This window comes from Oceanobacillus sp. FSL K6-2867 (genome assembly GCF_037963145.1).
Classification (GTDB): domain Bacteria; phylum Bacillota; class Bacilli; order Bacillales; family Amphibacillaceae; genus Oceanobacillus.
Genome location: NZ_CP150144.1, coordinates 3,805,162 through 3,862,084, shown reverse-complemented (window position 1 = coordinate 3,862,084; position 56,923 = coordinate 3,805,162). Strand labels below are relative to the sequence as shown.

At 36.6% G+C, this 56,923-nt stretch carries 64 protein-coding genes and 1 pseudogene (1 of these 65 cut by a window edge); 31 read left to right on the top strand and 34 right to left on the bottom strand.

Annotated elements, in window-relative coordinates; genetic code table 11:
* The 3 genes from pyc to NSQ77_RS18645 all read right to left on the bottom strand — a co-directional run.
* Positions 1 to 2,733 carry the 5' portion of a pyruvate carboxylase gene (pyc, locus tag NSQ77_RS18655; protein WP_339227573.1) on the bottom strand. It extends 711 nt beyond the left edge of the window, so the window shows 2,733 of its 3,444 coding nt (coding positions 1-2,733); the start codon lies at positions 2,731 to 2,733; the stop codon falls past the left edge of the window.
* Positions 2,721 to 3,905, bottom strand: coding sequence for a putative lipid II flippase FtsW (gene ftsW, locus NSQ77_RS18650; RefSeq protein WP_339227572.1), 1,185 nt, complete (start codon positions 3,903 to 3,905; stop codon positions 2,721 to 2,723). Before ftsW ends, pyc begins: the two co-directional genes overlap by 13 nt.
* A 451-nt stretch (positions 3,906 to 4,356) precedes the next feature.
* Positions 4,357 to 4,638, bottom strand: coding sequence for a YlaN family protein (locus NSQ77_RS18645; RefSeq protein ID WP_095308458.1), 282 nt, complete (start codon positions 4,636 to 4,638; stop codon positions 4,357 to 4,359).
* Between the two features lie 172 nt (positions 4,639 to 4,810).
* On the opposite strand from NSQ77_RS18645, the gene NSQ77_RS18640 reads away from it, so the two are divergent.
* Positions 4,811 to 5,302: a hypothetical protein gene (locus NSQ77_RS18640; RefSeq protein ID WP_339227571.1), complete on the top strand. Its 492-nt coding sequence runs from the start codon at positions 4,811 to 4,813 to the stop codon at positions 5,300 to 5,302.
* 166 nt (positions 5,303 to 5,468) lie between these two features.
* Positions 5,469 to 6,065 carry a YhcN/YlaJ family sporulation lipoprotein gene (locus tag NSQ77_RS18635; RefSeq protein ID WP_339227570.1) on the top strand — a complete coding sequence of 199 codons (597 nt, stop codon included), beginning with the start codon at positions 5,469 to 5,471 and terminating at the stop codon, positions 6,063 to 6,065.
* A 57-nt stretch (positions 6,066 to 6,122) separates the two neighbouring features.
* Here the strand turns inward: NSQ77_RS18635 and NSQ77_RS18630 are convergent, their stop codons facing one another.
* Positions 6,123 to 6,428: a hypothetical protein gene (locus tag NSQ77_RS18630; RefSeq protein ID WP_339227569.1), complete on the bottom strand. Its 306-nt coding sequence runs from the start codon at positions 6,426 to 6,428 to the stop codon at positions 6,123 to 6,125.
* 168 nt (positions 6,429 to 6,596) lie between these two features.
* Between NSQ77_RS18630 and NSQ77_RS18625 the strand changes: the two genes are divergently transcribed.
* Positions 6,597 to 6,800, top strand: a complete 204-nt coding sequence (locus NSQ77_RS18625; protein WP_339227568.1) for a YlaI family protein — start codon at positions 6,597 to 6,599, stop codon at positions 6,798 to 6,800.
* 70 nt (positions 6,801 to 6,870) lie between these two features.
* Here the strand turns inward: NSQ77_RS18625 and NSQ77_RS18620 are convergent, their stop codons facing one another.
* The gene (locus NSQ77_RS18620) at positions 6,871 to 7,176 is read right to left on the bottom strand and encodes a YlaH-like family protein (protein WP_339227567.1); all 306 of its coding nucleotides are present in this window, start codon (positions 7,174 to 7,176) and stop codon (positions 6,871 to 6,873) included.
* Between the two features lie 211 nt (positions 7,177 to 7,387).
* Here NSQ77_RS18620 and NSQ77_RS18615 point away from each other — a divergent pair, with 211 nt between their 5' ends.
* Positions 7,388 to 7,558: a DUF5325 family protein gene (locus tag NSQ77_RS18615; RefSeq protein ID WP_339227566.1), complete on the top strand. Its 171-nt coding sequence runs from the start codon at positions 7,388 to 7,390 to the stop codon at positions 7,556 to 7,558.
* A gap of 11 nt (positions 7,559 to 7,569) precedes the next feature.
* Here NSQ77_RS18615 and NSQ77_RS18610 read toward each other — a convergent pair whose 3' ends face one another.
* Together NSQ77_RS18610 and NSQ77_RS18605 are read right to left on the bottom strand one after the other, a co-directional pair.
* Positions 7,570 to 8,376: an inositol monophosphatase family protein gene (locus NSQ77_RS18610; RefSeq protein ID WP_339227565.1), complete on the bottom strand. Its 807-nt coding sequence runs from the start codon at positions 8,374 to 8,376 to the stop codon at positions 7,570 to 7,572.
* Positions 8,377 to 8,509: 133 nt separating this feature from the next.
* Entirely contained in the window at positions 8,510 to 8,707 is a 198-nt protein-coding gene (locus tag NSQ77_RS18605; protein ID WP_339227564.1) for a hypothetical protein, read from the bottom strand.
* A 327-nt stretch (positions 8,708 to 9,034) separates the two neighbouring features.
* Between NSQ77_RS18605 and NSQ77_RS18600 the strand changes: the two genes are divergently transcribed.
* The gene (locus tag NSQ77_RS18600; RefSeq protein WP_339227563.1) at positions 9,035 to 9,655 is read left to right on the top strand and encodes a DUF1054 domain-containing protein; all 621 of its coding nucleotides are present in this window, start codon (positions 9,035 to 9,037) and stop codon (positions 9,653 to 9,655) included.
* A 91-nt stretch (positions 9,656 to 9,746) separates the two neighbouring features.
* On the opposite strand, the gene NSQ77_RS18595 is transcribed toward NSQ77_RS18600, so the two are convergent.
* From NSQ77_RS18595 to NSQ77_RS18585, 3 genes are all read right to left on the bottom strand, one after another.
* Entirely contained in the window at positions 9,747 to 10,013 is a 267-nt protein-coding gene (locus tag NSQ77_RS18595; RefSeq protein WP_339227562.1) for a UPF0223 family protein, read from the bottom strand.
* Between the two features lie 179 nt (positions 10,014 to 10,192).
* Positions 10,193 to 10,297 (bottom strand): GapA-binding peptide SR1P, encoded by a 105-nt coding sequence (locus tag NSQ77_RS18590; RefSeq protein WP_339227561.1) that lies wholly within the window; start codon positions 10,295 to 10,297, stop codon positions 10,193 to 10,195.
* A gap of 236 nt (positions 10,298 to 10,533) precedes the next feature.
* Entirely contained in the window at positions 10,534 to 11,409 is an 876-nt protein-coding gene (locus NSQ77_RS18585; RefSeq protein WP_339227560.1) for a polysaccharide deacetylase family protein, read from the bottom strand.
* 308 nt (positions 11,410 to 11,717) lie between these two features.
* Here NSQ77_RS18585 and NSQ77_RS18580 point away from each other — a divergent pair, with 308 nt between their 5' ends.
* Positions 11,718 to 12,107: a lipoprotein gene (locus NSQ77_RS18580; protein WP_339227559.1), complete on the top strand. Its 390-nt coding sequence runs from the start codon at positions 11,718 to 11,720 to the stop codon at positions 12,105 to 12,107.
* 390 nt (positions 12,108 to 12,497) lie between these two features.
* On the opposite strand, the gene lpdA is transcribed toward NSQ77_RS18580, so the two are convergent.
* From lpdA to NSQ77_RS18555, 5 genes are all read right to left on the bottom strand, one after another.
* Positions 12,498 to 13,904, bottom strand: a complete 1,407-nt coding sequence (lpdA, locus tag NSQ77_RS18575) for a dihydrolipoyl dehydrogenase (RefSeq protein WP_339227558.1) — start codon at positions 13,902 to 13,904, stop codon at positions 12,498 to 12,500.
* A gap of 3 nt (positions 13,905 to 13,907) precedes the next feature.
* The gene (locus NSQ77_RS18570) at positions 13,908 to 15,182 is read right to left on the bottom strand and encodes a dihydrolipoamide acetyltransferase family protein (protein WP_339227557.1); all 1,275 of its coding nucleotides are present in this window, start codon (positions 15,180 to 15,182) and stop codon (positions 13,908 to 13,910) included.
* A 23-nt stretch (positions 15,183 to 15,205) separates the two neighbouring features.
* Positions 15,206 to 16,183, bottom strand: coding sequence for an alpha-ketoacid dehydrogenase subunit beta (locus NSQ77_RS18565; RefSeq protein ID WP_339227556.1), 978 nt, complete (start codon positions 16,181 to 16,183; stop codon positions 15,206 to 15,208).
* Positions 16,184 to 16,186: 3 nt separating this feature from the next.
* A complete protein-coding gene (gene pdhA, locus NSQ77_RS18560; protein ID WP_339231086.1) occupies positions 16,187 to 17,230 on the bottom strand; it encodes a pyruvate dehydrogenase (acetyl-transferring) E1 component subunit alpha in 1,044 nt (347 codons plus the stop codon).
* A gap of 694 nt (positions 17,231 to 17,924) precedes the next feature.
* Positions 17,925 to 18,584, bottom strand: a complete 660-nt coding sequence (locus NSQ77_RS18555) for a YkyA family protein (protein ID WP_339227555.1) — start codon at positions 18,582 to 18,584, stop codon at positions 17,925 to 17,927.
* 259 nt (positions 18,585 to 18,843) lie between these two features.
* Between NSQ77_RS18555 and def the strand changes: the two genes are divergently transcribed.
* From def to rnjA, 3 genes are all read left to right on the top strand, one after another.
* On the top strand, positions 18,844 to 19,395 hold the full coding sequence (def, locus tag NSQ77_RS18550; RefSeq protein ID WP_339227554.1) for a peptide deformylase: 552 nt from the start codon (positions 18,844 to 18,846) through the stop codon (positions 19,393 to 19,395).
* Between the two features lie 614 nt (positions 19,396 to 20,009).
* Positions 20,010 to 20,219, top strand: a complete 210-nt coding sequence (locus tag NSQ77_RS18545) for an RNA polymerase epsilon subunit (protein ID WP_339227553.1) — start codon at positions 20,010 to 20,012, stop codon at positions 20,217 to 20,219.
* A 3-nt stretch (positions 20,220 to 20,222) separates the two neighbouring features.
* A complete protein-coding gene (gene rnjA / locus NSQ77_RS18540; RefSeq protein WP_339227552.1) occupies positions 20,223 to 21,890 on the top strand; it encodes a ribonuclease J1 in 1,668 nt (555 codons plus the stop codon).
* Positions 21,891 to 21,934: 44 nt separating this feature from the next.
* Here rnjA and NSQ77_RS18535 read toward each other — a convergent pair whose 3' ends face one another.
* From NSQ77_RS18535 to cbpB, 8 genes and pseudogenes are all read right to left on the bottom strand, one after another.
* Positions 21,935 to 22,600 carry a TrkA family potassium uptake protein gene (locus tag NSQ77_RS18535; protein WP_339227551.1) on the bottom strand — a complete coding sequence of 222 codons (666 nt, stop codon included), beginning with the start codon at positions 22,598 to 22,600 and terminating at the stop codon, positions 21,935 to 21,937.
* Between the two features lie 90 nt (positions 22,601 to 22,690).
* Positions 22,691 to 24,515: pseudogene (locus tag NSQ77_RS18530) on the bottom strand (ABC transporter ATP-binding protein).
* A 15-nt stretch (positions 24,516 to 24,530) separates the two neighbouring features.
* Positions 24,531 to 26,279, bottom strand: coding sequence for an ABC transporter ATP-binding protein (locus tag NSQ77_RS18525; protein WP_339227550.1), 1,749 nt, complete (start codon positions 26,277 to 26,279; stop codon positions 24,531 to 24,533).
* Positions 26,280 to 26,445: 166 nt separating this feature from the next.
* Entirely contained in the window at positions 26,446 to 26,895 is a 450-nt protein-coding gene (locus tag NSQ77_RS18520; protein WP_339227549.1) for a TlpA disulfide reductase family protein, read from the bottom strand.
* Between the two features lie 204 nt (positions 26,896 to 27,099).
* Positions 27,100 to 27,342, bottom strand: a complete 243-nt coding sequence (locus tag NSQ77_RS18515; protein ID WP_339227548.1) for a YkuS family protein — start codon at positions 27,340 to 27,342, stop codon at positions 27,100 to 27,102.
* Positions 27,343 to 27,408: 66 nt separating this feature from the next.
* Complete coding sequence (locus NSQ77_RS18510) at positions 27,409 to 28,530, bottom strand: N-acetyldiaminopimelate deacetylase (protein WP_339227547.1); 1,122 nt, start codon at positions 28,528 to 28,530, stop codon at positions 27,409 to 27,411.
* A 13-nt stretch (positions 28,531 to 28,543) separates the two neighbouring features.
* Entirely contained in the window at positions 28,544 to 29,260 is a 717-nt protein-coding gene (gene dapD / locus NSQ77_RS18505; protein WP_339227546.1) for a 2,3,4,5-tetrahydropyridine-2,6-dicarboxylate N-acetyltransferase, read from the bottom strand.
* 129 nt (positions 29,261 to 29,389) lie between these two features.
* Positions 29,390 to 29,839, bottom strand: a complete 450-nt coding sequence (gene cbpB, locus NSQ77_RS18500) for a cyclic-di-AMP-binding protein CbpB (protein WP_339227545.1) — start codon at positions 29,837 to 29,839, stop codon at positions 29,390 to 29,392.
* 1,177 nt (positions 29,840 to 31,016) lie between these two features.
* Between cbpB and NSQ77_RS18495 the strand changes: the two genes are divergently transcribed.
* The 5 genes from NSQ77_RS18495 (at position 31,017) to NSQ77_RS18475 (ending at position 34,932) form a co-directional block, all read left to right on the top strand.
* Positions 31,017 to 31,652 carry a hemolysin III family protein gene (locus tag NSQ77_RS18495; protein WP_339227544.1) on the top strand — a complete coding sequence of 212 codons (636 nt, stop codon included), beginning with the start codon at positions 31,017 to 31,019 and terminating at the stop codon, positions 31,650 to 31,652.
* A 729-nt stretch (positions 31,653 to 32,381) separates the two neighbouring features.
* A complete protein-coding gene (locus NSQ77_RS18490) occupies positions 32,382 to 33,239 on the top strand; it encodes a metallophosphoesterase (RefSeq protein WP_339227542.1) in 858 nt (285 codons plus the stop codon).
* A 193-nt stretch (positions 33,240 to 33,432) separates the two neighbouring features.
* Positions 33,433 to 34,002: an SCO family protein gene (locus tag NSQ77_RS18485; protein ID WP_339227541.1), complete on the top strand. Its 570-nt coding sequence runs from the start codon at positions 33,433 to 33,435 to the stop codon at positions 34,000 to 34,002.
* A 188-nt stretch (positions 34,003 to 34,190) separates the two neighbouring features.
* The gene (locus NSQ77_RS18480; RefSeq protein ID WP_339227540.1) at positions 34,191 to 34,664 is read left to right on the top strand and encodes a YkyB family protein; all 474 of its coding nucleotides are present in this window, start codon (positions 34,191 to 34,193) and stop codon (positions 34,662 to 34,664) included.
* 67 nt (positions 34,665 to 34,731) lie between these two features.
* Positions 34,732 to 34,932, top strand: coding sequence for a hypothetical protein (locus NSQ77_RS18475; RefSeq protein WP_339227539.1), 201 nt, complete (start codon positions 34,732 to 34,734; stop codon positions 34,930 to 34,932).
* 137 nt (positions 34,933 to 35,069) lie between these two features.
* On the opposite strand, the gene NSQ77_RS18470 is transcribed toward NSQ77_RS18475, so the two are convergent.
* Complete coding sequence (locus NSQ77_RS18470) at positions 35,070 to 35,390, bottom strand: hypothetical protein (RefSeq protein WP_339227538.1); 321 nt, start codon at positions 35,388 to 35,390, stop codon at positions 35,070 to 35,072.
* 134 nt (positions 35,391 to 35,524) lie between these two features.
* Here NSQ77_RS18470 and NSQ77_RS18465 point away from each other — a divergent pair, with 134 nt between their 5' ends.
* On the top strand, positions 35,525 to 36,436 hold the full coding sequence (locus NSQ77_RS18465) for an EamA family transporter (RefSeq protein WP_339227537.1): 912 nt from the start codon (positions 35,525 to 35,527) through the stop codon (positions 36,434 to 36,436).
* Between the two features lie 81 nt (positions 36,437 to 36,517).
* Here NSQ77_RS18465 and NSQ77_RS18460 read toward each other — a convergent pair whose 3' ends face one another.
* Positions 36,518 to 36,679, bottom strand: coding sequence for an FbpB family small basic protein (locus tag NSQ77_RS18460; protein WP_095308415.1), 162 nt, complete (start codon positions 36,677 to 36,679; stop codon positions 36,518 to 36,520).
* 149 nt (positions 36,680 to 36,828) lie between these two features.
* On the opposite strand from NSQ77_RS18460, the gene NSQ77_RS18455 reads away from it, so the two are divergent.
* Positions 36,829 to 37,992 (top strand): aminotransferase A, encoded by a 1,164-nt coding sequence (locus NSQ77_RS18455; protein WP_339227536.1) that lies wholly within the window; start codon positions 36,829 to 36,831, stop codon positions 37,990 to 37,992.
* Between the two features lie 6 nt (positions 37,993 to 37,998).
* On the opposite strand, the gene NSQ77_RS18450 is transcribed toward NSQ77_RS18455, so the two are convergent.
* Positions 37,999 to 38,175 (bottom strand): aspartyl-phosphate phosphatase Spo0E family protein, encoded by a 177-nt coding sequence (locus tag NSQ77_RS18450; protein ID WP_339227535.1) that lies wholly within the window; start codon positions 38,173 to 38,175, stop codon positions 37,999 to 38,001.
* 279 nt (positions 38,176 to 38,454) lie between these two features.
* Between NSQ77_RS18450 and lepB the strand changes: the two genes are divergently transcribed.
* The 4 genes from lepB (at position 38,455) to NSQ77_RS18430 (ending at position 42,028) form a co-directional block, all read left to right on the top strand.
* The gene (gene lepB / locus NSQ77_RS18445) at positions 38,455 to 38,979 is read left to right on the top strand and encodes a signal peptidase I (RefSeq protein ID WP_339227534.1); all 525 of its coding nucleotides are present in this window, start codon (positions 38,455 to 38,457) and stop codon (positions 38,977 to 38,979) included.
* Positions 38,980 to 39,400: 421 nt separating this feature from the next.
* Positions 39,401 to 40,561, top strand: a complete 1,161-nt coding sequence (locus NSQ77_RS18440) for a zinc-ribbon domain-containing protein (protein WP_339227533.1) — start codon at positions 39,401 to 39,403, stop codon at positions 40,559 to 40,561.
* A gap of 85 nt (positions 40,562 to 40,646) precedes the next feature.
* Entirely contained in the window at positions 40,647 to 41,795 is a 1,149-nt protein-coding gene (locus NSQ77_RS18435; protein WP_339227532.1) for a trypsin-like peptidase domain-containing protein, read from the top strand.
* Between the two features lie 92 nt (positions 41,796 to 41,887).
* Positions 41,888 to 42,028, top strand: a complete 141-nt coding sequence (locus tag NSQ77_RS18430; protein WP_339227531.1) for a YjcZ family sporulation protein — start codon at positions 41,888 to 41,890, stop codon at positions 42,026 to 42,028.
* An 88-nt stretch (positions 42,029 to 42,116) separates the two neighbouring features.
* Here the strand turns inward: NSQ77_RS18430 and NSQ77_RS18425 are convergent, their stop codons facing one another.
* Together NSQ77_RS18425 and NSQ77_RS18420 are read right to left on the bottom strand one after the other, a co-directional pair.
* Positions 42,117 to 43,481, bottom strand: coding sequence for a TrkH family potassium uptake protein (locus tag NSQ77_RS18425; protein WP_339227530.1), 1,365 nt, complete (start codon positions 43,479 to 43,481; stop codon positions 42,117 to 42,119).
* 40 nt (positions 43,482 to 43,521) lie between these two features.
* On the bottom strand, positions 43,522 to 43,932 hold the full coding sequence (locus NSQ77_RS18420; RefSeq protein WP_339227529.1) for a YwpF-like family protein: 411 nt from the start codon (positions 43,930 to 43,932) through the stop codon (positions 43,522 to 43,524).
* A gap of 686 nt (positions 43,933 to 44,618) precedes the next feature.
* Between NSQ77_RS18420 and NSQ77_RS18415 the strand changes: the two genes are divergently transcribed.
* From NSQ77_RS18415 to nfsA, 3 genes are all read left to right on the top strand, one after another.
* Positions 44,619 to 44,807, top strand: a complete 189-nt coding sequence (locus tag NSQ77_RS18415) for a hypothetical protein (RefSeq protein WP_339227527.1) — start codon at positions 44,619 to 44,621, stop codon at positions 44,805 to 44,807.
* 169 nt (positions 44,808 to 44,976) lie between these two features.
* The gene (locus NSQ77_RS18410; RefSeq protein WP_339227526.1) at positions 44,977 to 45,693 is read left to right on the top strand and encodes a hypothetical protein; all 717 of its coding nucleotides are present in this window, start codon (positions 44,977 to 44,979) and stop codon (positions 45,691 to 45,693) included.
* A 20-nt stretch (positions 45,694 to 45,713) separates the two neighbouring features.
* A complete protein-coding gene (gene nfsA, locus NSQ77_RS18405) occupies positions 45,714 to 46,454 on the top strand; it encodes an oxygen-insensitive NADPH nitroreductase (RefSeq protein WP_339227525.1) in 741 nt (246 codons plus the stop codon).
* Between the two features lie 62 nt (positions 46,455 to 46,516).
* On the opposite strand, the gene NSQ77_RS18400 is transcribed toward nfsA, so the two are convergent.
* Positions 46,517 to 46,906 (bottom strand): hypothetical protein, encoded by a 390-nt coding sequence (locus NSQ77_RS18400; protein ID WP_339227524.1) that lies wholly within the window; start codon positions 46,904 to 46,906, stop codon positions 46,517 to 46,519.
* A 231-nt stretch (positions 46,907 to 47,137) separates the two neighbouring features.
* On the opposite strand from NSQ77_RS18400, the gene NSQ77_RS18395 reads away from it, so the two are divergent.
* The 8 genes from NSQ77_RS18395 (at position 47,138) to NSQ77_RS18360 (ending at position 52,242) form a co-directional block, all read left to right on the top strand.
* Positions 47,138 to 47,341: a DUF1657 domain-containing protein gene (locus tag NSQ77_RS18395; protein WP_339227523.1), complete on the top strand. Its 204-nt coding sequence runs from the start codon at positions 47,138 to 47,140 to the stop codon at positions 47,339 to 47,341.
* Between the two features lie 100 nt (positions 47,342 to 47,441).
* Positions 47,442 to 47,906, top strand: a complete 465-nt coding sequence (locus tag NSQ77_RS18390; protein WP_339227522.1) for a hypothetical protein — start codon at positions 47,442 to 47,444, stop codon at positions 47,904 to 47,906.
* A gap of 17 nt (positions 47,907 to 47,923) precedes the next feature.
* Positions 47,924 to 48,403 (top strand): stage V sporulation protein AC, encoded by a 480-nt coding sequence (gene spoVAC, locus NSQ77_RS18385; RefSeq protein WP_339227521.1) that lies wholly within the window; start codon positions 47,924 to 47,926, stop codon positions 48,401 to 48,403.
* The gene (spoVAD, locus tag NSQ77_RS18380) at positions 48,403 to 49,416 is read left to right on the top strand and encodes a stage V sporulation protein AD (RefSeq protein ID WP_339227520.1); all 1,014 of its coding nucleotides are present in this window, start codon (positions 48,403 to 48,405) and stop codon (positions 49,414 to 49,416) included. Before spoVAC ends, spoVAD begins: the two co-directional genes overlap by 1 nt.
* A complete protein-coding gene (gene spoVAE / locus NSQ77_RS18375) occupies positions 49,413 to 49,763 on the top strand; it encodes a stage V sporulation protein AE (RefSeq protein ID WP_339227519.1) in 351 nt (116 codons plus the stop codon). Before spoVAD ends, spoVAE begins: the two co-directional genes overlap by 4 nt.
* 14 nt (positions 49,764 to 49,777) lie before the next feature.
* Positions 49,778 to 49,975, top strand: coding sequence for a DUF1657 domain-containing protein (locus NSQ77_RS18370; protein ID WP_339227518.1), 198 nt, complete (start codon positions 49,778 to 49,780; stop codon positions 49,973 to 49,975).
* Positions 49,976 to 50,078: 103 nt separating this feature from the next.
* Positions 50,079 to 50,936 carry a DUF421 domain-containing protein gene (locus NSQ77_RS18365; protein ID WP_339227517.1) on the top strand — a complete coding sequence of 286 codons (858 nt, stop codon included), beginning with the start codon at positions 50,079 to 50,081 and terminating at the stop codon, positions 50,934 to 50,936.
* Positions 50,937 to 51,015: 79 nt separating this feature from the next.
* Positions 51,016 to 52,242, top strand: a complete 1,227-nt coding sequence (locus NSQ77_RS18360) for a dicarboxylate/amino acid:cation symporter (protein WP_339227516.1) — start codon at positions 51,016 to 51,018, stop codon at positions 52,240 to 52,242.
* Between the two features lie 170 nt (positions 52,243 to 52,412).
* Here NSQ77_RS18360 and NSQ77_RS18355 read toward each other — a convergent pair whose 3' ends face one another.
* The 5 genes from NSQ77_RS18355 to NSQ77_RS18335 all read right to left on the bottom strand — a co-directional run bounded on the left by NSQ77_RS18355 (position 52,413) and on the right by NSQ77_RS18335 (position 56,904).
* Positions 52,413 to 53,390, bottom strand: coding sequence for a zinc-binding dehydrogenase (locus tag NSQ77_RS18355; RefSeq protein WP_339227515.1), 978 nt, complete (start codon positions 53,388 to 53,390; stop codon positions 52,413 to 52,415).
* Between the two features lie 111 nt (positions 53,391 to 53,501).
* On the bottom strand, positions 53,502 to 53,645 hold the full coding sequence (locus tag NSQ77_RS18350) for a hypothetical protein (RefSeq protein ID WP_339227514.1): 144 nt from the start codon (positions 53,643 to 53,645) through the stop codon (positions 53,502 to 53,504).
* Between the two features lie 219 nt (positions 53,646 to 53,864).
* Positions 53,865 to 54,818, bottom strand: a complete 954-nt coding sequence (locus tag NSQ77_RS18345; RefSeq protein WP_339227513.1) for an ArsA family ATPase — start codon at positions 54,816 to 54,818, stop codon at positions 53,865 to 53,867.
* Between the two features lie 27 nt (positions 54,819 to 54,845).
* A complete protein-coding gene (locus NSQ77_RS18340) occupies positions 54,846 to 55,103 on the bottom strand; it encodes a cory-CC-star protein (protein WP_339227512.1) in 258 nt (85 codons plus the stop codon).
* Positions 55,104 to 55,170: 67 nt separating this feature from the next.
* Positions 55,171 to 56,904 (bottom strand): carbon starvation protein A, encoded by a 1,734-nt coding sequence (locus NSQ77_RS18335; protein ID WP_339227511.1) that lies wholly within the window; start codon positions 56,902 to 56,904, stop codon positions 55,171 to 55,173.
* Positions 56,905 to 56,923: the final 19 nt, after the last annotated feature.

Genomic DNA, 56,923 nt, shown 5'->3' with positions numbered 1-56,923 from the left:
ATCTGGGAAATCAATTGAATACCCTTTTTCATAAATATCTTCCTCAGTTAAATTATTTTGAACCATAAATAATGTCATATCACCAATTACTTTTGAAGAAGGTGTTACCTTAACGATGTCACCAAACATGTCATTAACCTTACGGAACATCGTTTTTACTTCATTCCAGCGTTCTCCCAGCCCTACTGCCTTTGCTTGCTGTTTTAGATTACTATACTGGCCTCCAGGCATTTCATGGTTATATATTTCCGTATGAGGTGCCTTCATTCCACTTTCAAAATCTTGATAATATTCTCTAATACCTTCCCAATAATGCGAAATTTCTTCATACGCGTTAATATCAATCTGAGGCTTACGTTCATTACCTTCTAATGCATGATAAAGTGTCTGTGCGCTCGGCTGTGAAGTTAACCCAGACATTGGACCAGCTGCAACGTCCACAACGTCTACCCCGGCATCAATTGCTCTTGCATACGTATAAATTCCATTTCCACTTGTGTCATGGGTATGCAAATGAATCGGAATGTCTACAGTTTCTTTTAAACTAGCTATCAATTGATATGCTGCCTCTGGCTTCAATAAGCCTGCCATATCCTTAATCCCTAAAATATGGGCACCGGACTGTTCCAGCTCTTTCGCCATGTTTTTATAGTAATTGATATCATATTTCTCCCGGCCTTTGTCGAGAATATCACCAGTGTAACAAAGCGTAGCTTCTGCGATTTTGTTATTTTCACGAACGGATTCAATCGCAAGCTTCATTCCTTCAATCCAATTTAAGCTGTCGAAAATACGGAAAACATCAATGCCTGCATTTGAACTTTTTTCTACAAATTCACGAATTAAATTATCCGGATAATTTTTATAGCCTACTGCATTGCTTGAACGTAATAGCATTTGGAATAAAACATTTGGCATTTTCTCACGCAGTGCAAGCAGTCTTGTCCAAGGATCCTCTTTTAAGAAACGGTATGCAACATCAAATGTCGCTCCTCCCCACATTTCTACGGAAAATAGGTTTGGCAATAGACGAGCTGTTGGTTCAGCAATATGCAGTAAATCCGTCGTTCTGACTCGCGTTGCCAACAATGATTGATGTGCATCACGGAAAGTCGTATCTGTTAGTAATACTTCTTTCTGGTCCTTCAACCAATTCGCTAACCCTTCTGGTCCTTTTTCATCTAAAATTTGCTTTGTTCCTTTAGGAATCGCTTGATGATAGTCCACTTCCGGAATTAACAACGGCGAAAATTCAGGCTTTTTCTTTTTCGCCACTCCATCTACTCCGTTCAGCGTTGTATTCGCAATATAGGTAAGCATCTTTGTACCACGGTCTTTTCGTTTTGGAAAGACGAAAAGCTCTGGAGTATTATCGATAAATGTTGTGTCATATTGACCCGACAGGAATTTTTCATGCAATATTACATTTTCCAGGAAATGAATATTCGTTTTAATTCCACGAATTCGGAATTCCTTTAAATTTCGCACCATTTTGATTGCAGCTTGTTCAAATGTTAGTGCCCACGTTGAAACTTTAACTAGCAGTGAATCATAGTGTGGTGAGATAACAGCACCTTGATAAGCGTTCCCTGCATCAAGTCGCACACCAAAACCTCCGCCACTGCGGTATGCATTAATTCTTCCAGTATCTGGCATGAAATTATTTAACGGATCTTCTGTTGTAATCCTGGATTGAATTGCAAATCCGTGAATTGTAATTTCTTCCTGCGCTGGTATTCCTACCGATTCATCATGCAAACTATAGCCATCTGCCACTTTAATTTGCGTTTGAACAACATCAATCCCAGTAATCATTTCTGTGATCGTATGCTCTACTTGCACACGCGGATTCACTTCAATAAAGTAAAATTCATCATTGGTAACAAGGAATTCAACTGTCCCAGCATTTATGTAGCCTACATTTTCCATCAAGTCTACTGCAGCATTACAAATGCGTTCACGTAATTCATCTGTAAGTGACAAGCTCGGCGCCACTTCTATTACTTTTTGATGTCTGCGCTGTACAGAACAATCTCTTTCATGCAAATGAACAATGTTTCCATGCTTATCTCCAAGGATTTGCACTTCAATGTGTTTTGGATTTTCGATGAATTTCTCCACATAGATTTCATCATTACCAAAAGCTGCTTTAGCTTCAGATTTAGCACGATCGTATGCTTCGCGAACCTCATCCTCATTACGGACAATTCGCATACCCCGACCACCACCGCCTAGTGATGCTTTAATAATGATTGGATATCCGTATTTCTCCCCAAATGCTTCCACATCTTCAACTGTTCCTACAGCCCCGCCACTGCCAGGAATGATCGGCAGATTTGCTTTTTCTGCTTGCTCTCTTGCTTTCACTTTATCTCCGAACATATTTAAATGCTCACTTGTAGGACCAATAAAGATAATTCCTTCTTCTTCACAACGTCTTGCAAAGTTAATATTTTCCGATAAAAAACCATAACCAGGATGAATTGCATCAACTTGTACTTCTTTTGCAAGATCAATAATTCCTTCGATATCTAAGTATGCATCGATTGGCTTTTTGCCTTTACCGATTAAATATGCTTCATCCGCTTTAAAACGGTGGAAAGAAGCTGAATCTTCACTAGAATAAATTGCTACCGTACGAATGTTTAGCTCTGTACAAGCTCGAAACACCCGAATTGCAATCTCTCCACGGTTAGCAACCAGTACTTTTTTGATCTGTTTTAATTCTGCCATCTTTTATCACTCCTGTTATAATTAATCGTTTTTCTTTCTACATTCGACTTCTCTTTGATTCCATCATTTTCCTGCGTCTTAACTTCACTTGCAATATTGTTAAGAATCCCCATTGAAATCAACATAATGAGAAGTGATGAGCCTCCATAACTAACAAACGGAAGTGGTACACCGGTAATCGGTAGCAGTCCACTAATTGATCCAAGGTTTATAAATGTTTGAATTCCAACCATGGAAGAAATTCCTAATGCTAGTAATGCCCCGAAACTATCGTTGCATTTTCTAGCTATAAAAATACCACGCAATACGATGATTGCCAGCATTCCTATCACAATAAGTACGCCAATAAAGCCTAGCTCTTCAGCTACAATTGCCATAATGAAATCTGTATGGGCTTCCACCAGATAGCCTAGCTTTTGTACACTTTGACCTAGTCCTTCGCCAGTTATTCCACCAACACCAATAGCAACATAGGATTGGATTAATTGATATCCATCAGAATCTGGAGTTGCAAAAGGCTCATAAGCCCCCGTAAATCGTGATAGCCTTTCATCTGTAACTAAAAAGGGTCCGGCAAGCAATGCTAGTACCACACCTATTGCGATCAAGATAGAAAGGTGTTTCAATCGTATCCCTGAACTAAAAATAACGGTACAAGCAATCAGAAAAATAATCGATGCAGTTCCGATATCTGGTTGAAGGACGATTAGTCCTAAAACAATTCCAGTAAGTATGAGCGGTGGCAACACACCTGTATTAAACTGATTTATGTATGCTTGTTTCTTCGAATAGACGGAAGCCAGATACATAATCAGACCGAGCTTCGCAAATTCTGCTGGTTGCATACTAGCTGGACCAATTTGGAACCATGATTTCGCGTTATTTACAGAATTCCCGAAAATAAGCACAGCGACAAGCAAGATAACAATGAATAAAATAATAAACTTCATTAGTTTCTGATAGTACTTGTAAGGAAATATGCTGCACAGGATAAAACCTAACATTCCGACTACAAACCAAACCGATTGGCGTATTAAATAATGCGTACTTTCGTTTCCTTCTACAACGGCTGTCACCATACTTGCGCTATAAATCATGACAATCCCAAAACCAGCTAATAGTATTGGTGTAATCATTAAGGTAAAATCGTAGTCTTTTAATCTCTTAAGCATCCTACTTCTCCCAACCATATGTTATTTAAGAGGTTGTTCAAAAAGTCCGGCAAAAATGACACATTATGAACAAGAGACCTTCGACTAACCGCCGAAGTATTCTATATTGAACATTGAAGTCAGCAGATTATTCTGCGCAAGCTTAGTACTCAATGCTTGCTGTGCCTCAAGCTTAAACACAGAAGACGTTGTGAATTTAGCCGGCCCGCCCTTTTAACCTTCTTTTTCAAACACAAAATTTAAGTATCGATGAAAGAAATTTAAATAACTATAACATATTTTTGTAAGTCTCGTCTTCTATATTGTTATTATTTTTTCAAATCATCTATAAATTTATAGGTAATTCCTATTAAAAATCTAGCAATTAAACAAAAAAACCTTGCCACTTTCTTGCTGGCAAAGTTTTGCTTTGTCACATTACATCATTAAGCCAATACAATGGACTGCTTAATCAAACCGAATTTTGTGAAGCTTCATGCAATATGTTAAGCTTCTTCTCAAGATTCTCAAGAAGTGCTCTTCCTTCATTCTCGCTGATTAAGTCTAGACGCACAGCAAAATCAATTTCCCTTGAGAGACCAAACATTTGCGTATCCAAAACATCTTCATAGACTGGACATTGCGGCATCGTTAAATTCTCTATTTGAACTTCAATTAGTCGTAATATGTTGTCAGCGTCAGCCTTAAGAAGGGCATGGGCTTTTTCACGGTGATCGATAGTCGCCTCTGGCATCAATAAAATCCCCTCCGTTAGAAAGACTTCTTTGTATATATTATATTAGCGTTAGCTACAAGAAAATGCAAACAAAAGCGTAAATTTTTTTTATAAAAAATAATTCTTATCAGATGAAATAATAGTTCATGTCTGCTATCCTTGATAAAGATATAGAATTAGGGGTGAAATAATGATTGTACCAATTTTAGGAAACGTTTTCTATTCCATCACACTAGATCCAACTGTATGGATTTTTGATGATAGAAAAATATTATTGGATGAAGCTTTTTCCGGGAAGGGCAGTAATTCGGAAGAAGCAGATGATTTAGAATTAGCATCTCAACGTTTCAACCGGGAGATTTTTGAAGTTAAAATGAATCGTCCTCCTGTAAATAGAAGCATCTCCAAATTGGAAGGAGAAAAAATACTGAAAAATTCCTATGTTATGCCTTTGTATGATTTTATACAAAATGCAGAGGTTAAACCCGATGCAACACATGGAGTTTTATTATCAGAGTACGAAGAAACAAAAATTTCATTAACTGACCTTGAAAATGGCTATTTTCTTTTCGCAGTTGACGGAAAACCAATAAAGGATAATGGACCTGTTCATTTCTTCTACCAAGACGGCTCCAATAAAGACAATCCAATAACAAACATTAAAAAAATTATTATCCACTAAAAGGTCTGCTTTCCATGCAGGCTTTTTTTATTTCATTCCACTTATCATTCGAACGTTTTATACTTTCTTTACTGCCAAGCAATTATATTTCTATCCTGTGCTGTATATTTTCTTTTATTCTACCCAAAATAAGGTCATCAGCTACTATAATTAGGAGGAATGCTGAATGAACCCGCATTTTAGGATTATATTTTTGGTTGGAATTTTACTTCTGGCAGCATGTGGAAAACAGGAGGATCCCCCTTTAGCAGAAGAGCAAGAAAATAATCATATTGCCCAAGTCAAAAACTCAGATCCCACACGCCTTGAAAACCTAAGCAATACCGAAATCGCTAGTCACCTTGCTAATGTAGCCAGCAATGTCCCAAGCGTGGACGATGCTGCAGCAATTGTAGCAGGTCCTTATACCGTTGTTGGAATTGATGTTAATAAAGATCTTGATCGATCACGGGTAGGAACAATTAAGTATTCTGTATCTGAAGCTCTTTATCATGATCCATATGGAAAAACAGCTATCGTTGTTGCTGATGGTGATGTAATGGAGAGAATCAGGGGTATGGGAGACAAGATTGGTCAAGGACATCCTGTCCAAGGCTTTGTAGATGAACTTGCAGCAATTGTCGGTCGTTATATGCCAGAGTTTCCGATTATGAATAACACCCCTGTTGAACCAGACCAAAACAAAGAAATATTATCTGATGAAGAGCAGCAAAAATTGGATGATATCGAAGGCGAACAATCCAATCACCATGATAATCGTTAATCACACGGATTAAAACCCAGGCTTCTTACTTAGAAACCTGGGTTTTCTTTACACATTTTATTCATGATTTGATGTGTTTTCCTCTTTCTTTTCATTGTAATATTGTACGCCAAATTGAGATCCTTCTGATACCATTTTGGAATTCTCCAGCTGCGCCACATCTTTTTCACCTAATTGATCAGGTACACCTGAATTTTCAAATGTATGATCATGATCATCCGATTGCGAGTTTTGTTTCAGTTTAGAGGTAATAACGTTCGCAGCCCCTTTGATTTTATCACGGTTTTGCTGATCTTTTAAATAGAAACCTGCCACACCTGCTCCTAATGCACCCACTGCTGATAGAACATACCTTTTTTTCATGAAATCGTCCTTTCATTTTAAATATAGATATTGTTATTTTGTACTTATATTCCCCCGAAAAGTTATTATCAAACATAAAGGAATCTCTGCTAAAGTGAATATATTGTGATATACTATTTACTAGATGACATTAAAATAGATTATTTTTCTGAAGTAAGAGGTGAAGGAATGCAAGTAAAATGCTCTCTTTGTGATAAAGTGGAAGAAATTGAAGATCATTGCCTGCAAGCAAAAAGACTAAGAAACAGAAGAATATACATGTATCTTTGCAATCATTGTTATGACCGGATTGAAGTTAAAACAAATGAAAGGCTTTCTACAGGGGATTTCAAACTATACCGGGAAAATAAAAAAGAAGACCAGTATATATAATTGCAGCCTATTGTCAGCTTTTAAAACATGATCCTTATATACAGCAAAAAACGCCGGTACCGGCGTTTTTTTATTCATTATTTGCTTTTCTTTGGAAATGGAGTCTAATTCTATATACAGCCAATACAAAAATAATAACGATAAGGCTTTCAATTGTCGGCATACGCATTACAGTAGTAAATATCGTTAAAATATACGTTCCAATTAACAATAGAATATAAACAAAAACCTTTTTTATTGGTGGCAATTTACGAGCGAATCCAAGTTCATAAGCAATTGCACAAAGTATAAAATTCATTACATAAAATATCCAAAATATATTTTCGATACCATTTCTTTCTACTACGTAATCAAATACAACCCTGAAACCATCCATATATATCCCCCAATATTAACTTAGCTCTTCTATTATCATACTAAATCTTTCATATTCCTGCCACTAACAAGCGTAAAGTCTTATTTAATTTATAATTGTCAAACCAATAAGAAACAGCATGCTGTATACTTTTTCAGCATCTCACCAATCTGACTATTTTTGAAGAAAATACTATTTTCATATATACTATTAATGAAATAGAGGTGTTTATATGAAGAATATTAATGTTCCTATGCTTTTTTTAGCAATTCTTGTTGTTGCGATGTTCTTTCTGGTCGGACTCGCTATCGCATTCCGCAATATTTGGTTTATCTTACTTTTCCTTATACTCGGATTTGCAATTTTTGGTTATGGTTTATCCTTAAAAAAAAGAAGAAAGTGACGGGTTGCTCGTCACTTTCTTCCACGCTGTAAAAATGATATTATTTCATCTTGTAAAATTGGGTTACAAGTAAGAATTGATGATTTTTCAAGCATATTAATTTTATTCCCGTCAATATCCGTCGTGACACCACCAACTTCATTTACAATTACAATACCAGCTGCTACGTCCCACGGGGATAGCCCTAATGATAAATATCCATTTTCAATTCCTTCGGCAGTATATGCGAACTCTAATGCAGCAGATCCATACGATCTTGTTCCACGTACTTCTTTCACAAAGTCCTGCGTCGTTGTTTCATCTACAAGTCTATTTTTACATAGCCAAAAATGATTCATCCCTATAATAGCATTTGTTAATTTAACATCTGTGGTGAGCTGGGGTAATTTCTCCTTATTTTTATAAGCGCCCTCGCCTTTTTTTGCATGGTATAAAATATCTGACATAACATCATAGATAATCCCAATTTCACCGACACCATCTTGATATATCCCAACAGAAATTGCAAAGTTTCTTTTCTGATGAACAAAGTTCATCGTCCCATCAATTGGATCAATAATCCAAACAGTACCCTTAAGAGATGTAATGGAATCACCGTAGCCCTCTTCACCAACAATAAGATGATTGCTATATTGCTCTTTTATGTTCTTTACAAAGTACGCTTCGATGCGTTTATCCAATACCGTAACCAGATCATTAGGGTTTGACTTCGTCTCAATATCCAATGGAGCATTCATTTCATCTTTAATGATCGTTCCTGCTTCCAATACCCATTGTACAGCCTGATCATATATGTCATTGCGAATCGTTTCATCCATATGTACGCCCTCCACTATCATCATTATAACTATAATTGTACCAAAATGAAGGGAACCCGTCATTGTATTTGAATGACCCCAATATGTATTCGAGTATTTCTCTAATGCTTCCAATACATATTGGGGTCAGCTATTAAGCGTCTTCATTTTCAATTTGTAACATTTGTTTCCTTAACTCCTCTAAACGTTCTTTCGCTTTAATTATTGCAACCTTATCATCAGCCTGCATCGCATCGAAAAGCGTAACTAATTCATAATCAATTTCCATTCGAATGACAGGTAATCGCTCTTCCGCTTCTTTTCTTCTTAATGCTTCCATTACATATTTCAAATTTGCCACTTCCTTTCGAATAGCTTGTTTTATCAGTTTCATTTGTTTTCTTTATTTTATGTTTTGGAAATTATATTGTTCATAGCTTTTCTGAAATTAATGATTATTTTTATTATCTTTTCCCGGTTTATCCATTTTTAAACATAGCGTTTAATTATAATTTGCTTTAAGATTTGATTTCATAGAACGAATTAAAGCTCGCTCTAAAAAGCTTTAATCTGCTATTTTTTAGAGATTTATTTATTAACGCGAATATGTATAGCTTGACTTAAAACCTTCTATATTTAATAATAATTATTATAAATAACGTTAGAAAGGAATGATTTTTTGACTTTTCAAGGATTTAAACGCGAAGATTTCGATACTTTTACAATAGATGGTCTTGATGAACGCATGAAAGCAATTCAAACAAGAATTCAGCCCAAATTTCAGGAAATGGGATTAGAACTCGTTGATTACATAGCAGCACAAGTAGGGAATGAAATGTATTTACATATTGCTAAACATGCTAGGAGAACGGTTAATCCACCAAAGGACACTTGGTTAGCAATCGCGGATAACAAACGAGGTTATAAAAAACATCCACACTTTCAAATTGGTCTATTTGATGATCATTTGTTCATGTGGCTGGCATTAATTTACGAATTGCCAAATAAACAGGAAATTGCGAAATCCTTTATCACATCGTTTGAAAAAATTAAACAGCTTCCAGACAATTTTGTTGTTTCTTTAGATCACATGGATAAAAATTCAATACCAATTCAAGATTTAGAAATGAAACATCTGGAACGCTTCAGAGATGTAAAAAAAGCTGAGTTTTTAATCGGTATTCATGTACCAGCAGAGAGTGATTTAGCAGCGGATGGAGAAAAGCTAATCGATACAGCGAAAGAAACCTTCCGCACTCTAATGCCATTCTATCAATTGGCACTACAGTCACGTAACTAGTTGATGTCTCGTAAAATGAGATGAAACAAAAAGACATTTATTCACCCCTTTTGGTTGAATAAATGTCTTTACTATATAAGCTGTCATTATTTTACATTTTAATATAATCATTGCTCGAGTCTCTCGCTCTTTTAACAGTATGGTAACTTGAGTAGCCTGAAGATGCTTCAAATGCTGAGAACAGTTTCTTTTCTTCACTTTTTGAAGGTACAATCTGTTTAAATCGCCGATACAGCATTAAGATTTCCTCTCGTCTGACTTTATTTTCATATGCCTTCTCTACAAGCGAAAAAAAATTCACCACATCAATAATTTCCTTTGTTGACCACATTTCATCAATTGGGTATTCGTAATTCATTTTTCTATTCACCTCATTATATTACCTTGCCTACCCCTATATAAAGTTTTCTTTAAAACTTATTATAATACATATCCGATCTATTTGTTAATACACCTGTTTGTTTTATGATCATAGGTATTTTGTCTAAATGCAAAAAAAAGCTACATCAATTTAATGTAGCTTAACCTATATTTGTATTATTTTTCACCACAAGTAGGACATGTACCGTAAAGAGTTGTTACTTTTTCATCTTCGTAATCTGCAATAACTTGCTGGCAATCCTGACAAATTATTGTACCCATTAAGTCATCCCCTTTTTGTTTTATCGGTAACATAATTTTATTATAATATGTCATACTAAAAGAGTCAATGGTTAATTAGTATAACATATTAAATATTTTATTATTAAATAGCAGGTCTTTATTACAGATAAAAAAACATAACTAAATGCACATAGCTCTTGGTTGTGTATATTATATGTTACTTCTGAATCTCTGATGACTAAAGTAAGAAGGTTCACGACTTATTTATAACTTTTTTACTTTGTTTCGATAAGTGCTGGGTCAAGTATTTCATAACCTTTTTCCCGTAAACCTTCCACAATGTCAGGCAATGCTTCAGCTGTCCACTCCCTGTCATGCATCAGTAGATTTGCTCCTGGCTTCAGCAGGGAATACGGTACATCCACTTCTGGACCTTCACCTGAGATCATTGCTTCTGCAAGCTTTTCTGCGTTCATATAAGGCTCAAAATAATCATAGCCATATGTCCAGTTCATTACTGTCATACCATCCTCTTCTGCAACTTGAATCGAGTAATCTGTATTAGCTCCATGCGGGGCTCGGAAGAATAATGGTCGCTCACCAATAATTTCTTCTATTCGGTCATTAAGACTTATAATTTCCTCTTTTTGTTCTGCTTCAGATATATCTGGCAATGTTGCATGGCTAAACGTATGATTACCAATCATAAATCCCATTTCATGAATTTCCTTGAGCTTTTCTTCTTCTTCAGGTGTATCGATAAAATGGCCATTTACAAAGAATATTGCTTGAGCGTCTATATCCTTTAATGTCTTAGCCATTTTAACAGCATTTTTATCAGGTGCATCATCAAATGTTAGCAGTACAACATCTTCATTCGTTTCTTCTTTTATTGGGATTACGGACCAATTTTCTGAAATCCTATACTGTGCTTCATTAGGATGCTCGTCCTTTTCGATTCCAGCTGCATCTTCTTCCGATTCTTCACCCCCACTCTTTTTTTCATCCTCCGATTCCTGGACATGTTCTTGATTTTTATTTTCTTCCTTTTCAGTTGATGATTTTCCGTGACTCGTTGTTTCCGCATTGCTTGCACAAGCTGAAAACATTGCTATGCCAATAATAAGAATAATTAATGTAATCCTTTTCATATGTAAAAACTCCTCCTGGCTAAAAAATAGATTAATAGAATAATCATAAAGTATTCATGAAGTCACTGTCATTTACCATTTTATAAACAACTAATGCCAACCGAATAGGTAATGACTGTACATTATTCCAAATTAATCCTCTTCTATTATATACCCAAAACAATATTTCTTCATGTTTACATTTTTCGACGATTGATTTTCAATTTAATAACATTTCGATAACAATAACTAAAGGGTAACAATCATTTGATAAACTATCCCTATATTGTTATGAGACAATTCCACAATGAGGGAAGTGATAAAAGCCGATGAACAAATTATTATTTTTAATTTCTATTCTTTTGTTGCTTGCAGGCTGCCACTATAAAGAGGATGTTATTAATGCTATTTCCTTTAACCCGTCAGAATATCGAGTCATGATTCTCCCAGCAGAATCGGTTGAAGAAATTGATGATAAATATGTTGATGCTATAATTGATATAAAAGCAAAATATCCTACTGAGTTTTCAGATGCAAAAAAGGTTGAAATTGACCCTGCCGAAATGGATATTCCGTTAGAAAGCAATGATACTACTCTAATCATTCAAAAGAATGGACAGACAATTGCACAACTTTCTTCTAACATGACCAAAAATGAGATTATAGAGCAATTGGAATTTACTTTAGAAGATGGAACAAAAGCGCAAGCACCCGGTTAGCGTCATACGGACTTCGATACCATACTGTGGAATGGTTAGGCTTGTCGAACATTCTTACGAAGAAGATAAAGGAACATACCCCCGTGAGATGCCGACGTTAAGCTTTAGCTTGATTTTATTCGACCATACTTTTATATGGAGTCGATGCCCGATTTCACCACAAGGATATAAGTGCAACTAAGCCTCTGATAAAGTCAATCGGCAAGCTTTCTTTAGATTGCATGAGGTGAGGGAAGTCTCGCTAGTCTCTGGGCGCTGAAACTGAACGTGGATGTACCGATATCTAAGTTATCCACAACATTCAAATTTTATAATTTCCTAGACAAAGAAAAAGGATGCCTTTTAATTCAAGGCATCCTTTTTTTAATAACAATTATATCTTTCGCTATCTTAAAGCATATGGATCGGAGTTCCGAGCGCTACTTCTGCAGCTTCCATTGTAATTTCACCTAGTGTTGGATGAGCATGGATAGTTAGAGCGATGTCTTCAACAGTCATGCCAGCTTCAATAGCAAGCCCAATTTCTGAAATCATGTCACTTGCATTTGGTCCTGCAATTTGACCACCAATTACTAACCCATCTTCTTTACGGCTGATCAACTTCAGGAATCCGTCACTATTATTTAAGGATAATGCACGACCGTTTGCAGCAAATGGGAATTTCCCTACTTTTACATCATATCCAGCATCTTTAGCTTCTTTTTCTGTCATTCCAACAGTTGCAAGCTCTGGATCTGTAAATGCTACAGCTGGTACACCAAGATAATCGATTTCAGATTTTTCTCCAGCAATTACTTCAGCAGCAATTTTTCCTTCATAGGATGCTTTGTGAGCAAGTGGAGGACCAGCAACGATATCACCGATTGCAAATATATTGTCTACAGAAGTACGACATTGTTTGTCGATTTTAACAAGTCCTTTTTCGTCAAGTTCAATTCCAGCTTGTTCTAAGCCAATTTCACTTGTATTCGGACGACGGCCAACCGTTACAAGAACGTAATCTGCTTCAATTGTTTCTTCTTTTCCTTTAGCTTCATACGTAACTTTTACACCGTCAGCTGACTCCTCAACACCTTTAGCCATTGCTTCGGTAACGATTGTAGCACCCTTATTTTTCAAGCGCTTTTTAACAAGCTGTGTCATTTGTTTTTCAAACCCGCTTAGAATATCTTTCGCACCTTCAAGGAAAGTGACCTCAGTTCCGAAGTTTGCATATGCAGAGCCTAGCTCACTTCCAACATATCCAGCACCGATAACTATTAATTTTTTAGGAACTTCTTTCAAGTTTAGCGCTCCTGTAGAATCAAGTACACGGTTTGAAAACTTGAATGTTGGTATTTCAATTGGCGATGAACCAGTAGCTACAATACAATGCTTGAATTTATATGTTTGAGAAGATTTTTCGTCCATTACTTTTGCAGTATTTTTATCTACAAAGTATGCTTCTCCATTTACGATGTCTACTTTATTTCCTTTAAGAAGGCCTTCAACACCAGATGTTAATTTCTTAACAACACTGCCTTTCCATTCTTGAACTTTGGAAAAGTCAATGGTTACACCTTCTGTTTTAATTCCGATTTCTTCAGAGCCTTGAGCAGTTTCTGCTAAATGGCCTGCTTGAATCAATGCCTTTGAAGGGATACAGCCAACATTTAAACAAACCCCGCCCAAAGTACCTTTGTCAACAATCGTCACTTTTTGCCCTAATTGTGCAGCACGGATAGCAGCAACATAACCACCTGGTCCTGCCCCTACAACCAGTGTATCTACTTCTACTGGAAAATCTCCTACTACCATTACCTACGCCTCCATCATAATTAGTTGTGGATCATTTAGTAATCGTTTAATTTGGTTTAAAGCTAACTGTGCAGTAGCACCATCAACGATACGGTGATCAAAGCTTAGAGATAAAGCAAGAACTGGAGCTACGACAACTTCCCCATCACGAACAATTGGTTTTTCAGCAATACGGCCAATTCCAAGAATTACAGCTTCTGGGTAATTCAATACTGGAGTAAACCATTGTCCACCCGCTGAACCAATGTTTGAAATTGTGTTAGAAGCCCCTTTCATCTCATCTGGTTTTAGTTTACCATCACGAGCTTTTCCTGCCAATTCATTTATCTCCGCAGAAATTTCAAAAATGGACTTTTTATCAGCATCTTTTACAACTGGTACAAGCAGACCTCTGTCTGTATCAGCAGCAATACCGATATTATAATAATGTTTTTGAACAATCTCATCTGTTGCATCATCAATCCAAGAATTTAATATTGGGAATTTCTTAGATGCTGACACAAGCGCTTTTACGACATATGGTAAGTACGTTAATTTGATTTCTTGTTCTGCTGCAATTGCTTTAAATTTCTTACGGTGTGCAACAAGCTCTGTTACATCGATTTCATCCATTAACGTAACATGCGGCGCTTTCGATTTTGAGTTAACCATTGCATTTGCGATTGCTTTACGGATGTTTGTCATCTTCTCGCGAGTTTCTGGATAGCTTCCAGTTGGCACTGGAGCCGGTTTTGCATCTTGAGTCTCTGCCGCCTTTTCTGTTGCTTGTTCAGCTTGTGCTGCTGGCTTGTCCCCACTTAAGAAGCTATCAATATCAGCTTTCAGGATTCGGCCATTTTTACCAGTACCACTAACTTCTTCAATGGTTACATTATTTTCTCTAGCATACTTTCTTACAGACGGCATCGCAATAACACGTTTGCCTTCTGTTTCTTGAGCTTCTTGTTTAGATTCCTTCGGAGCCTCTTTTGCTGGCTCTTCTTTTGCTTGTGGTTCTGAAGCTTCTTCTGCGTCCTGTCCACTTTCGTCAGACTCGTAGCCTTCAGCGTCAATGGTAACAAATACATTTCCTACATTTGCTACCTCACCCTCTGCAACATGTATCTTTTTGATTGTTCCTTCTACTGGTGAAGGAATTTCAACAACAGCTTTATCATTTTGGACTTCGCATAGTACGTCGTCCTCTTTAATGTCATCGCCTTCGTTCACGAACCATTTTACGATTTCGCCTTCAGCAATACCTTCCCCAATATCTGGGAATTTAAATTCAAATGCCATACATCTTACCTCCTATCTCATATTTAGAAATTAATTACAGTGTTTACTTTTTCAATAATATCTTGGTGATTAGGTAGCCAAACTTCTTCTGCGTCAGAGAACGGATAAACAGTATCTGCTGCAGCCACGCGCAATACTGGTGCTTCAAGATGCAGAATTGCTCTTTCCTGGATTTCAGCAACAACATTTGCTGCTACACCTGCTTGACGCTGTGCTTCTTGCACAACAACAACACGGTTTGTTTTCTTCACAGATTCTAAAACCGTATCATAATCAATTGGTGATACCGTACGTAGATCGATTACTTCAGCACTAATTCCGTCTTTTTCAAGCTCTTCTGCTGCTTTTAGACATGCATGAACCATTGCACCGTAAGCAATTAATGTAACGTCATTTCCTTCTTTTTTCACATCTGCTTTTCCAATTTCTACTGTGTATTCCCCTTCAGGAACTTCACCACGGAAAGAACGATAAAGCTTCATATGCTCTAAGAAAATAACTGGATCATTATCGCGAATTGCCGAGATTAACAACCCTTTTGCTTCATATGGAGTTGATGGAATAACAACCTTAAGACCTGGTTGCTGTGCCATTAATCCTTCAAGTGAATCAGCGTGCATTTCAGGTGTGTGTACACCACCACCAAATGGAGCACGAACCGTAATTGGTGCTGTATGATGACCACCAGAACGGTAGCGCATACGAGCCATTTGACCACTAATGGAATCAATTACTTCATAAACGAAACCAAAGAATTGAATTTCCGGAACCGGACGGAAACCTTGTAATGCCAGCCCAATCGCTAGTCCGCCAATCCCTGATTCTGCTAGAGGGGTGTCGAATACACGGTCTTCACCGAACTCATCCTGCAAACCTTCTGTAGCGCGGAATACTCCACCGTTTTGACCAACATCTTCACCAAATACAAGCACATTTTCGTCATTTTTCAATTCTACGCGCATTGCATCTGTGATTGCTTGAATCATTGTCATTTGTGCCATGATTTACTTCGACTCCTTCTCTTTATAGATTTCCATTTGCTCCTGTAAATTAGCTGGAAGTTCTTCATACATATTAGCAATTAAATCTGTAACTTTTTGTTTTGGCTGTTCTTCTGCTTGTTTAATCGCTTTTTTAATATCTTCTTTTGCTTCTTCAATTACTTTATTTTCATCTTCTTCTGTCCAAAGCTTTTTGCTTTCAAGGTATTTACGGAAACGAACAAGCGGATCTCTCTTTTCCCATTCGTTATCCATGTCTTCTGTACGATAGCGAGTTGGATCGTCACCAGACATCGTATGCGGACCGAAACGGTACGTTAACGTTTCAATTAATGTAGGACCATCCCCATTGATAGCACGTTCGCGAGCTGCTTTTGTAGCTGCATATACTGCCAGCACATCCATACCATCAACTTGAATTCCTTCGATACCTGCTGCAACTGACTTTTGTGCTAATGTCTTCGCATTTGTTTGCTTTTCAACCGGCACAGAAATAGCAAAGCGGTTATTTTGCACAATAAAAATTGCCGGGGCTTTATATGCACCTGCAAAGTTAATTCCTTCGTAGAAGTCACCTTGTGATGTACCACCGTCACCTGTGTATGTGATCGCAACATTTTTCTTGCCGCGTTTTTTAATTCCTAAAGCAACACCAGCTGCTTGAACATATTGTGCACCAATAATAATCTGTGGGCTTAATGCGTGTAAATCATCAGGAAATTGATTTCCATGGAAATGCCCTTTTGAGAATAAGAAAGCTTGGTATAATGGCAGACCTTGCCAAATCAACTGTGGAACATCACGGTAACCTGGTAAAATGAAGTCATCTTTTTCCAAAGCAAATTGACTTCCCAGCTGTGAAGCTTCCTGACCTGCTGTAGGAGCATAGAATCCTAAACGACCTTGACGGTTTAAGGCAATTGAGCGCTGGTCAAGGATACGTGTATAAACCATGCGACGCATAAGTTCTTTCAATTCCTCATCCGATAGATCCGGCATACTATCTTTATTCACTATTTTCCCATCTTCATTAAGAATCTGGAACATTTCGAACTGACTTTCAACATTATCAAGTACATATTTCAAAATGGTTCACCTCTTCCTTTCCTTATACCCTTAATATTATTGTCTTTCCTAGCGTGCCCAGAATAAGGTAAATCTCTACAAAAAAATATATATTATTGATGTACCCTATCGTGGTGATAAATAATCATAACCCACAATAAATAATAACCTGTTACATAAATTATGTAAAGTTTATTGATACAATCTTGCTTGCAAATAAATCGTAACCCATTTTCCAGATTCGGTCAACAGGATTGCTTATACCATTCAAGCAAATGAAAGGATTTACATTTTAAACAGGAATCGTCAGCTGCTAATAAAATCAAACCGACGAACTGTTATAATATAGCTTTTGAACTGTACTACTAAACTGTACCTGTCTATCGCTTAATTGTGTTCACGCAGTACATATGAAACTAAGTCACGTTAATCGAAAAAGAGCGAACTTTGTAAACAAGCAAATCTGTATTCCCTCCAAAAACAGACCAAGAATATTATACACTCACCGACTTTCTATGATGTGTTTTGTAACAGTATAAATGTACAAGTGAAAGAAACTGAATATTGGTGTGTAGATTTTCTATAATACATCCGCGGGAAACAATCCCCGACTGGAATTACTGCACATAAAAACAGACCCACACAGCTTAATACGCCTGTTAGTGGGTCTGTTTTTTTATTCTTCATATGCAACTTCTATATCTGCCGCTTCATAGAACTCCTTTTTTAATTCATTGTACTCAACCGTATAATTGTTAAATTCCTCATTAAGCTGAAGCACTTGCTCATAACTTTCATTAATGGAATTAATTTGGTCTGTTAATCTCTCTTGTTCAAGATCTTCTAGCTGCAGTAATTCATATAATTCTTTTTCTAACTCTAATGATTCCGTATAAGCATTATTCAGTTTTTCGTAGGCGGAATAACGATTATTCATCACCTCATGCATAGACTCCGCAGTGTTCTTTAGCTCCTCGTTCTCTATGTCATCAAGCAATGCTTCAATCTCATTAAACTCTTCTTTTGATTTCTCAATACTTCCTTTCTCTAGTTCAATTTTTTCTGCACGTTGCTCAATTATTTTTAATGCTTGATTGGATAATTCCTTAATTGTTTTAATATCATCCATACCTAAGTCAATAATTTGATCATAAATATCCTGTTCTTCTAATTCTAATTTCGTAATCTCACTTTGCTTCTTTTCAAATTCTTCTTCTAGTGTAACTGCTTCTTCAAGATGATTATGTATTTTCTCTTCTGTTGATTGACTGTTACAGGCAGCTAATAACACCGCCAGGCTAATTGATAAGATAAGTAATAATTTCTTAAAATGCACGTTTTTTCCTCCTATGTTTTCTATTTACCGCAAGTATTTTTAAAGTATAACATAATCTAATTTCACATACAGTGAAGAGTACAATAATTAGATTAATAAATAAAGACTTGTCCCATTTCATAACCCATTCGGTCAGTTTATTTTTATGATTTATTTATAGAAGTTATGTTAAAATAATACAATGATATAGTATAAAAAATGAGATCAATAGTTTTATACCCTCTATTACATAGAATATAACCAGTTAGGAGTAATGTTTATGTTAACGATGAAAGATATTGTACGTGAAGGTCACCCTTCTCTGAAAACTGTTGCAGCTGAAGTAAATGTGCCGATCACAGATGAAGAAAAACAACTATTAAAGAATATGTTACAATTTTTAATCAATAGCCAGGATGAAGAAATTGCAAAAAAATATGATTTAAGAGCTGGCGTCGGCCTCGCCGCTCCCCAACTAGGTATCGAAAAACGCCTCGTTGCTATTCACTTTGAAGATTTCAATGGAAAATTGTATAGCTACGGCTTAGTAAACCCAAAAATTATTAGTCATTCTGTTGAACAATCCTATTTAGCTGGTGGAGAAGGATGCCTTTCTGTGGATCGGGCTGTTGAAGGCTATGTCCCAAGACATGCAAGAATCACAGTAAAAGCAACCGATACAGATGGAAAACCAGTAAAGCTGCGATTAAAAGGGTATCCTGCTGTTGTGTTTCAGCACGAAATTGACCACCTTAACGGAATTATGTTTTACGATCGCATTAATTCAAATAATCCATTTGCAATACCTGATAATTCCACAGCAATCGAATAATTACTAAAGGTGTCCGTTATTTCGCGGACACCTTTTTCATACAGATAGGTGAACATTACGTTACAGCCTTACCAATTTATAAGACTTATCTTCCTGCACTTTCCACCCAGGAGTTTTACTTTATTTCTAATGAGACAACATATCAAAATGTATAAGATTTCATTGCATGTAAAAGATAAAATTACAAATAGTAATTGCTGGACTTTATGATTATTTTTTTAAAAATGATGTATTTTTATTTAAATCTTCCTCATTTCGTACTATACTGTATATAAGAGGATTGGACGGTAGAATGTTTTATTGCTTTTCTAGATATCTGAAAGGAGACGTGTGTCCTCATGCTAAAGCGCCTAAAAGATAAACTGAAGAAGCGGTGGAGAGACTTTTTAGGCAAAGAAGGACGTGTACCTACGACTTTTAAATAAGACTACCAAGGATGCAACCAATCACACCAACGACTATTTAACGGGAAACTGGTATTGCGACGGAAACATGCCAGGCGAAAGTTTTTATGGAAAGGTAATAACATCCAATTTGAAATGGGTTATCGCCTATTACAGGCATAACTCACTTCGTTGAACAAAAATATATAGAAAAATGTTAGGAGAGATGAAATGATTTTTAAAGTTTTATATCAAGAGGATCAAAATGAAGTTCCTGTCCGCGAACGAACAATGAGCACATATGTTGAAGCGGATTCAATCAGAGAGGTAAGAAAGAAGTTAAGTGATCGGAAATATAACATCGAATATATCCAAGCATTAGATGAGGCACATCAAAATTACGAGAAAGAAACTGGAAAACTTCAGTTGGAGAACATGTAAGTTATGAAATTTGTAAAAAATGACCAAACAGCCGTTTTTGCTCTAGGTGGACTAGGTGAAATCGGAAAAAACACGTATGCAGTCCAATTCCAGGATGAAATCATTCTTATCGATGCTGGGATTAAATTCCCAGAGGATGAACTATTAGGAATCGACTATGTTATACCTGATTACACCTACCTCGTACAAAATCAGGATAAGATAAAAGGTTTATTCGTAACCCATGGTCACGAAGACCATATTGGCGGTATCCCTTTTCTCTTGCGTGAAGTTAATGTGCCTATTTATGCAGGACCACTTGCAATCGGATTAATTCGTAATAAATTGGATGAGCACGGCTTATTAAGAAGTGCTAAGTTAATTACAATACAAGAAGATGATGTTATTAAATTCCGTAAAACTTCCGTCAGCTTTTTCCGTACAACACACAGTATTCCTGATTCATATGGGATTGTCGTAAAAACACCACCAGGAAACATCGTTCATACTGGTGATTTTAAATTCGACTTTACTCCCGTTGGTGAACCAGCAAACCTTACAAAAATGGCTGAAATCGGCAAGGAAGGCGTACTCTGTCTTTTATCCGACAGCACAAACAGTGAGGTCCCGGGATTTACGATGTCAGAACGGGTTGTTGGTCAAAGCATTCACGATATCTTCAGTCGTGTTGATGGGAGACTGATTTTTGCTACATTCGCATCCAATATTTATCGTTTGCAGCAAGTAGTAGAAGCAGCAGTTCAGCACAACCGCAAAGTTGCAGTGTTTGGACGCAGCATGGAGTCCGCAATCAATATCGGTTTGGAACTAGGCTATATCCAAGCTCCTAAAGAGACATTTATTGATGGAAATCAAATTAACCGATTACCAGCAAATGAAGTAACTATTCTTTGTACAGGCTCTCAAGGCGAATCGATGGCAGCATTATCACGAATCGCTAATGGCACACATAGACAAATCCAAATTATACCTGGTGACACAGTTGTATTTTCTTCCTCACCAATCCCTGGAAACACCGTCAGTGTCAGCAAAACCATTAACAAACTATATCGTGCAGGTGCAGATGTTATCCATGGTAAACTAAGCAACATTCATACATCTGGGCACGGTAGTCAAGAAGAGCAAAAACTAATGCTTCGATTGATTAAACCAAAATTCTTCATGCCGATTCACGGTGAGTATCGCATGTTAAAAGAGCATATAAAACTAGCTGAATCTTGTGGTGTAAAGCCTGATCATTCATTTACAATGGATAATGGGGATGTACTTGCACTAAGTAAAGATCAAGCTTCCATTTCCGGCAAAATTCCTTCTGGTTCCATCTATGTTGATGGAAGTGGTATCGGTGATATTGGTAATATCGTATTGCGTGACCGCAGAATTCTTTCTGAAGAGGGGCTCGTAATTGTAGTTGTAAGCATCAATATGAAAGAATTCAAAATTGCCGCAGGTCCAGATATTATTTCTAGAGGCTTTGTATATATGAGAGAATCCGAAGACTTGATTAACGAAGCGCAAAAGCTTGTCTCATCTCATTTAAATAAAGTAATGGAAAGAAGAACAACACAGTGGTCTGAAATTAAAAATGAGATTACAGATACAATTGCTCCTTTCCTATATGAAAAGACAAAACGTCGCCCAATGATTTTACCTATTATTATGGAAGTTTAAAAAGAACAAAAGACATGGAAGAATGATTCTTCCATGTCTTTTGTTTAATCGTCAATAACTAAATGCCTTTCAAACCTCGAAATATCCTCGTCAGAACCGATCACGATCAGGATATCATCATTCGACAAGGCATCTTCAGCACTCGGGGAAACATTAATTGACTTCCCTCGCTTAATCGCTACAATATTGCATCCATATTTTGCTCGAATGTCTAATTCAATTAAGGACTTGCCGATCATTTTTTCCCCAGCTTTTACCTCTACAATACTATGTTCATCTGATAATTCAAGATAATCCAGTATATTGTGCGAGATAAGACTATGCGCTATTTTTCGTCCCATGTCACGCTCCGGATGCACAACATGATGGACACCAATTTTATCTAAAATCTTTTCATGATAATCATTTTTGGCTTTCACGGTTATTTTCTTGATTCCGAGGTCTACAAGAATAACAGCGGTCAAAATACTTGCTTGTATGTTCTCTCCAATTGCTACAATTACATGCTCAAAGTTTTGAATTCCAATATCCTTCAGCGTATCTTCATCTGTTGTATCAGCAATAACTGAATGATAAGCAATTTTTTTATATTCATTGACTCGGTTTTCATCACTATCAATTGCCAGAACTTGCTTTCCCTCTTTACAAAGTTCCCGGCAAATACTCCCGCCAAATCTCCCAAGTCCAATAACAGCATAGTCTTTCACCATTTCTAACCCTCCAAATACAGTGTTCTGTATCTAATATACGCCTGCAAAAGTTTAGGAGCAACTTTCAGCTTGAAAGTTGCTCCTAAAAAGTTAAATTGCATCCAGCATCGTGAATTGTGATTTAACAAGCTCATAATACTTCCCATGCTTATTCATTAATTCCTGGTGACTCCCCTTTTCCAGAATTCGTCCTTGCTCCAGCACGAAAATATTGTCAGCCTCTCGTATTGTTGATAAGCGGTGCGCAATAATGATGGATGTTCTTTCTTTTAGAAGCTTTCGTAATGCTTGTTGTTTTTACTTCAGATTCAGTATCAATACTAGCAGTTGCTTCATCTAGAATAATAATGGTTGGATCAGCAAGTAAGGCTCTTGCAAAGGAAAGCAGCTGCCTTTCCCCTGCAGAAAGTATGTTTCCTCGTTCCTCAACCTCCGTATGATAACCATCAGCGAGACGTTGTATAAACTCATCAGCACCAACAACTTTAGCTGCTTCGATAACATCTTTATCCGTTGCTTCCGGTCGCCCAAAACGTATATTTTCCATAATGGTTCCAGAAAAAATAAATGTATCCTGTAAGACCACACTAATTCTTTTCCTTAGGCTGTCAAGGTTTACTTCTCTCAAATCTAGACCATCAACTTTGACAGCACCTTTTGTAGGGTCATAAAACCGGCTAATTAAGTTTGCTATCGTTGATTTGCCACTTCCTGTATGACCGACCAGCGCAACTGTTTGACCTGCCTTCATCTCAAGTGAAATTTCATGCAGAGCTATTCGTTCCTCGTTGTAGGAAAAACCAACTCGATCAAATACAATATGACCTTTCATATCTTTTAGCACATGTGCATCTGGTTTCTCTTCTACGTTCGGCTGTTCATCTAAAAATTCAAAAATGCGCTCAGATGATGCCATCGCCATTAGTAATTGATTATACATTTGTCCTAGTCTTGATATAGGCTCCCAGAACATCCCAAGAAAAAACGCGAAAGAAACAAATGTACCAATCTCAATAGTTCCATTCAAAATTAAATATGAGCCAAATGCGATTAAAATAATCGTTCCGATTGCATCGCAAATTTCTACCAACGGACGGAACATTGCACTTTTTTTTGCTGCATCTTTAAAACTGTTAAAATAGCCTTTATTTACTCCACCAAAAAACTCTGCGTTTTCTTCTTCCTGGGAGAAGGATTGTGTAATTCGCATTCCCTGAAGTCCTTCATTTAAATGAGAATTCATGCGGGATTGATGCTTGCGCACATCTTGCCATGAACGACGAATCTTTCTGCGCAGTCTCGTTGAGATAAAGAACATTAATGGAATAACAATAATTACAGCAAGAGCAAGTGGCGGACTTAATACAAATAAAATTATAATGATTCCAACCAGCATGACAGCATCCATCAATAAATTAATGATTCCATTAGTAAATAATTCTTGTAAGGAGTTAATATCATTCAATATTCGCACTAATATGGAACCAGCCGATCGGCTATCAAAAAATCGATGTGATAATCGCTGAACATGAGAAAATAACGTATGTCTTAGGTCATAGATCACATTTTGACCAAGGATGTTCACCCATTTTATTCGCAATGTATTCGCTAAATAACTGATCATGTACATAACAGCTATACCAATAACAAGCTGGATCAGTAAAGGTATATTTTTTTCCCCAAGTGCGATATCAATAGCTACTTTCCCAATCAGTATAGGAACTGCAAGCCTGATTATCGTAGAAATGAGCATTGCAATGATTGCCGCTGGAAGATAGGTTTTTGAATATGGTTTGACAAATTTCAGCAATCTGCCCATCTGCTGCCAATTAAATTGCTTTTCGATCGTCTGATCAACTGTATAGTAAAATCGTTTTAAATGTCGACTTTCTCTGTTTGTTTGCGTATTTGTCATACATGTACCCCCTTGTTAATGAACGATATCCATAACCCCTTCCCTGTCTTGATATTGGATATTGTAAACACGTTCATATGGTCCATTGTTCTTTACTAGCACTTCATGTGTACCGCGTTCTACTATTTTGCCATCTTCCAAAACTAAAATTTCATCTGCATATTTCAGGGAAGAAATTCGGTGAGCAATTATAAATGTTGTTCGCCCTTTCATCACTTCTCGCAATGCTTTCTGAATTTTAAATTCCGTTTCCATGTCCACTGCTGATGTGGCGTCATCTAAAATAAGAATACTTGGATTGATACAAATCGCACGTGCAATGGCAATCCGCTGCTTTTGTCCTCCAGATAAACCCATACCTCGTTCACCAAGCATTGTTTCATACCCATTTGGCATTTCCATAATAAATTCATGCGCTTGCGCACGCTTTGCAGCATCAATTATTTGCTCCTCTTTTACATCAGGATTTCCATAAGCAATATTTTCTCGAATGGATGTAGAAAATAAAAACGGCTCCTGCAATACAAAACCAATATGCTTCCGGAGTGTTTTTAATTTATAACCTGCTACTGGTCTTCCATCAATCAGCACTCTGCCATGCTGCGGCTCATAAAATCGAGTGATCAGCTGGGTAATACTGGTTTTACCAGAACCTGTAGCACCAATTAATCCAATTACTTTTCCTGGTGGCGCATCAAAGCTGATATGAGATAAGGCAGCATCATCGCCTTCCATGTAATTTAATGTAACATCATGAAATGTAACATGACCTTTGATTGGCTGACTGACAGCATTTTCTTTTTCAACAATGTCTTCATCTGCGTCTAGAATCTCGATAAGCCTTTCCCCGGATGCCTTTGCTTGTGAAAACTGGTTCACAATAAAGCCCAGATTCATTAAAGGTCCAAGAATGTACCACACTAAACTAAAAAATGCAACAAGCTCTCCCAATCTTAAATTACCCTCAATCACTAAATACCCGCCATATGCAAGTAATGCTACAACACAAACATTACCGATGAACTCCATAAAGGGAAAATACTTTGCCCAAAGCAAAGAAGTTTTCAAATAATTTTGCCGGTAATTATCATTGTTCTCTGAAAATCTTCCAATCTCAAAATCTTCACGTGATAAGGATTTAACTGTATTCATTCCACTAATATTTTCCTGAACCCGGGTATTTAACCTGCCAAATGATTTACGAATTTCCCGAAATGCTGGATGTACACGCCTGTCAAACTTAAATACAACAATAGCAAGAAAAGGAATAGCAGCCATCGTCACGAGGGCGAGTGGAACAGAATAGTAAAACATAATGCTTAAACTAATAAAAATCAGCAGGACGACACGAATAAGCTCTGCAAATCCAACAGAAAGAAAGAAGCGAAACCCTTCTACATCGGCTGTTAACCTTGACATAATGTCACCGGTTTTAGCATTATCATAATATTTAAATGCTAAACGCTGGAGCTTGTCATATAACGCTTCTCTCAGCTTATAGACAGAGGTCATACCAAAAAGATCTCCTAAGTATTGAAAGAAAAAAGTAGAAATACCTTTTACTAGCATCAAGCCAAGAAAAGAAATACCAATCAATGGGATTAATTCGTATCTCGTCTGTACAACTACTTCATCAATAGTTATTTGTAAAATAATTGGATAAACGACGGTAATAGCTGTTACAAAAATCAAGAAAAATAAAGACAAAATAAAGTATCTCTTGTATGGCCAATAAAAGCGCTTTAACTTTTTGAATGTCTGCATAATATTTCCACTCCTCTCTAAGTTGTTTTACCGTATTTACTAATATAACGGATTCCGAAATAAATTGCCATACCTTTTGTTGAATATTTTTAAAATTTTTATTACCCATTCTATTCCAAAGAAAAAGCACACCCTGAGCGATTATCAAAGCGTGCTTCTCTCCTATTCAACTATTTTCTTTTAATATCCTATCTAATCTTCTACGTAAAAGATCCACTTTTCCTGTACCAGATTGTGAATGCCGTAATATCCCTTGTTTATCGAAAACATAGTAAGCTGGAACGTAACGAAAGTTAAATATATTCGATAGTGTTTCATCTAAATCAACATAGAGAGGCTCTGTAATTTTTTTCTCCAATGCCATCTTTCTTATTGCAGAAAGATCATTATCAGCTTCAGAGAGTGATGTATGAACGCTGATTACTTGCAGATCCTCCCGCAGTTCATCACGAAGTTGATTAATAAACGGCTGGGATTTTTTGCAAATATGACAACTTATTGACCAAAAATAAATCAATGTTGGAGTTTCGCCAATTAAGTCTTCCCTTCTTACCCCACTACTATTTATCCATATTCCATTCTCGTCTAAGTCGGGCATATGATCTCTTAATTTCAATCGTTTAACCTCCTCCCAATTGGAACCATTGAAATTTGTTTAAAAAACATTTCTAACACTTCCTAATTTATATATGATTAAACGAATTTGACTGTGCCTTTGATTTATGTAAAAAATAAGTAATCTAGCCAAGAAATAAAAGCGACAATTAAAATTACCGCCATTTGGTAAATTAATTGTCGCTTTTCATTGCTATGTTTATTTCTAGCTTAGCTTCTCATTGACTGTTTGACAAACATCTTCAGCAGTCTGACCTTGCGCATTGATGACCGGACCAGCTATGCTTGTCGTTTGCATACCCATGACATCTTTATCCTGCCCAGAAATAACACAGCAATCACAATGGGCTGCATCTTTTTCTGTGCGCAGGTCAATAATTTCATGTCCCATTTCCATCAATGCCGTTTTAATATCAGTTAAGTTCTCTTCTACAGCAATTCTTGCCATAAACAATCCCTCCTAAAGCATCCATTTTCACTTGTAGTATCTGCCATACTGGAAACAATATGCAGATTAATTGGAGAGTTTTTGAATCGTATGTACGACTGCTTTCACACCAACTTCCAATGCTGATTCATCTGGGTTAAGCTTCGCATGATGCAGTCCGTATGGAGAATTAACTCCAAGCCAGAACATAAAACCTGGTATTTCTTTTAACATATCCCCAAAATCCTCACCAGTCATAGCTTCAATAGCCTCATGATACGCAATACCTGCCTGGTGCATCGTTTCTTCAAATAAATCAACATACTGCTTGTAATTGTAGACTTGAAAATAGTTCGAGCCGTAATCAATCATTATTTCACATTCATGGCCAATTTCAAATCCCTGCTTCAGCTTCTCAAGTTTTTCTTTAATGCTAAGAAGCGTATTCGGGCTTAATGTTCGAATTGTCCCTTCAAGCCTTGCTGTTTCTGCCACTGCATTTTGAACAAATCCGCTTTCCATTTTTCCAACTGTTATTACAGCAGGTTCTAATGGATTTAATCTTCTTGAAATAACCTGCTGCATTTGAATAACAAAATTGCTGGCCGCTACGGCCATGTCTTTTGCCAGGTGCGGATAAGCAGCATGTCCGCCGAGCCCTTTAAAGTCAATAAATAACTCACTTGTATTTGCAAAGAGCAACCCTGCTTTACTCGACACCGTACCCACTGGAAGCTCTGGTGCAATGTGTAATGCAAAGATAACATCGGGCTTCCACTGTTGAAACTCTACAGATTGCAGCATCGGTAACGCTCCTCCAGGCCCCTCTTCTGCCGGTTGAAAAATAAACACCACGTCGTCGCTTATTTTTTGATCAATAATATGCTTCATTGCTCCAAGAGCAATAGTCATGTGAAAATCATGTCCGCAAGCATGCATTTTTCCTGCGTGAGCTGATTGAAATGCTAGTTCTGTGGACTCCGTAATTGGCAACCCATCCATATCACAGCGGAAACCAATCATTTTCTTAGGTGCACTACCGGCTACTTTAACGAGTATCCCTGTTTTCCACTTTTTAACTGATACTCGATCATTTCGAATTGCTTCAATTGTATTTAAAATAAATTGCTGTGTTTTAAATTCTTCAAAACCTAATTCTGGAATTTGATGCAGTTTTCTTCTGACCTCTTGTAATTTCTTTAACTCCATCACGATCGCCTTCTTAATTATTTAGTTGACGAAGCTCCTGTTTAATTTCCGTTTTTGACTTCGTCTGCTCATCAATCTCTTTTAACACTTTAGCTGGCGTACCACCAACAAGTGTATGTGGTGCGACATCTTTTGTTACAATAGCTCCCGCCGCAACAACAGCTCCTTTTCCAACGGTTATACCTTCTAAAACAACAGCATTAGCTCCGATTACTACATCGTCTTCAATGATAACCGGTTTAGCTGAAGGTGGCTCAATTACACCTGCAAGCACTGTACCAGCACCTATATGACAGTTTTTTCCTATTGTAGCTCGTCCACCAAGCACAACATTCATATCAATCATCGTACCGTCGCCAATAACAGCCCCGATATTAATGGAAGCTCCCATCATAATGACTACACCGTCACCAATTTTAACTTGATCCCGAATAATTGCACCGGGCTCAATCCGTGCATTAATCCCTTTAAGATCCAACAAGGGAATTGCGGAATTCCTGCGATCATTTTCAATAACATAATCTGAAATGGAGGATTTATTCTTTTCCAGGAACAACTGAATGCTGCTCCATTCTCCAAAGATAACTCCGGTATTGCTTTCTATAAATGTTTGAATCGAGCTATCTATATCAAGATCGTTTAAGTTCCCCTTAATATAAACTTTTACAGGCGTACTTTTCTTGCTTGTTGAGATAAAGCTGATTATTTCGTTTGCATCCATTATGTTCATGTTCTCTCCTCCTGATAAAAAAGCTATTTTTTACTTTAACAGAGTGATTTTACCATCGCAATAATTTTTATAAAAAAAACCTCAAAAGTTAGTATTTAAAGCTAACTTTTGAGGTGCAGTAAACGATAATTATTTTTTATATGAGTTTACATAAATATCTTTTTTCAGCTGTTTTAAAATAGCTCTCCTAGTTAAAATACCATCAAAATAACCTTCCTGGTCCACTAAGCATACAAAGGCATGATCAATTACTGCATTTAATCCATCCAGGAGTGTATGGTTCCTTGTCAAGGTTGGTATATCACTACTCATTACTTCTTTAACACGCATTTCAGAAAGCTTTTCAATTTCAAATCGTTCCATGCCTAAAATTTGATTTAAAATCGCTGTTTTTCCAATGATTCCTACAAATTTATACGATGCATCAAGCACTGGGACAGCAGAATAACCAGATTTCACCAGCACCAGCAATGCATGTTCCAATGGATTATTTAATTGCACATGGGCAACTTTCTCTGACGGAATTAATAAATCATCTACCGAGATATTAGCAAACTCCTTATCTTGAATAATACTCATTAAACATACGCCCCTTTATATATCTATTCGATTTATTCGTAAATTGATTTCGATTGATTCTATAATTTTTGACTCGCCACCACCTCTATATTAACATAACTAAAATTTGGATACATCTTATAACCAATTTCAGTTGCAAAAACGGCGCACTCATATAACAACATGAGCATATGTTCATATAATATAGAAGTAAATAGAGTGCAATCCCCAACTGATTAACGAGCAATCAATTGAAGAAGTAACAAACATTTAAAGTACTATCGACTCAACAAGGATTAAAGTCCTATACTTGCATTTTCAGAGGTATTGCTCAGTTAATGAAATAGCTAAAATATCAGAATGTAAAACACTCAATGGTTTAACATCAATTAAAATGTTTAAATCAAATGCATCTCGTAAAAACCTAAGGGATAAGACAATAAGCATGTCGTCTTTGTTTTTTTCTAGAGCAGACTATCGTTTATAAAATTGCGGAAAATTAACAAATAGCTTTTTCCTGCATACTGATGCTGCTGCACTTGCCTTTAGTTTACTTAGATTTATAATAGGCGAAATAAAACAACTATAACGCTTTGAAATAATTGCTGCATTTATTGGAGTGTGCGATAAATATATTTTTCATACGGCTCTTTTGCAGTGACTCAAGTTAAAACATGAATATTCGCAGTGCCATTGTTTCACATACTTTGTGATCTGCTCATTCCATCAGCGCACTTACTGCTGGATTACTGATAATTCTATCTGGATGCAATATTGCTGATCCACTTGCTAGCTTGCTTGCAGCTGTTTTATTTTAATTTCAGTATTCCGAGTAACGAAAGTCTCTTTACATATTCTAATAAGGGTAAACCAAAGAATATGGATGTTGAGTCATTGAAAAATTGTATGGTGGAATTAAATAGAAACAAGGATGCACATTATATTCGCGTTTGGTTCATTACATTTGAATTTCTATCCATGAGCTAAAATATCGTTGTCAGTAAAAATTTTAATCGTGATCAAAATCTGCAAACCGTTAACGAGCAAATTAAAAACTGTTTAATATTAAACATTGCACCATTCAAATCCTGGTAATTGGCTCCCATCCGCATAATAGTTGTGATTCTTGTTTTTGACTGTATAATTAGAAACAGATGGTTTATTACTATATATATGCCTAACCATAAAGGGGTAGCTAATGAAAATACACAAATTCAGTAAAAATGAAGAAATTGTCAATGCAATCACACACGGTATTGGTGCACTTTTAAGTATTGCAGGATTGATATTGTTATTGAAATATACAATACCTACTAAAAACCCCTGGCTTATCATATCAAGTATTGTTTTTAGCAGCACCATGCTTATCATGTATCTTTCCTCAACGATTGTTCACAGTTTACCTGAGGGAAAATGGAAAGACATCTTCCAAATTTTTGACCATTCGGCAATATACTTATTTATCGCAGGATCTTATACCCCATTCCTTCTCGTGCATTTGAGGAGTGATATCGGCTGGATTTTGTTTGGAATTATATGGAGTATTGCTATTCTTGGAATTGCTTTTAAAATACTTTTTGTTAAACGTTTTGTGATCCTATCAACAGTATTTTATATTCTGATGGGTTGGCTTATCGTATTAGTATGGGAGCCATTAACTGCTGTATTACATGAAACAGCAGCCATACTTCTGATGACAGGCGGACTCTTCTATACAGCCGGCACCCTCTTTTATGTCTGGCGAAGCTTTAAATATCACCATGCGGTATGGCATCTCTTTGTCTTAGCAGGATCCGCATTTCATTACGCTACTGTTTTTTATTACGTTATTTAAAATTTATCAACGCAACTATTCCCATTTTCATTTCAATAAAGTTTATATAAACTTCGAACTAACTGCCAAGGTATGAGTAAGCCCCGCCGTCCGGGATCGCTTCGGGCGGATGCTTTCCGTGGGCACGACTTCAGCCTCTCCGGAAGAAAACCACTTCCTGCGAGTCTTCAGACACGTGCTGTTCCCACAGGACAAGGAATGCTTCGTCAGCATTTACATCCTATTTTGAGGTGTCACCGCCCTCCGCTCACCCGGACTGGTTAAAATGAAAACTTTGTTTATGTTACTACTGTGGAATGTAGCAAAGCAAAATTAGCGGAGGAAACACACGCAGACTTCTGCGGGATACGTGACCAGAGTGAGACGCTGAAGAACGGAGTTCGAAGAGCGTCGGGTCACCCGCGAAAAGCGGAGTGTGTTTCCGGAGCGGGTATACGCACATACCGTAATTGCACTAATCCGGAGTTTCCTTCAAATAGTGCCAAAGGTTTCCGACAATTTTTGAGAAAAGATAAGCTAACAGCTATTCATTGTATCTGAAAATCAGTTAATACGTTTAATTTATTTTGAAAATTCTATATAATTTAATTATAGGTAAATCATTGAATAATGTCAATTAATTGAACGATTGATGTTAATAGTATTAAAGATTCTTTTATTTTTATCCTACCATGTATTCGTGCTATAATTTTACCATCTGTTTAATGATTCAGGAAAGGTATGACAAAGATGAATCGACGCTCTTTTATTAAAAGATCCATAGGAAGCATCCTTGCTTTCATCGGTCTTAGTGGTGGCACTTATTATTATTCTAAAGAAATTGAAACACATTTACTAAAAGTTACAGAAGAAACTATTTCTTCTTCTAAAATAGATTCGATTTTTAACGGTTTCAAAGTTATTCAATTTTCGGATACACATATCGGTTTTCATTATTCGTTAAATCAGCTAAAAGACCTTGCAAATCAAATAAATGCACTAAACCCCGACTTGATTGTTTTTACTGGCGACCTGGTTGATGAACCAAATAATTATCGCTGGGGACCTGAGCTAAACAACATCCTTCAATCCATGCAAGCAACCTACGGAAAGTATTGGATATATGGAAATCATGATCATGGCGGTTACGGAACGGATATTGTCTATGAAGTAATGGAACATGCAGATTTCCACCTGCTCCAAAACTCACATGCTATTATTACAAAGGATAACTCCCATTTCATACTGGCGGGTGTTGATGATGTCATGCTCGGAAAGCCAGATTTAAATAAGGCTTTAAATAATTCAGATCCTAATCTTTTCACATTACTGCTTGCACATGAACCGGATTATGCAGATACAGTCTCTGGTTTTCCTGTAGATGTCCAACTCTCTGGGCACAGTCACGGCGGCCAGGTGCGATTTCCATTTATCGGAGATTTGTATACTCCCTTACTTGCGGAAAAATATGTTCAAGGAAAATATTATTTGAACGAAAATAACCTTAAATTATTCGTAAACAGCGGGATTGGCACAACAAGGCTGCCATATCGTTTCCTTTGCAAGCCGGAATTACACGTTTATACACTGCAGCATGATTCAGAATAAAATGAAATAGATTACTTCTATTTCATCTATGCAGCAGGGTACTTCCTATTTAATCAAGATAAAAATTGTCATAAAGTATTCATTGGGATGTGCACCTAGTTAAAGTACTAATGTTATACTTACTTTAAGTATGTACAAGTAATTATCCAATAGAAGTCATCAATTATTTCATAGATTTGGAAAGGAGAATCTAATGAAGCATTTATTTATCCTAATAGGACTTAGTATCCTTTTATCAGCTTGTGGAGGATATGAAATTGAATCAAACATTTCTGAAAAAGTTGCAGACTTTAATTTTACAACACAAGACAATGAAAAATTAAGCCTTGACGACCTAAAGGGCGAATGGTGGATTGCTGACTTTATCTTTACAAATTGTACAACAGTATGCCTGCCAATGACTGCCAACATGGCTGCTTTGCAAACCAAACTGGAAGATGAGGGTATTGATGCGAAACTCGTATCATTTAGTGTTGACCCTGATTTTGATTCACCTGAAGTACTAAAGGCATATGGTAAGAGTTATCAGGCGGATTTCAGTAATTGGTACTTCCTTACAGGATATGATTTCAATACAATCAAAGACCTGTCCGTCAACTCTTTTCGAAATCTTGTAGAAGCTCCTCCTGAGGGTTCTGATCAAGTATATCACGGAACTCGTTTTTTCTTGGTAAGTCCTGAGGGTGAGGTAATTAAATATTATGGCGGCGTGGAATCAAGTGAAATAGATTTAATTGTTGAGGATTTAAAAAAGGTTCAATAATCAATATGGCCTAAACCTGAAAAGTGGAAATTAATTCTTCCACTTTTCAGGTTTTATTTTTCACTTGCAGTCCCTAAAGCTATACAACAATCTTTCTCGCTCGGATACAAATACAGGTATTTATTTGCCTCCGGACAAGCTTTAGGTTAGGATAGAATTAGAATTGAACGATAGAAAGGAGACAAATAATGAAGCAGGATATTCCACTGCAAGACTTGGCTCAAGCGCTTTTTACTATTAACCGCCATGCAAAAACAGCACCCGAGCCAAAACATTTATACCAAATTAAAAAAACGACTATTAATAAATTATTAGAAGAAAATCGAGCTGAAAAAGTAGGGTTGCATTTTTCAGATCATCCAAAGCGGAGTAACCAACACTCAACATTACTCGTGAAAGTGGATAATTATTTTTTCCATATACCTCCATCAAAGGAAGACTTCAAACAGCTGAAACATCTTGGTTCCCTTGATCAAAGTTATCGGAATCCCCAGTCAAAAATGTCATTGTCGCTGGCGAAACGAATTGTCTATCAATTTATTGATTGGAAACCAGAAAAAAAAGTACAGCAAAGGAAAAAAAGTTACACTTCATCCTACTATACTCCTTCCTCGCTCGGAAAAATGGAATGGCCTCCAACTAGATCACGTCATAATTCGTAACTCCACCGCCTAAATGTTTATCCCTTGTTAATTTAAGGGTATTGCACAATTAAAGGAGGAGTTTACCATGCAAGAGCTGCAGAATTTTGTATACGAATTGCAACGTTATGCCGATCAAACGCACACTCTGAAGGATACATTTGAACAACTATCTGAAACAGAAAAAGAGTTAGTAATGAATGTAGCCCCGCCAAGCTTAAAAGCACCTGACGAATATTTCCAACCCGTCTACGAATGGCTGGAAGCTATTCATCGATTGCGAGAATAAAATGATCCAAGCACATTGCATTTCTGCATGTGCTTTTTTCACGAAAAATATACTGCTAATGACTAATCTCTAGACCTTATAGTCCACTTCACTAATTGAATCCTTTTATTTTTGTCCATCTTACCTATCTATTTAAATTAATTTAGAATAAAACGTTTAATTAATATCGCTATTGATAAAAGAATTCCGAAAAAAGATATACTTTGAAGGGCGATTTTTGCCACTTCCATTCCATTTCCAATTATTAAACCTGTTCCAGAAACGATTGCTATAATGAGCAAGCTGCTGATACTATAAATAAGAAGTCTGTCAAATTTCATTTGAACAACCCACTTAATTATTGATTTCACACAAAAATAGAGAATCAAAATACTTAAAATACCACAAAATAAATAAACATAATACGCATCAATACCAATATTCCCAATATGGATAAACGTCATAAGTTCCATGTGCATCAATCTGTTCGCACCCTTTCTAAACTGTATATCTAACTATTTTTCCCAATGTTTTTAATCCATATACCATTATTTGGTTCGTTCTTTTGATATAATCATAATTAAATACAATGGGGTATGGGAGTGAATATTGATTGAACAAACCTATATTGCTTATTATTATTGGAGCTGCACTTTGGGGGACGATTGGCTGGTTTGTAAAGTATCTTTACACGTTTGGATTTACTCCAATGGAAGTTGTTACTTTACGAGTGTGGTCTTCAGCTATTATATTAATTACATACATGCTAATTCTTTCACCAAATACTTTTAGATTAAGGCATTATGGCGACATTAAGTATTTTATTGGAACTGGAGTATGCAGTATTATTTTTTTTAATTACTGCATGTTTACTGCCATTGAATTATCTACTATACCAATAGCTACTGCATTGTTATATACTGGTCCAGCTTTTGTAGCAATTATTTCTTTTTTCTTATTTAAAGAGCCTTTTACACGTATTAAATTAGTTGCCCTTTTTATGACCTTAATTGGAGCATGTTTAGTAGTTGGCTTATTGCCAGGCAATATAAAAAATCTTGACCTCGTTAGCATACTATTTGGTCTTGGCTCCGGATTGGGATATGCATTATACAGCATTTTCAGCAAATTTTCCTTGGAAAAGTATTCAAGTATACAAGTGTCAACATTTACATTTATTGTGGCCGGAGTCACACTTTTGCCCTTTTTTCCTTATCAAGAAAAATTTTCTTTACTTTTTAATGCATCAGCATTATTTTATGCAGTAGGACTTGGCCTTTTTCCTACTGCATTGGCATACATACTTTATACGTATGGATTACAATATACAGAAGCCTCTAAAGCTTCCATTTTATCAACCATTGAACCGGTGGTTGCAACGCTCATTGGTATATTTATCTTTATGGAGCCCTTTACATATTTACAAGCATTAGGAATGGGGTGTATTATTGGAGCTGTTCTTATCGTTCAGCTTTATGGAAGGAAAAAACAGGTCTATAAACAAAAGTGTAATTCGATTCTCTAACGGTTAGCAATTTATTAATTCCAAAATCTCTTAAACACACAAAAGCAGGAATGTTTTCACATTCCTGCTTTATGAATCCCCTTAACGATTCATTTCAAGATCTTTATTTCGGAGAGCTTTTACATTTGCTTCTTGCCTTTTCTCTAACCGCATCTCTATTTGTGTAATTCTCTCTTCGTCATTTAATAGATCTTGCTTATTTTGCTTAACTAGTTGTTCAAAATTTAATGCTCTGGGTCTCATCTGTTACACTCCTTATTATGTTCTAACTATATTATACCTCAAATTTATCGTTATAAATCTAAATTATTTGAACATTTTATTAAAAAATTGTCACACTTCTTCATAATTTTGTCATATTTTATTATTTTACAAGAAAAGGCGGTAATTATATGCAATCTTTAATCAATAACAATGTAAAAAATATCCAAATTTCAGGTATTCGACGATTCTTTCAAATGGTTGCTGATGAAAAAGATGTTGTCCAACTTACAATTGGTCAACCTGATTTCCAAACACCTGATTATGTAAAATCAGCAGCCTCCAATGCAATATTCCAAAATAAAACGACATATACACATAATGCCGGTATAATTGAATTAAGAAAAGCAATCGCAACATTCAATGAAAAGAATTATGGAATAAGCTTTGATCCAGCTTCAGAAATTATCGTCACTTCAGGAGCTTCCCAGGCAATTGACATCACATTCCGCACGATTCTTTCCCCTGGGGATGAGGTTATTTTGCCTGGACCAATCTATCCAGGTTATGAACCATTAATTACACTTTCTGGTGCCAAGACTGTTTACGCGGATACAACCAATACTAATTTCAAACTAACTAAAAAAGCATTAGCTGAACATATTACACCAAAAACTAGATGCATTGTACTGCCTTACCCTTCGAACCCTACCGGTGCATCTTTTACAAGAGCAGAATTACTTGAATTAATCGATGTGTTAAAGGATAAAGATATTTTCATTCTCGCAGATGAGATTTACAGTGAATTAATTTTTGACAGAGAGCATATTTCAATTGCTAGTTTTCCATCCGTAAAAAATAAAACAATCGTAATTAACGGTTTATCCAAATCACATTCTATGACAGGATTTCGTGTTGGATATGTGTTAGCGCCTGCCTGGATAAGTGAACATATTTTAAAAGTACATCAATATAATGTTTCATGTGCTTCTTCTATTAGTCAGTATGCAGCATTAGAAGCATTAACACATAATACAGACAGTGTTCAATTGATGCGGGAAGCTTACAAAAAGAGAAGAGACTATGTTTACGAACGATTACATCGAATGGGTTTGTCCGTCACTAATCCAGATGGAGCCTTTTATTTTTTCCCAAAATTTCCAATCAAGGAAATGAGCTCGCTTGAGCTCGGCTTAGCTCTCGTCCGAAAAGGTAAAGTGGCTTTAGTTCCTGGCGATAGTTTCTCTTCATTGGGAGAAGGATACATGCGACTATCCTATGCTTATCACCCAGATACCCTAACAGAGGGACTAAACCGAATAGAGTCCTTTTTACAACACGAACAATTAAAATAATATAGACTAGCTTTTTGTTGTTGGTTTTTCATGTTTTACTTTCTCATAAAGATTTAATAACCGATCAAGCTCTTGACTGATGTAGATAGACTCATTATCCGTAAACCCTTTCCTTAACGCTACGTCAGTCATCTTTTTACGCAAAAATTCAATACGACTAAGAATATTTTCTGTAGATTTCATTTAAAATAACATTCTCCAATCCTTAACTAAATCTAATTTACGATCAATTCCAGCAATAAAATATTTCATCAACTAAGCAGGCTCTTTTTCGTGAAAAACAAACGAATGTTCCTAGTATGTTTTAGTATACTATTTATAATCAAAGTTACCAAATAATTATATTAAAACTCCGTCTATTTTTCATCTTATATTATAAAATCCTTAGAAAGGTTAAAATTCGATTCCTTCTTAACTCTGTGGTACTATTAAATTGAAACTTGTACAGGAGGGGTGACTTCTATGTCAGAAGTCAAAAAGAAAAATGAATGGCTTGAATGGACAAAAGCTATCATTATAGCCATTTTAATCGCTCTTTTCCTTAGAACCTTCATCTTTGCAACCTCAATTGTAGAGGGAGAAAGTATGGATCCAACCTTAGAGGATGGAGAAAGAGTTATTTTTAACAAGCTGATCTATATTCTTGGTGAACCAGACCGTGGAGATGTTGTCATCATTCAAAGACCAACAAAAAACTATGTAAAAAGAGTAATTGGGTTACCTGGTGAAACCATTGAAATAAACGGAAGTGATTTGATTATAGATGGTAAAAAATATGTCCAAACCTTTTTAACAGATGATGCTTTATATAGAACCGGAAATATTGGACCGCTTACCATCCCACAGAACAGCTATTTTGTTATGGGTGATAATCGGGCAATTAGTAAGGATAGTCGCAATGGGCTCGGATTTATTCAAGCTGAGGAAATAATTGGGAGATCCGAAATAATTATCTATCCATTCAGTGAATGGGCATTAACAAAATAATACAATCATACGCATCCTTTTATAAAGGGGCAGCTTTCCGTGAGAAAGCTGCCCCTTCTCTTATTCCCATTTACTTTTCATTATCCAGCAAACAGTACCCGATGTTAAGCGCGAGAACCCCAAAACAAACTACACCAAATAAAATTTCCATCGATATGGCACCCCTTTCATTTTACCTAGCTGAGCTTTACAATATATTAAATATCTTAAACCTTTCTCTATCATACCAATATCGTCACCCTAAATAAAGCAAAATATGATAAAATCATAGAAGGAAATATCGAGCGATTTGATTCAATTTATGTAAATTGTAATTCCAATCAAAGTCAATGATCTATATGATAGTAAATCAGAATGCTTGCCATTTCCAAGTCAACATAAAACAACGTATATGTGCAGTCCAAACTGGAGGTGGCTTATTATGTTTCACTGTCCTAATTGTGGGACAACCGTTAAGGAAAAGGAGCAATATTGTATTAAATGCGGAAAACCATTACCAAAAGATATAGAAAGCAGGATTTTTAATAAACGGAAATTTAATAAATTCTGGCTCGTCCCGATAATTGCAGTACTATTGATTGCTTCGTTGGCAGGGGTATATCATTTAATTTTAAAAAGTCAGACTGCTGAAGCAAAAGAGTTCTACGCACAAGGCGAACAGCAATTTATAGAAGGAAACTACGAAAAAGCCCAAAAGCTTTTTACAAAATCAATTGATAGCCATCCTAATTTTAAACAAGCAAAAACAGCTCTTGCATTCTCTGATCTTGCTTTACAAATTGAGGATTCGTTAAGCAATGCGAAACAATTGCAGGAAGAAAGCAGTTTTCAGAAAGCTAGCTCCGTTGTTCATGATGCTTCTCAGTTATTAAATAATTATAAAGGAACAGCAGTTGACCAAATGATTAATCAAATAGAAACGGTACGCAATCATTTAAAAATTGCAGAGCTAACACACCACTTAGAACAAGATCCTGGAATTGATGATTTAAAGGTTATGCTTTGGGATGCAGAAGCTATAAACCAAAACGATGCAAGAGAGCTTACACAAACGATTCGCGACCAGATTATTGATTATTCCTTCACAAAAGCAAGTGAACAACTGAATCAAAAACAATTCAGTGATGCTCTCCTTTTAGTAAAAGACGGCTTAAAATATGCACCGGATTCAGAAAAACTTGATAGCCTGCAAATAACTATTGAGAAAGAAAAAGCAGCATTTGAAACAGCCATGGAGCAACGAATTGAGCAAGCAATGAACAGTGCAGCACAGGAAAATGAATTAAATGAAAACGATGCAATCGAACTCGCTGCTGCAAGTATAAAAAAAGACAAACAAGAAAATATCTTCGTTGAAGGTGAAGTAAAAAGTGTTGCTACTATTCCGGTACACTCCGTTGTAGTCGAATATACAATCTCTACAAAAAACGGCTCGGAAATTCTAACAAATGAAGTTGTTACATTCCCAGATGTTCTCTATCCCGGTGAAACGGGTAAATTCGAATTCACGCATTATGATTTAGATAAAAAACCGAGCAGTCTTGAAATAAAGGTAACTAAAATTACATGGTATACTGAATAATTCCATGTAAAATATATATGCAAAAAAAGAGGATGAAAAAAGTGAAGCAGCCTCTATAATTGTACCATTAACGAGGTGAACATCTATGCAAAGCAAGCGATATCTGCCTATTATTACATCCGTCATCGTTTTAATCATCGGTACGATTGTAATTAGCAATATCCATATTAACTGGAAATCCCAACAACCACTCATTAATAATCCAATGGTGAACAAAGTTACACATGATCAGGCATCAATCGATTTAAAGTCGATTATTCATGAAGCAGAAAAATCGGTTATTCAAATTGAAGGACAGAATGAGCAAAGCACATTTACTGGTTCTGGTTTTCTATATAATGAAAAAGGTGACATTATTACCAACGCACATGTTATTAAAGATTCGGACACAATCTTCGTTCGAACGGCCAACGCCCAAATTTATCCGGCAGCTGTAGTGGGTATTGGTGAAGAGATCGATGTAGCTGTGATTCGTGTTCCGCAGCTAGCTAGTAGAACTCCCCTCCCAATCTCATCTGAAAATCTGGCGGAAATTGGCGATGAAGTAATCGCTTTAGGGAGCCCGCATGGTTTTCAAAACACCGTAACACTTGGTATTATTTCTGGTGGTGACCGTAATTTTACCGTTGATGGCTATAATTATTCAAATATTTATCAAATATCAGCACAAATCTCTCAGGGGAATAGCGGTGGTCCTTTAATTAAGCGAGACACTGGTGAAATAATAGGTATTAATTCTGTCGGAACACAAGATGGTACAATTGGGTTCAGTATTCCAATTGTCGAGGTGCTGGATCAAATCACACAATGGTCCAATGAAGCTGAGAACGATCAACTTGAATTCTCAAGCATAACAGACCTCATTAGTTCTTCGGATTCCGATCAGGTTCTCGATGGAGCAGTATACTTAACAGAGTATTTTTTAGAAAACATATCAATTCGGGATTATGTTGGTGCATATACATTGCTTGGAAGCTCACTTCAAACGGAATCCACCTATCAGGAATTTCGCAATAAGTATATTAACACCATTTCACTTGATTTTTCTGAAGTGGAAAGCAAGATAATGGAGAACAATCGAATCAAAACAGTGGTTGATATAACTATGGAACGAAATGTTCCAAATAAGCATAAGACCAAAAAAGAAACGAAATCATATGAATTTATTATAGGCTATGAAAATGATCAGTTGAAAATTTTAAGTTATGGCGAACCATCTCAAGAGAGCAGCTAACCTAAACGATTATTTAAAAACTAGTGCAAACGTCTATACACAATATCCCTGATTGCATAAAGTAATACTGTACAATCGGGAGGTGAAAAAGCATGGGCTTTGGATATGGCGGATTCGACTGTGGAGGAGGCTACAACAATTACAGCTGCGGTGGTGGCTACGGAAGCAACTTCGCACTAATCGTTGTGCTTTTTATACTATTGATTATTGTAGGAGCTGCGTTTTACTGCTAATTAAAAAAATGGCTTGTGCTAGACAACGTGCAGCACAAGCCACTTTTATTTATGAAAAATTACATATATTAAATAACGGCTGCATCAATTATCCAATAATAACTCTTTCTTTCGGATAATTGTATTTTGCTTTCTTCTTCTTCTTTGTAAACATGAGCAGAAATGTGATAATCCCAACTCTCCCGATAAACATAAGTATCATGAGGATGATTTTACTAAAAGTACTTAATTCTCCTGTAATTCCGAGTGACAGCCCCACTGTTCCAAAGGCGGATGTTACCTCAAAAAGGATTTGATCCAGCGTAAATGGTTCAAAAATTGACATGAGCAATAGCGAACTAAAAACCAAAATAAATGCTACTAATGTAACTGTCACTGCTTTCGACATATCTCCATCATAAATTTCTCGATTGAATATACGAATACTTCTTCCGCCACGAATATAGGTAATGATATAAATTAATGCTAATGCAAATGTCGTTGTTCGAATCCCTCCACCTGCACTGCTCGGTGATGCCCCGATAAACATCAAAAATGAAAGAAATAAATGGTTTGACTCAGAAAGCAAGCTAACATCCATAGTTGACAGGCCGCCACTTCTAGTTGTTACTGACTGAAATAAGGCGTAGAAAAACGATTCATGCCATGATTTCCCAGCAAAGAAATGGTTTATGTCCAATAAAAAAATGCCTACTGTGCCTGCACCGATTAAAATAAAAAATGTGAACGTTGTTAGCTTAGTAAACAAACTGAACCGAAAGAAGTTCCGTCTTCCTTTTTTATAAAATAAGTATTCCTTTATTTCTATCCAAACTGGAAAACCAATCGCCCCCAGAATAATTAGCACCATATAGATAAATTGCACAAAATAGTCATGCTTGTACGGGATTACCGATTGTCCTGTAATGTCAAAACCCGCATTCGATATCGCACTGATTGTTCCAAAAAAGCCATGCAAGTACGCTTCACTAAATGTTGGAAAATAGCGCAAAAAATACGTCCCTAATATGAGAAAACCAATAAATTCAATAACAAGCAATACATAAATGATTTGCTTAATTAATCGAACCATTCCTTGAAAACTCGTTTGGTTCTGATCCGTCATAATTAAGCTTCTCTCTTTAAGACCAATTCGTTTTCCTAAAAGAAGCCAAATCAGTGTGCCTATTGACATAATCCCAACTGCGCCTAGCTGCATAATCATTGCAAGCACAATGATCCCAAACGTACTTAAAGTATCTACAATCGATATCGTGCTTAATCCAGTAACACTGATTGCACTTACTGCTGTAAATAATAAATCAATGAAGCCTATCTGCACTCCAACTTGATGTGTAATTGGTAATGATAATGTAAGTGTAGATAACAATACCGCAATAAAGTAAAACAATAATAACATTTGTACCGGCGATAAACGATTTAATATCCGATACTTCGAATAATGCATTTTCATAACATTGCTCCTAGCTGTGAAAAAATTGAATGAACTAACATTAAGCCAGTTCTTTAAATTTTACAAGTAATTCTCTTCCCTGATAGCCTTGCTCAATGAGGTCGGTTAGCAAGTCTTCAATTATATGTTTTCTGCGGTCAATAATTGTACCGAGAAACAATACATTAATATTGTCTCCGATCTCGTTTATTCCAAGTACAGTTGTAATAAACGTAGCAGGTTCATTGCTTTCTTTTGTAATCGTTGCCTGTACCATTATTTCTCCCTGCTCCCCATGAAGTTTATTAAAGTAATCGAGATATGACGTATCTGTATAGGCTTCAATCAACCATTGGCCTTTATCGTCTTCTCTGTTGATGATCAGACCATCAAGCAGGTTAATATTCGTTTGCTCAATTTCTTCATCGTCATGGTCAACAATTTCCAAACGTTTTAATTTAAATGTCTTCATTCTATTCCCCTTCTTCCTGCTTCATTTCATTAAATAGAGTGTACCAAAAATAAAAGGAAATTAGTATGTATCCGTGTATTTTTTCAAAAGTTTACCCACATCCTGCCAGGGGTACTTACATACCAACTGCAAAATCTTGCATTAAACCTAAATTATGAATAGATTACAAACAGAAACTACAATACTAAACATCTCCAAAAGATTTGAAAGAAACTCCGAACTAATGATTCTTTGCTTAATCGGAGCAATAGTTGCCGTCCGGGATCGCTCCGGGCGGATGCTTTCCGTGGGCACGGCTTCAGCCTCTCGGGAAGAAAATCACTTCCTGCGAGTCTTCAGACACGTGCTGTTCCCACAGGACAAGGAATGCTTCGTCAGCATTTACATCGCACGAAGAAAATTGGTTTTTATTTTCGAGGAGTCACCGCCCTTCACTCACCCGGACTGTTTAGAGCACCGATTTTGTTAGGTGTATTCTACTAATAGTAGTCAGTGAGCCAGTTCTAGCGGAGGAAACACACGAAGACTTCTGCGGGATACGTGGCCAGAGTGAGACTCTGAAGAACGGAGTTCGAAGAGCGTCGGGTCACCCGCGAAAAGCGAAGTGTGTTTCCGGAGCGGGGGTACGCACAATCTCTCAATGCATATTAATTAGAAATTTATAATAAAAATTAAGGAGTGTAGTTATGATTATGGCTTGGTTAGTTCTTATTTTAATTACTGCAGCCGTCTTAGTCTTTATTTTAGTTAACCGAAAAAAAGGCAAGGACCCAAACCATGATGCATCTGTTACAGTAGAAGAAAAAGCTGCGCTTAATACGGATTATTTAACACATGGTGTAAATAACAACAAAAATGACGGAGAGAAAATCTAACAGACATCCACTGGGTGTCTTTTTATTTATTCGAGCTAATAAAAACCGTTTCAATTATTGTATAATTAAAATACTCACCACCTGAGTTAAAAGGAGTTGATGCAGTTTATTATCCCGCAAAACCTCCCCCACTCCGCTGAATATATAATAAATTGGAGCGAGATGTATAATGAAATGGATTCCTTTACTAATATTATTATTGTTTTCAGGTTGTTCCAGCTCTGACACTGCTATCATTGAAAAGATTGATACAGTACCCGACGAAATAGAAAAAAATCCCATACTCGTTGAACAGCAAGAAGAAAAGAGCGAGGAATTTATTGAGTTTTCTCTTGAAGATGAACAAATTCTAATCAGCTTAAAAATGGTGCCTATTTTAAGTGAATATCTAAAAGGAGTCAGCAACCGTAAACAAGCCATTAATAAAATGCATTTACAAAGAATTTCTGCAGAATCCCATGCCATTTACCTACTTGAATTTTCCTGTGTTAAGGACTCATGCTCTTATTTACTTTTTTATCCAACGAATGAAAAATTAGCTTATCTCGTTGCAGATATTGTAAAGTTTAATGATTTTATTTTTTCACCAGACGAATCAAAAGTAGTACTCCATTTTAATCGATTCCATTCCATAGAAAGTAATTTAGATACAGTCGTTGCAGTTGATCTAGAAAGCTGGAAGCTACTTTCTTTGAATAATGAAACAGGTAATGATACTATTTTAAATTATAGATGGCCATTTCTTTCCATTGAATGGCTCGATAATGAGAACATCACAATAGCTACTCCAGACATTATTGAACCGACTCTCGAACTCCTGACAGCGTGGCATGAATTCGATGATCGTCTTACAATCGATACCATTTTCAGTTTAACTTCAGATTAATTAAATAAGGAGGCTTACATATGAACCAAACTGTTGAAACAATACTTAATCATCGTTCCATTCGAAAATTCAAAGATGAACCTGTTACAAAGGAGCAAATCCATACAATTATTAAAGCTGCGAGACAGGCTTCAACGTCAAGTAACGTGATGGCATATACTATTATTGGTATAACTGATACTTCGTTAAAAGAAGAGCTTTATAAGGTTTCTGGCCATTTACATGTAAAAAATAACGCTCATCTCTTTATTTTTTGTGGAGATTTGAATCGGATCAATCAACTGGCGGATGATACAGTATCTATTGAGGATAATTTAGAAAGCACGGAACAATTTATTGTCGCAACGATTGATGCCGCACTAGCAGCGCAAAATGCAACAATAGCTGCTGAATCGATGGGACTTGGAATCTGCTATATCGGCAGCCTGCGAAATGATATAAACCGTGTAAACGAACTTCTAGAATTGCCTCAGCATGTCCTTCCACTTTTTGGACTTGTTGTTGGGCACCCTGACCATCAACCAGATATTAAACCAAGACTCCCTTTAGAGGCTGTTTATCACGAAAATAAATACTTGCCATTTCAGGAGCAGCAAAAATTTATTGAGGCTTATGATAATGAGATAGAACAGTATTATCAAACCCGCTCCTCCAATACAAAAATAGATACATGGACTGATCAAATGATTCGCAAATTCAGTCAACCGACCAGAATGGATGTATCTCCTTTTGTGAAACAAAAAGGTTTGAATAAAAAATAAAATTTCTCTAAAAGTCCTCTAAAGTATGAAAAACGATGTATTCGGGTAGAATGCATCGTTTTTTAATCGAATTCCAATTGCTCGATATGATGAAAATTTGTTTGTATTCCATTCAGCCAAAACTTAGCGGAAATCTTCAAATTCTGATCTGAAGTTTCTGGATATTTGAGCAAAATTGTAGGTTGATGATAAATACTGCCTTGCTGAAGAGTCTTTGCTAACTTTTCTTCTGTAAAATCTTGTATCTTTTCATCGAAATAAGCAGAAACTAATGGTGTTTGATGTTCAAGTAAAATATCCTCCTTTCCTACATACTGAAGAGAACATTGCACTTGAATATTTTCCCTAACATCTTCCACCCTCATATGTAACAGCAGATTATCTTCAATCTTAATCGTGGAAGTTGATGTAACAACCTCCCCCTTCTCTTTCCCATCAATTATTATAAACATTAGTGCGGTAATACCTATTAATAAAATACTAATAAAGACAATAACCTTTTTTATTTCTGCCCCTCCTCCCTCAAAAGAACTCCCACTATATAGGACGAATGAACCGACTTAAATGTTTCAAAAATAGCATTATTTACTTATTTTAACTGTAAATGGAAATAAATACAAAGTATATTAACCCCCATTTTAATTCACCATAAATAGTGTAAGTATACTCGAGGAGGGATTTAGGTGACAGTAGCAAGTCAAGTAAAACAAACAATAGCTGGTTTACGAAGTGCACAAGCAAGCTTTGAACAATTTGCGCTTCAAACTGAAAATAAACAGGCAAAACAGGTCTATCAAAATGCAGCACAACAAACAATGAACATACTGCAAACCGTTGAACCAAGAATGACACAAATCGAGCAAGAAGAGCCGCAATATAAACAGTAATAAACACCTCATAATACTCGTATGATATGTATTTCCCGATATACAAGGGGTTGTCTTTTGACAGCCTCTTACATATCTCTAAAGAAAGTTGGGTGTGAATATGTATAAAAAAAGCTTTATTCTATACACTGGTCTCGTATTGTTACTTACAGCATGTGGGAATGACTTAACTGCGGAACCCACTAAAAACAATGAAACAACGATTGATTTGACGAAAATATCAACCGGAGCATTAACTGATCAACAACCATCCAATGAAGCAAAAGACCTCCTGAGCAAGCATGATGAAATTACAACAGTAAAAGCTGTAAATACGGACGAGGCCATGTTGATAGCTATTGAAATAGAACACATGAAACGCTTTGAATTGGCAAAAATAAAAAAACAATATCAGAAGGAAATGAAAAAACAATTTAAGAATTTGGATGTTGAATTTTCTACAGATAAAAAAATAATTATTGAGCTGGATAAACTGGAAAAACAAATACTTAATAATGAAATTTCCAGTAAAGAATTAAAAAAACGCTTAAAACAAATTGTTACATTGTCTAAAGAACAGACCTAATAGAAGGAGTGATAACCATGTCAGATGAGAAAAAGAAAAACCTTCCTCCAGAAGCACAGGAATATCAGGATTTTCAATCAAAAAGAGAAGTAAAAAGACCTATTTTTAAAAATTGCATTAAGGCTTTTCTCGTCGGCGGATTCATTTGTTTTATTGGGCAAATCATAACAACCTTTTATATCTATTTTTTCCATTTCACCGAAAAAACCGCTGGGAACCCAACAACTGCAACATTAATCTTTATCACAATGTTATTAACAGGTTTCGGATTTTATGACAGGATTGGTCAATTTTCTGGCGCAGGATCAGCAGTGCCAGTTACAGGGTTTGGAAATGCGGTTATCTCTTCTGCGATTGAATATCGAACAGAGGGCTTTATTTTAGGCGTCGGTTCAAACATGCTTAAATTAGCTGGACCAGTAATTGTTTATGGGGTGTTTGCCGCCTTTGTCATTGCCTTAATTAAGACAATACTCATACAGTGGGGTGGTTTTTAATGCTTACAGGACATCGAACTTGGATTTTCGAAAATAAGCCTGTAATCCTTACAGCTGGAACTGTCGGTGGACCTTTCGAAGCAAATGGCAACATTCCCGAATCATTTGATATTTTGCACGACGATATATGGCTCCAGCAAGATTCCTTTGAAAAAGCACAGCAAACAATGATGGAAGAAGCTTGTCAAATTGCTATTAAGAAAAGTCCTATCGATAAAGAACAGGTAGAATTTTTCATTAGTGGAGATTTAATCAATCAGATTACACCTACAAGTTTTGCTGCTAGCACTATGGGACTTCCTTATTTCGGATTGTTTAGTGCCTGTGCAACTTCTATGGAGAGTTTGGCATTATCTGCAGCAATTATAAATGGAAATGGTGCAAATTATATCTTAAGCGGCTCTTCCAGCCATAATGCTGCAGCTGAAAAGCAATTTCGCTACCCAACAGAATACGGAGGGCAAAAGCCACCGACAGCACAATGGACTGTGACAGGTGCTGGTTGTATCCTGCTTGCTAAAGAAGGTGTCGGCCCAATAGTCACTTCGGCAACAATTGGAAAAGTAGTGGATATGGGAATGACGGACCCTTTTAACATGGGAGGTGCAATGGCTGCAGCCGCTGCAGATACTATCGAAGTGCATTTAAAGGAACGAAATGTAGACCCATCTTTTTATGATTTAATTATTACAGGTGATCTTGGGCATGTAGGGAGAGAAGTATCACTTGATTACATGCATGGACGTAATATTCCAATAGAAGAAGATAAATACGTTGACTGCGGGTTAACCATTTATCGAGAAGGACAACCAGTTCTTGCTGGAGGCAGTGGTTCAGCCTGTTCAGCAGTCGTAACCTATGGCCACTTTTTAAAACAACTTATACAAGGTGAATTGAATCGTATTCTCGTTGTAGCCACTGGTTCCTTGCATTCTCCTTTAAGTGTGCAGCAAAGCGACCCGATTCCATGTATTGCACATGCAGTATCAATTGAAAGAAGTGAAATTTTATGATATTTTTCTGGGCATTTCTTATAGGTGGGTTAATATGTGTGATTGGACAAATTATGTTTGATGTTTTCAAACTATCACCTGCGCATACATTAACTATTCTTGTGGTTAGTGGGGCAATTCTGGATGGATTCGGATGGTATGAGCCATTAATTGACTTTGCCGGAGCTGGTGCGACTGTTCCAATTACAAGCTTTGGTAATTCACTTGTCCACGGTGCCATGCAGGAAGCAGAGCGCCACGGACTTATCGGTGTTGTGACGGGAATGTTCGAGGTAACAAGTGCTGGTATTTCAGCTGCAATCGTTTTCGGAGTGATTGGAGCTTTGATATTTAAACCAAAAGGATAAACGGAGTTGATCATATGACAGTCGGGTCACAGGTAAAAGGCTGCTATTCATCCATTAAAAGCATTGAATCCAGTCTTGAAATACTTGCAAACAAGGTTCAGGATGAGCAAGCTGAACAAACTTTTAAGATGGTAGAAAACATCATTTCCGAGATAAAAAGGGATTTGCATAATCAGGTTATTGAACTTTCAAAGCAGGAACCGCAGTATTGAGACTTGGCCATATACGCCATATAGAAGATTCCTGAACGAATACCTCCATTTCACAATATAATTCTTTATTTTAATATCTGTCATTTAGAAAGGGTGAAAACAAATGCCAGAATGGATTATTGTTATTTTAAGGTCTCTGACGTTAATTGCTTTGTTATTTTTTATGATTAAATGGTTAGGGACAAAACAACTATCTCAGTTAAATATCTTCGAAACCATTTCCGGCATTGTACTTGGTGGAATTGCTGCTATTCATACAATTGATCCAAACACGAATTTCGCACACGCTGCCATCGCAATGATTATCTGGTTTATCGTTCCATATGGTGTTGAGAAAATTTCGCTAAAAAGCAAATCTTTCCGAGATTTTACACAAGGAAAAAGCACCGTATTCATTCAAGATGGAAAAATCATGGAAGAAAATCTAAAAAAAGAAGGCTATTCTACAGATGATTTATTAGAAAAGCTTCGCGACAAAAATATATTTTTGGCATCGGATGTTGAATTCGCCGTATTAGAGCCCACTGGTTCTGTAAATGTATTACCAAAAAGAGAAAACCTTCCACTTACAGCAAAGGATCTCGGTATAACGCTCTCTCCAGCGAAAGAGCCCCAAACGGTTATCATGGATGGAAAAATGCTGCTTGAGCCATTAGCTAATTTATCACTTAATCCAAATTGGCTGGAAACAGAGCTGGATAAACTCAACGTTAGTATAGAAAATGTGTTTTTAGCCCAAGCAGATAATGACGGTCAGCTTTTCGTTGACTTATTTGATGATCAAATCGCAGTACCGGAACCAACTGAAAAACCGCTATTATTAGCCACCATGAAAAAATGTCAAGCAGATCTCGAACTTTTCACTCTGGCTACTGAGAATCATGAATCAAAGGAGCTCTACAGGCGAAATAGTGAAAAAATGCAACAAGCAATTGATCAAATTTCCCCTTATTTAGAATAAGTCTCTATTTTATTTAGACAATTTCGTGTACGATAGAAAGAGAAATCATCCAAAATCTACACGAAAAGGAATGAATGGTGTGAAAGAAAAAATTAAGGCATATCGCTTCCCTATTATTTTGTTATCCTCTATTATAGTCGGATCAATTATCGGAATAATTTTTGGTGAACAAGCCACATTGATCAAACCACTAGGGGATATCTTTATAAATCTACTATTTATGGTTGTTGTACCACTCGTTTTCTTTACGATTTCATCTGCAATCGCAAGCATGGATAGCATGAAGCGGCTTGGTAAAATTATGGGTTCAATGATGACAGTATTTATCCTTACAGGAATTATAGCCTCTTTTATTATGCTCGCAGCGACAGTTATTTTCCAACCTGGTTCAGGAGTGGATATACCACTGATTGAACCTGAAGAAGTAGAAGAAGTCAGTTTAGCTGATCAGTTGGTAGAAACATTTACCGTCCCCGACTTTGTGGAGTTATTTTCCCGGTCAAATATGCTTGCACTAATTATCTTCTCCGTTTTAATTGGAGTGGCTACTGGTTTAACTGGTGAACAAGGAAGACCATTCGCCAGATTTTTAACAAGCGGATCAGAAGTATTTATGAAAATCATTCAGCTTGTTATGTACTATGCACCAATCGGATTAGGGGCTTATTTTGCAGCACTAATTGGGGAATTTGGTACAGCCTTAATCGGAGATTATGCAAAAGCAATTATTATATACTACCCTGTTTCAGTTTTTTACTTTGCTATCGGTTTTACATTCTATGCATTTATTGCTGGTGGCAAAAAAGGAATTACCCGTTTTTGGAAAAATATTCTCGCACCAGCGGCAACTTCGCTCGGAACTGGAAGCAGTGTCGCAGCTATTCCAGCAAACCTTCAAGCAACTAAACAGATTGGAGTTCCAAAAGATATTCGAGAAACCGTAATCCCGCTTGGTGCCACTATACATATGGACGGTTCCTGCCTTTCTGCTATGTTAAAGATCGCATTTGTATTTGGCGTATTTAATATGGATTTCACGGGAATCGATACATTCCTGACTGCAATTGGCTTCTCCCTATTATCCGGGATCGTAATGAGCGGAATACCTGGTGGAGGTTTTATTGGGGAACTAATGATTGTTACATTATATGGCCTGCCAATCGAAGCTTTACCAATTATATCAGCAATTGGAGTGGTTGTTGATCCACCTGCAACAATGGTAAACTCCACAGGCGACGCTGTATCAAGTATGCTCGTTACAAGACAGGTTGAAGGACGGCATTGGATGGAAGCCACGGTAGATTAGCAAAACACGAGCGTTTGGAAAATCTCAAACGCTCGTGTTTCTGTATGTTTAGTTTTATAGAGGGATATCTCATGAAAAATCAGCAGTATTGCTTTTAAAATCGATCAGAGATAAGCATTAATCATTATTCAATATTTCTGACGCATAACAATCGCTCCATTTCGATTGACTTATAGTTGGAGAGCAATTTTTCCAAATTGTTTGCTCTCTTTTAAATAGTCAAAAGCAGCTTGTGCTTCATCAAGTGTAAATGTTCGGTCGACCACTGGATGCATTTGATAGTTTTCCATATGTTTCAGCGTAGCTTGTAACTCCTGCCTGCTCCCCATTGTTGATCCTAATAATTTATATTGACCATAGAAAAATGCACGTAAATTAAAATCAATACTATCATCTGTTGTAGCACCGAAAATCACAATTCGTCCGCCTTTTTTCAACACTTCTAAAGAACGATTAAATGTAGCTGCACCTACACTATCAATCACTAAATCAATCGTTTCATTTACTAATTCTTTTTCCCAATCACTATTTGTATCCAGTGCAATATCTGCTCCATGCTCTTTGGCTTTGTTTCGCTTATCCTCACTGCGAGAAGATACGATTACTCTTGCCCCTGCATTTTTAGCAAAAGCAATTAAATAAGTCGCTACACCACTGCCAGCGCCCGGAATAAATACCGTCTCACCCGCTTTAATTTTCCCTTGCGTAAATAATGCACGATAACCAGTTAATGCTGCAAGCGCGAATACACCCGCCTCTTCCCATGATAGATGACTTGGTTTCTTTTCCACCTGTTCTTCAGATAAGGCTATTTTCTCTGCAAACGTACCGTGATCAGGCATTCCCAATATATCAAAATCCTTTGGTGGCGCGTCACTATTATCATACCAGCGGAGTGACGGGTTAATAATAACTTCATCGCCGGCACGAACACGAGTAACAGCTTCTCCTACAGCCTCAATAACTCCAGCACCATCCGAACCAAGGATTAACGCATCTTTATCGTTTCCCATTCGATTCGGAATATATAGATCTCTACGATTCAACCCAGCCGTACGTAATGCAACAACTACCTCATGCGGGCCTGCAATAGGCTCGTTCATTTCTTTAACTTTCAGTTCCCCATGCTCCAGAACAAACGCTTTCATTCTCATCATCCTTTCTTAACAAAAAACTTATTTTCTCTAAGTTTAGTTTACTAGTTATATTCCAGGATGACAAAGAAATAGCATGTAAACAGATTCAGTACTTTATCGGTTTTACAATCCCCAATCCATTTTTAATATCTTTTTAAGTACGGTTAAATTCTCTAAACCAATCTTGTCTGCTATTTGCTTTTCTATGTTCGTCTTCAATGCTTCATTCTTTTCATAGCATTCTTCTCCAAGTAGTTGCGAAAACATCAGAAGCTGTTCATAATGACTAGTTTAAGATTAAGTCCCTCATATTGTATGAGGAAGTTTTTATGAGATTCTTTTGCATAACACGATTATTTCTCTCGGTAGCTTCTCACTGCTTTTACTTTCTTATCAACCGTGAGAGCACTTTTCTCAACAGTTTTCTACCCCCATTGATTTCTTATCTGCCGTGATAGATACTCTCTCGGCTGTGTTCCTCTCCATTTACTTCCTTATCTGCTGTGATAGGCTTTGATCGACATAACAGCTAAGCTCATCTAATTGCTGTTTGCTCGTTATATCTTCAGTAAATAAAGGGATATAAATAAGATCCTGTTTTTTGAATGTGTTTTTAATTGTATCCATATATTTTCTCTCTTGTTTCCTGCGTTTTTCAAAAAAGGCCCCGCCCGTATCCTTGGGCAACACTTTATTAATGAATAGCGTTTTTACATGTAAGTTATATCTTTCAAGGAGTTCTATTGCTTTTTTAGTTTCTAGAATGGGAAGGTTCTCTGGATTTAACACAAAAATAAAAGCTGTTTGTTCTTGATCAAGCAGTACCTTTCTCGCTTTAAAAAACCTCTCCTGACGCAACTTCAGCACTTTATATATTGGATCTTCTATTGGCTCACCATCATTTAACAATTGCGAATAATTTTCAGTCGTTTTCTTTCTCTTCTTTAGTAAGCCTTCTATCCAGATTCCCATAAGCTCAGGCAAAGTAAGCAGCCTAATAGTATGACCTGTTGGTGCTGTGTCAAATATGATTCGGTCAAAGTGTGCACTTTCCTCTAAAATAATGGTGATTAACTTATCAAATAATGCCGCTTCTTCTGCCCCTGGTGAAACTTTAGCAGTATCTAATTGCCGATTAACCTCTTCTATCATTGAAGGTTGTACAGTTCCCTTCAAATTTTCTTTGACGCTTTTCATATATTTTTCGGTCTCGATCGCTGGATCAATTTCCAGTGCAAATAATTTTTTTTCAATTTGCTTTGTTTTCCCACCAATTTGCTGGCTGAAAATATCTCCGACGTTATGTGCTGGATCCGTGGAAATAAGTAGTGTCCTATTACCAAGATTAGCAGATTTCCATGCAATTGCTGCAGCTGATGTAGATTTTCCAACACCGCCTTTTCCACCTACAAACAGTATTTTTTTATCAAATAATGACATCGCTTTTCTCCTCCTTTCCATTTAAGCCTAACAGCATCGAAAACCAGTCATTGGTGACTTTTCCATCCCCATACGCAAATGCCATTCATGATAATTTTCCATCATATAAGGATACAATTCTAACGTATAATAATAAACTGGATTTGGGATGCCAAGCATTTCAGAATATAGCAGTAATAAAAACATATCGTCTTCATTTCTCAGTTCGCGTGCAATCTCCTGTCGATGCGGCATGCTTAGTACCTCTTCATAAAACGTTATAAGTTGTTTTACTTTACCCAGCATTTAATCACCTGCCCAAATATTATGCAGAAAAGGGATCCAATTAAGATCCCTTCCTTATTTCATTCCCTTAATCATCTTTTATCGATTGATCAAACTTACCGGTTAATGCTTGAAAAGATGTTAACGCAATCCAGGCTGCAAAGACGAAAATAATCGCTCCTAATACAAATAACAATGTATTAGAATTGCTGCCAACCCATGACCATTCAAACAGTACTTGCTGAAATAGTGCGTAAAGTGTCATAAACATTAGAAATATCATCGGAATTAATGTATAAGCGTAATTTCTTCCAAGTCGTTTTAACCAAATTGAAATTAATAGCAAACTAATACCAGCCAATAGCTGGTTAGCTGTTCCAAATAACGGCCAAATCAAGTATCCGCCTGAACCAAATCCATTCGGTCCTTCTGGTATTAACACTAAAGCTGTACTTGATAACACTGCAACAGAAGTAGCAACATGTGGTTTTGTTAAGACATTAACCTTATACTCGGCACCAATTTCAGCAATAATGTAGCGCATTAAACGTACTGCTGTATCTAATGTAGTTGCAGCAAAGCTGACAACGATAATCGAAACAATTGTCGTTGAGATGTTAGCTGATATGCCTAACCCTCCAGCTAAAACTGCAGCTCCTTCAACAAAATTTCCTAATCCACCGGCATTTGCCTGATTAAAGCTTGCATAAGCAGCATTAAAATCAGCTGTACTAGCAAATAATGTTGCAACAGCAAGGATTGAAATTAATGCCAATATACCTTCTCCAACAGCTCCAAAGTATCCAACAAAACGAGCATCTGTTTCGTTATTTAATTGTTTCGAGGATGTGCCTGAGGATACGAGTCCATGAAAACCGGATATCGCTCCACACGCTATTGTAATAAATAATAATGGCAACCATGATATATCTGGTTTTGGATTTGTTAATGGTGCTGTAATTTGTGGATTGGTAAATAATAGACCGAGATATAAAATTCCAAGGCCAACAACTAACTGATGGGAGTTAATAAAATCTCTTGGCTGCAGTAACTTCCAAACCGGGAGTGTGGAAGCAATGTACACGTAAATCATTAATATAATGATCCAAATTAAGAAAGCAGTTGAAACGGTGCTTAGTCCGAATAATCCCGTGCCATCTTCTCCACCCATATATGCGACTAAATCAATTTGTAAAAAGGCAATATCTGCAGATAAAATAGCGGCAACATACATAATAACGAGTGCAATTAATGACGGTACCAGCATTTTGACATTCCGTTTATATACTGCATACCCAATCCAAATAGCTAGCGGAATTTGAATAAAAACTGGAAGAACACTTGATGGGTACGTAATAAACAGGTTTGCTATTACCCATGCAAACACAGCGTTAACCATTAATACAAGGGTTAAGATAATAAACAGAAATAAAATCTTTCCGCGTTTCCCAATTAACTTCTCTGCAATAGTGCCAACAGATTGCCCTTTATTTCGAACGGACAATGCTAACGTGCCAAAATCATGCACCCCTGCTGCAAATACAGTACCTAAGATTACCCATAAAAAAGCAGGCAACCAACCCCAATACAAAGCAATTGCAGGTCCTACAATTGGTGCAGCTCCAGCTACAGAGGTAAAATGATGTCCCCATAAGATAAACTTATTTGTTGGCACAAAATCGACACCATCTTTATACCGATGCGCTGGCGTTACATAGTTGGGATCCAGCCTAAAAATCTTTTCAGCAACAAATTTTGAATAATAGCGATAACCCAAAGCAAAAATGACTATACCAATAAGAGCAACTAGGATCGCATTCAAGTTACTTCTCCCCCCTCTT

Excerpts from the sequence above, each read along its gene's own strand:
- lepB (WP_339227534.1), top strand. The coding sequence starts at position 38,455 with ATGTCAGAAGTCAAAAAGAAAAATGAATGGCTTGAATGGACAAAAGCT.
- NSQ77_RS18640 (WP_339227571.1), top strand. The coding sequence starts at position 4,811 with ATGATTGTACCAATTTTAGGAAACGTTTTCTATTCCATCACACTAGAT.
- NSQ77_RS18615 (WP_339227566.1), top strand. The coding sequence starts at position 7,388 with ATGAAGAATATTAATGTTCCTATGCTTTTTTTAGCAATTCTTGTTGTT.
- nfsA (WP_339227525.1), top strand. The coding sequence starts at position 45,714 with ATGAACCAAACTGTTGAAACAATACTTAATCATCGTTCCATTCGAAAA.
- NSQ77_RS18625 (WP_339227568.1), top strand. The coding sequence starts at position 6,597 with ATGCAAGTAAAATGCTCTCTTTGTGATAAAGTGGAAGAAATTGAAGAT.
- NSQ77_RS18515 (WP_339227548.1), bottom strand. The coding sequence starts at position 27,342 with ATGGCAAGAATTGCTGTAGAAGAGAACTTAACTGATATTAAAACGGCA.
- ftsW (WP_339227572.1), bottom strand. The coding sequence starts at position 3,905 with ATGCTTAAGAGATTAAAAGACTACGATTTTACCTTAATGATTACACCA.
- NSQ77_RS18610 (WP_339227565.1), bottom strand. The coding sequence starts at position 8,376 with ATGGATGAAACGATTCGCAATGACATATATGATCAGGCTGTACAATGG.
- NSQ77_RS18415 (WP_339227527.1), top strand. The coding sequence starts at position 44,619 with ATGATTATGGCTTGGTTAGTTCTTATTTTAATTACTGCAGCCGTCTTA.
- NSQ77_RS18470 (WP_339227538.1), bottom strand. The coding sequence starts at position 35,390 with ATGCACATGGAACTTATGACGTTTATCCATATTGGGAATATTGGTATT.
- def (WP_339227554.1), top strand. The coding sequence starts at position 18,844 with ATGTTAACGATGAAAGATATTGTACGTGAAGGTCACCCTTCTCTGAAA.
- NSQ77_RS18590 (WP_339227561.1), bottom strand. The coding sequence starts at position 10,297 with ATGGGTACAATAATTTGTCAGGATTGCCAGCAAGTTATTGCAGATTAC.
- pdhA (WP_339231086.1), bottom strand. The coding sequence starts at position 17,230 with ATGTTCCAGATTCTTAATGAAGATGGGAAAATAGTGAATAAAGATAGT.
- NSQ77_RS18455 (WP_339227536.1), top strand. The coding sequence starts at position 36,829 with ATGCAATCTTTAATCAATAACAATGTAAAAAATATCCAAATTTCAGGT.
- NSQ77_RS18490 (WP_339227542.1), top strand. The coding sequence starts at position 32,382 with ATGAATCGACGCTCTTTTATTAAAAGATCCATAGGAAGCATCCTTGCT.
- NSQ77_RS18340 (WP_339227512.1), bottom strand. The coding sequence starts at position 55,103 with ATGCTGGGTAAAGTAAAACAACTTATAACGTTTTATGAAGAGGTACTA.
- NSQ77_RS18480 (WP_339227540.1), top strand. The coding sequence starts at position 34,191 with ATGAAGCAGGATATTCCACTGCAAGACTTGGCTCAAGCGCTTTTTACT.
- NSQ77_RS18345 (WP_339227513.1), bottom strand. The coding sequence starts at position 54,818 with ATGTCATTATTTGATAAAAAAATACTGTTTGTAGGTGGAAAAGGCGGT.
- NSQ77_RS18630 (WP_339227569.1), bottom strand. The coding sequence starts at position 6,428 with ATGAAAAAAAGGTATGTTCTATCAGCAGTGGGTGCATTAGGAGCAGGT.
- spoVAE (WP_339227519.1), top strand. The coding sequence starts at position 49,413 with ATGATATTTTTCTGGGCATTTCTTATAGGTGGGTTAATATGTGTGATT.
- NSQ77_RS18545 (WP_339227553.1), top strand. The coding sequence starts at position 20,010 with ATGATTTTTAAAGTTTTATATCAAGAGGATCAAAATGAAGTTCCTGTC.
- cbpB (WP_339227545.1), bottom strand. The coding sequence starts at position 29,839 with ATGAGTATTATTCAAGATAAGGAGTTTGCTAATATCTCGGTAGATGAT.
- NSQ77_RS18580 (WP_339227559.1), top strand. The coding sequence starts at position 11,718 with ATGAACAAATTATTATTTTTAATTTCTATTCTTTTGTTGCTTGCAGGC.
- NSQ77_RS18425 (WP_339227530.1), bottom strand. The coding sequence starts at position 43,481 with ATGAAAATGCATTATTCGAAGTATCGGATATTAAATCGTTTATCGCCG.
- NSQ77_RS18400 (WP_339227524.1), bottom strand. The coding sequence starts at position 46,906 with ATGTTTATAATAATTGATGGGAAAGAGAAGGGGGAGGTTGTTACATCA.
- NSQ77_RS18475 (WP_339227539.1), top strand. The coding sequence starts at position 34,732 with ATGCAAGAGCTGCAGAATTTTGTATACGAATTGCAACGTTATGCCGAT.
- NSQ77_RS18370 (WP_339227518.1), top strand. The coding sequence starts at position 49,778 with ATGACAGTCGGGTCACAGGTAAAAGGCTGCTATTCATCCATTAAAAGC.
- NSQ77_RS18410 (WP_339227526.1), top strand. The coding sequence starts at position 44,977 with ATGAAATGGATTCCTTTACTAATATTATTATTGTTTTCAGGTTGTTCC.
- NSQ77_RS18355 (WP_339227515.1), bottom strand. The coding sequence starts at position 53,390 with ATGAAAGCGTTTGTTCTGGAGCATGGGGAACTGAAAGTTAAAGAAATG.
- NSQ77_RS18510 (WP_339227547.1), bottom strand. The coding sequence starts at position 28,530 with ATGGAGTTAAAGAAATTACAAGAGGTCAGAAGAAAACTGCATCAAATT.
- NSQ77_RS18495 (WP_339227544.1), top strand. The coding sequence starts at position 31,017 with ATGAAAATACACAAATTCAGTAAAAATGAAGAAATTGTCAATGCAATC.
- NSQ77_RS18645 (WP_095308458.1), bottom strand. The coding sequence starts at position 4,638 with ATGCCAGAGGCGACTATCGATCACCGTGAAAAAGCCCATGCCCTTCTT.
- NSQ77_RS18485 (WP_339227541.1), top strand. The coding sequence starts at position 33,433 with ATGAAGCATTTATTTATCCTAATAGGACTTAGTATCCTTTTATCAGCT.
- NSQ77_RS18350 (WP_339227514.1), bottom strand. The coding sequence starts at position 53,645 with ATGTTTTCGCAACTACTTGGAGAAGAATGCTATGAAAAGAATGAAGCA.
- dapD (WP_339227546.1), bottom strand. The coding sequence starts at position 29,260 with ATGAACATAATGGATGCAAACGAAATAATCAGCTTTATCTCAACAAGC.
- spoVAD (WP_339227520.1), top strand. The coding sequence starts at position 48,403 with ATGCTTACAGGACATCGAACTTGGATTTTCGAAAATAAGCCTGTAATC.
- spoVAC (WP_339227521.1), top strand. The coding sequence starts at position 47,924 with ATGTCAGATGAGAAAAAGAAAAACCTTCCTCCAGAAGCACAGGAATAT.
- NSQ77_RS18450 (WP_339227535.1), bottom strand. The coding sequence starts at position 38,175 with ATGAAATCTACAGAAAATATTCTTAGTCGTATTGAATTTTTGCGTAAA.
- NSQ77_RS18565 (WP_339227556.1), bottom strand. The coding sequence starts at position 16,183 with ATGGCACAAATGACAATGATTCAAGCAATCACAGATGCAATGCGCGTA.
- NSQ77_RS18620 (WP_339227567.1), bottom strand. The coding sequence starts at position 7,176 with ATGGATGGTTTCAGGGTTGTATTTGATTACGTAGTAGAAAGAAATGGT.
- NSQ77_RS18390 (WP_339227522.1), top strand. The coding sequence starts at position 47,442 with ATGTATAAAAAAAGCTTTATTCTATACACTGGTCTCGTATTGTTACTT.
- NSQ77_RS18595 (WP_339227562.1), bottom strand. The coding sequence starts at position 10,013 with ATGAATTACGAATACCCAATTGATGAAATGTGGTCAACAAAGGAAATT.
- NSQ77_RS18420 (WP_339227529.1), bottom strand. The coding sequence starts at position 43,932 with ATGAAGACATTTAAATTAAAACGTTTGGAAATTGTTGACCATGACGAT.
- NSQ77_RS18635 (WP_339227570.1), top strand. The coding sequence starts at position 5,469 with ATGAACCCGCATTTTAGGATTATATTTTTGGTTGGAATTTTACTTCTG.
- NSQ77_RS18430 (WP_339227531.1), top strand. The coding sequence starts at position 41,888 with ATGGGCTTTGGATATGGCGGATTCGACTGTGGAGGAGGCTACAACAAT.
- NSQ77_RS18460 (WP_095308415.1), bottom strand. The coding sequence starts at position 36,679 with ATGAGACCCAGAGCATTAAATTTTGAACAACTAGTTAAGCAAAATAAG.
- NSQ77_RS18535 (WP_339227551.1), bottom strand. The coding sequence starts at position 22,600 with ATGGTGAAAGACTATGCTGTTATTGGACTTGGGAGATTTGGCGGGAGT.
- NSQ77_RS18435 (WP_339227532.1), top strand. The coding sequence starts at position 40,647 with ATGCAAAGCAAGCGATATCTGCCTATTATTACATCCGTCATCGTTTTA.
- NSQ77_RS18525 (WP_339227550.1), bottom strand. The coding sequence starts at position 26,279 with ATGCAGACATTCAAAAAGTTAAAGCGCTTTTATTGGCCATACAAGAGA.
- lpdA (WP_339227558.1), bottom strand. The coding sequence starts at position 13,904 with ATGGTAGTAGGAGATTTTCCAGTAGAAGTAGATACACTGGTTGTAGGG.
- NSQ77_RS18585 (WP_339227560.1), bottom strand. The coding sequence starts at position 11,409 with ATGAAAAGGATTACATTAATTATTCTTATTATTGGCATAGCAATGTTT.
- rnjA (WP_339227552.1), top strand. The coding sequence starts at position 20,223 with ATGAAATTTGTAAAAAATGACCAAACAGCCGTTTTTGCTCTAGGTGGA.
- NSQ77_RS18570 (WP_339227557.1), bottom strand. The coding sequence starts at position 15,182 with ATGGCATTTGAATTTAAATTCCCAGATATTGGGGAAGGTATTGCTGAA.
- NSQ77_RS18440 (WP_339227533.1), top strand. The coding sequence starts at position 39,401 with ATGTTTCACTGTCCTAATTGTGGGACAACCGTTAAGGAAAAGGAGCAA.
- NSQ77_RS18365 (WP_339227517.1), top strand. The coding sequence starts at position 50,079 with ATGCCAGAATGGATTATTGTTATTTTAAGGTCTCTGACGTTAATTGCT.